Below are 55,889 nucleotides of genomic sequence, written 5' to 3'. Positions count from 1 at the left end.
GCGGCAGGGGAAGCATGTCCACAGCCGCTACTTTACCCTCTCCCCTCATTGCAACAGCATCTTCTTCGTCACCAATGACCGGCGGGGCGATGCACTATTCTCCATCATCGTAGACCAGCAGAAGCAGTTGGAAATCAACCGAGTGGCCTTGTCGGACTTTGTCCCGCCCAAGGAAAGCCGATTCTACGACGCAATGACCCCGGACGGCAGAAGGCCCGTCATTCTCGGCTACACATGCGATCTACTCACATTCTCCGATCTGAGCGCATTCATGCCCGGATTCGAGGAGCCGACGATCGTGCTCTGCTACGATTATCAGCTCAACACCATCCAATCCCTTGTGAAAACACCCACCGAGGTACGAATTATGAAAGGCGGTGATACCTCGTGAAGAAAAAAGTTGGCGGCATCATCAGCATTGTCGTCCTGATCCCTGTGCTGCTCTTTGTCGCCGGCATCGTTGCCCAATTCATCATCAATATCAATGCTTGGAAGGCGGCAGGCAGCAACTATCGCACCTCGCCCGGCCTACCGTCGCTGGAGCTGGACGCAATCATCTCCGCACTCTTCACCTTCCCGGAAGGCCCGATCGCTATTGCGGCGATCGTCATTGGCATTGCCCTCATCTGCGTCTTCGGGCTTCGGCTTGGCTGGAACCGTGGCGGCATGACCGACCTCGATCGCAACCTCACCATCTCCAGCTCTGGCAGTTACGGCACAGCCGGCTTCATGAGTGAACGGGAGGCCAGGAACTGTTTTGAACTGACGACTCCGAGTAAGACCAAGCAGGACATCCTGGGCCTGACGAATTCCGGGAAGGTCATCACACTGCCGGAGAAGACCCGACTCAACAGCAATCTTGCCATATGCGGTGCCTCCGGTACTGGCAAGTCGAGAAGCATTTCCCGGAACCTGCTCCTTCAAGCGGCCAGGCGAGGGGAGTCCATTATCGTCACTGATCCAAAATCGGAACTCTACGAGTCCATGAGCCAGTACCTGCGGGATCAAGGCTACACGGTCCGTGTCTTCAATCTGATCGAAATGGACCACAGCGACTCCTGGAACTGCCTCGGGGAGGTGGGCGGTAGCGAACTGATGGCGCAGACCTTCAGTGACATCGTCCTTTCCAACACCTCCGGCGATTCCAAAGACGCCTTCTGGTTCAACGCAGAGCTGAACCTGCTCAAGGCGCTGGTCCTCTACGTCTCTCTGGAGATGCCTCCTGAAAAGCGCAACCTCGGCACGGTATACGAACTGCTGACCAAAGAGGATGAGCGCAGTCTGAATAAGATCATGAGCAGCATCCGCCGTGAGCACGTCAACAAATTCACTGGTGAGGTAATGCCGCCCTCGCCAGCATTCGCGCCGTTTGCGATCTTCATGCAATCCAACGAGACCGTCCGCACCAGCGTGATCATCGGCTTGGGCAGTAAGCTCCAAGTCATGCAGGCCAAGCAGGTCCGCAATATCACCTCTTACAATGAGATCGATCTGGAACTGCCGGGAAAGCAAAAGTGCGCTTACTTCTGCATTGTGTCCGACCAGGACAACACCTTCGACTTCCTCAGCTCCCTCTTCTTCAGCTTCTTGTTCATCAAGCTCATCCGCTACGCCGACAGCCACTGTGAAGGCGGAGTCCTCAAGCCGAAGGTGAAGTTCATCTTGGATGAGTTCCCCAACTGCTGCCTGATCCCAGACTTTACGAAGAAGATCAGCACCATCCGCTCTCGCGGTGTCTCTGTCGCTGTATTTTTCCAGAACGTCGGTCAAATGAAAAACCGCTACCCTGACGATCAGTGGCAGGAGATCCTGGGCGCATGCGACTCCACAGTATTCCTCGGCTGCACCGACATGCTCACGGCGAAATACTTCAGTGACCGTATCGGCGTAGCCTCCGTGGAGGTGGAAAGTGAGATGCGGGAACTCAATACCATGCACATCAGCAACTACACTCCCCAATTCCGCAGGACGAACTCCCTCGGCCGCAGACAACTGCTGACACCGGATGAAGTCCTCCGTCTGCTGCCTGATGAAGAGCTGATCTTCATCCGTGGCCAGAAAGTGTTCCGAGCGCACCGTTTTGACTACTCAAAGCATCCTGAGTACAAGAAACTGCGCAATTCCAAAGCAGTCCAGCATGAGCCCGATTGGAGACGATCCAACCGGGCTTTTGTCATGGAGCATAATGACCAACCGGTCATTTCCGTTGACCAAGCCGGCGAAGGGCAGCCCAAACCCACTGGTGCATCACCCCCCTCTGCATCGATGGACGAAGAGGCGCCCATTGGTCGGGCAGTCAACTTAAATGAAATACTCAAAGGAAGGAAGCGATAGCCATATGTCCCCCAGAAAAAAGGTAACTGAGGACCAGCAGGTCCCCGAGCTGGAAACTGTTCCTGATCAGAGCCAGCAGGCGGAACCACCGAAGGAACCTGCGTCCGTACCGAAAAGACCCCCCAGCAGTGCGGCCGACATCCTGATCCTGAACGATCAGGAGCGTGGCTTCACCCCGGAAGACAGTGAAGACGTCAAATGGAACTATCTCTCCGGCGCCATGCACACACATAAGATCCTCACCGGCGTAGTCAGCGGCATTGAGACTCTGGAAAACGGAAACATCATTTGCGCAGTTGACTACGAGGGTGTCCGCATCCTGGTCCCTGGCCGGGAGATGTTCATGGACACCTGGCCGGAGGACAGTCTGCCGTCCATCCGCTACCAGGTGCGCCTGCGGCGCTGTCTGGGCGCCACCATCGACTTCATGCTCTCCGGCATTGACTTCACGCATCGGGCAGCAGTCGGTAGCCGGCGTGAGGCGCTGAAGCAGAGGCAGGCCCGATACTACGGCACCAACCGCGTAAAGGTTGGGAGTCGTGTCGCTTGTCGGGTCATCGGCGTGGGCAACAACCGAATCACCGTGGAGGCGGTCGGTGTTGACTCCATCATCCCCGCCAGCGATCTGTCCTGGGAGTGGTTTGCCGATGTGAGTGACCTGTACGCCGCCGGCGACCTGGTGGTTGCGAAAGTCATGGAGATCGGTCAGGATGAGGAAACGGGCGATTACTCCGTTCGTCTGTCCGTGAAGGCGGCGAGCGAGAACCCTGATCTCCCCGTTCTGAAGAAGCTGGTCCCCGGCAGCAACTACTTCGGAGTCGTCACCGGGGTCCGCGACCGGATCTTCTTCATTCGGCTCCAGACAGGCGCCAACGCCAAGACCGCAACCTACCGCACCAAGGAGATCCCCGCAAAGCTGGACACTGTGAGCTTCCTCGTTCGCAGTGTGGATCTGGAGCAGGGGCTCGCGTTCGGCCTCATCACCCGCGTGATCAAGCGTCACTCCAGATTGAGGTGATGGCCATGCGCGGCTCAAAACACGGGAAACTCCAGCATTGCCGTGAAGTGATCCGCGATTGCCTGAACATCGTGGAGGAAAAAGGAGACACCTTCGTCGCCATCCATAAAGATGACGAGACCGAGTGTGTGATCCTCGTCTCCATGATCCGCACGCAGTCGATCTTATCCGTCATCGTGGCGGATAAGATCCTGTTTGCGGAAGGCAATGAAACGGAAATGTACCGCACGGCAAATGAACTGAACAGCGAGTCCGTGACGGGCTGGCACACCATCGTGCTCAAGGACAGCGGCAGCATCTACATGTACCGGCAATGCCTCTGGATCTCTGAGTCGCTTACTTCCAGTGAGCTGACTGATATCCTCTGTGACTGCATTACGGAATACAAAATTGGTCGCAGCCGCTTTGCTCCTCACGAGGCGTCCTGACCGCCAAACAAAATGAAGAAAGGAACAAAGAATGCTATGAGAAAACCGATTCTGGCTTTGGCTCTGGCGCTCACGCTCTCCCTCGGACTGGCTGTGAATGCCAGCGCAGCAAACTACGTCGCTGACGACATCACCTATCAGAACCTCAATGGCCAGCAGCTCGCCATCAAAGTTTACACCCTGCTCCCGGAACAGGACCCGGCGGATCTGGTGGAAGATGACTTCGAGTATGACGGCTACCTCTACTCCTACAGTAGCACGACCAAAGAGGAGCAGACCTTCGATGAGGAGAATCTCCACACCGAAACCGTGACGGTCACGACTTCCTCTAAGAACATGGAAGACATCTTGGCCGCCCTGGAGCCCACAATCGAATACGATGACGGCACCGCGACCGGCACCTTGGCGCTGGACCACAGCACGATCGACACCCAGGTGGCCGGCTACAAGGACAGCAGCTACACGGTGACTGCCACCAAGAACTACACCGGCCTTGACCGGAACGACAGCTCCTACATCGATAAGACCGTCGTCAAGGACGGCCGAACGCTCAGCCTCTCCAACATCACATGGTCAGTCGAAAGCACGACTCTGGTTGGGGATCAGCTGGTGCCTGCCACCTACACAGCCGTTGCCACATACAGCGGCACCGCATACAGCAAGACAGCGACCGGGTACATCACCACGGCAGACTATGTCGGAACCATCAGCGTTTCCGGCGTCTCCAGCATCAAATACACCGTGACCTATATCGGCACGCCGATCACTGTGGAACCGGAGGGGCTTCTCGCGAGCCCCTCCATGGTGATCATCCCTGGCATCTTACTGCTGGCTATTATTGCCGGCGCGTTGTTATTCCTGCTGCTCTTCCGTAAGAACTGTACGGTATATGCCGCAACTGGCAAGGGCAACGAGTATGACAAGTGCGGCAGGCTCCTCATCCGGACAAAGAACCCTGAGCTGCGCATCGACCGTCTGAAAGAGGTGCCCGAAGGCATCATCGCCATTGAGGTGGAAGAGGCGACCGCCCGGAAACTCTTCGGGCGCAGCATCAATATCCACTACTACGACGCATCCTTCACCCACACAGTCGGGACCGTGAATGGCCCCTACTGGTTCAAAGTGGATGTCGGCCATGCGCCGGGCAGTGACAGTATGGGAAATGAGGAGGTACCCACATGAAAAAACTGATCACGCTCTGTCTCTCCCTGTGCCTTATGGCCGGCATGGCAGTAACTGCGAGCGCAGCAGACTACACCTTCAGCACAACCGGAGCGACGGACTACTACGGAAGCACTAACTATGAAGATCTCTATGATGGCGCCTACAATTACGGCGGCATGAACCAGATCGACTTCGACATCCCTGAGATCAAGTACGGCCTCGCGCAGGATTTCCTGGAGAGTTCTCTCCAGAATCCCTACCTCACGTCCGGCACCCAGTATGGACTCCAGACCGGGGGGACCAGCGGGAGCGGGGGTAAGGCGGAGTATCCCAATGTCAATTACGGCGATGCGGTCGTTTCCGGACCCGGGAGCACGATCGAGATCGAGTATCAGCCCACGGTGACTGTTGCTGACCTCACGCAGTCCGATGGCAGTATCGGGGCCGTCACGATCAAGCGGGTCGGCCTGAGTGTCAAGGTGTATGAAGGCGCTACCACAAGTTCCATGGCCAAAGGCGCCGGCCACTATGCCTCCAGCAGCTGCTGGACGGGTAATGTCGCGCTGTTCAGCCATAATCGCGGGAGCCACCCCTACTTCAACGCACTCAAAAACGTGAAAGTCGGTGACACCGTGACCTATCAGACCAATCAGGGCACCAGGACCTATCAGGTCGAAACCGTCGCCCACATCTCCAGCACCGATTACTCCTACCTCAATGAGATGGGCGATAATCGGATCACGCTCATCACCTGCATTGCGAACCAGCCCTCTCTGCGCCTGTGTGTTCAGGCAGTAGAGATTCGATAAATGACGGAGGAATCCTATGAACGGCAAGAAATCCCGCAACCGCGAACAGCGCACGAAACCCGGCACCAATCAGAAGCAGGTGCCCGTCCGCATCGTGATCTCCCAGGCTGACTTCACTCGGATGAAAGAGCTGGAGCGCAGCAGAAGCCTTTCCAGGGAGGAGATCTTCCTCATGGGCCTCCGGAGCTGCACGAGTCGCTGATCGCCACTGACTTAGGCCTCGTAGAGAGGGCTGGAATATCTTTCTATGAGGTGACGAACATGAAACATGCAATCCACTTCCTGGCCGGCCTGCTGCTCGGCTCTGCTGTGATCGTTTGCACTGGAGCGGCATCTGCGGTTTCGCAAACGGTAACGGCAACTCTCACCACTTCACCCATCTTTCTTGATGGCAGTGAAGTCACCCTTCAGGGCTATAACATTGGCGGCCACAACTACTTCAAGCTGCGGGACATCGCCGCTCTGCTCGACTTCAACGTGTACTGGGATGATGGCGTCTATATGGAAAGCGACGCACCCTACACCGGGCAGAAGCCGGAGCCCGCCGCCACAGGTCTGAGTCAGGTGCGTCTGGACCTGATCAGTATGATCAACCGCCTCCGTAATCAGAATGGAGTGCCCGACTTGGCCATCAGCCAGCCGCTGATGGAGGCCGCGCAGGAGTGCGCGGACCGCCACTACACCTGGCACCATAACCGGGAAGAGTGCGAGGCGGTGATCCAGGCCGGCTATCCTTATGGCTTTGGCAGTAACCTCACGGTATTTACCGGCACCGCTGAATCCACCATCGCACAGAAGGCAGTGGATAACTGGGTGCAGTCACCCGGCCACTACAGGACCATGATGGACGCCGAATGCGACAGCATCGGCGTTGGCATCGCAGTGGATCGGGGCATCACCTACTGTTACCTGTTCGTCGGCAATCCCAACACGCATAACCCCTACGGCTAACCAAATCGTGCATGATCGGAAGGTCTCCCGCTATAAGCGGGAGGCCTTTTTTCATGCCCTGACAAGTAAAGGAGCATGTGCAAAATGAAAATCTTTAAGAGTTTCCGAAGATCGCATACCAGGCTCACAGCGATGCTGCTCGTCCTGGTGTGTATGCTGGGCCTGTTCCCGGCAACTGCATTCGCCGCCGGCCCGGAAACCATCACTCTGGATGACTGTACTTACAACGGTATCCACTATGAGTCTCCGGCGCTCGGCGTCTGCTATATGCATAAGATGCAGTTCGATGTAGATGGCGACAGCATCATGGGCTTTTGTTCCCAGAAGGGTGCGGGTATGGGCTGGTCCTTGGAAGGCCATACCTGGGACAGCCCCAAGTCGATCTCCAATGAGACCGTGGAAATCATGATGGCCTACTTTTACGCCCACTCCAAGGGCATCTTCACGGACGAGGCGCATGCCTTGGGCGTGGATGAGGTATGGGGCTCGGACTACACGTGGACCATGAATGCGTGGGTGCAGGCGGTGGTGTGGCGCTACAAAGCAAATCTGCTCTCCGATCCCACCGTCGCCTGCGCGGAAGAGCTGATGTACGTCTACAATAACTTGGAGCATGCCAGCTACACCAGCATTGACGACGAGCTGGACGGCTGGTCTTTCCGCGACCGCGCCCAGTACATCCTCGACCTCGGCAGGCAGGGCGTCTGGGGTGACTGCGCAGTGTACGAGTACACTTACGCCGGGCCGGGCTCCAGCTATCACCCCGCAAACGACGTCCAGTCCGTCATGGTCGGTGAGCTGACCATCACCCGTGAGCAGTACCAGCTGACCGTGCGCAAGGTGGATTCCTCCAATCAGAACCAGGGATTGGCCGGTGCCCGTTTCCTCGTCACCTCTGAGAACGGCAGCTACTCCCAGGAGGTCGTCACCGGCTCGGACGGTACCTACACGATCTTCCCGCTGGATGCCGGCACCTATGCCGTCACGGAGCTGGACCCGCCGGAGGGGTACGAGATCGATAACCCCGGCCCCCAGTATGTCGTTCTGCCCAGCACCACTGGGGAAACGACTGTCACCGTGACCTTCACCGACACCCCTATCATCACCAGCGAAGGCAGTATCCGCAAGGTCGATTCCGATGACCCCACCAAGGGCCTGCCTGGCGCCGTGATCAAAATCGAAGGCATCGATAATGATTTCGTTGGTACCTACACGACTGGCGCGGGCGGCTATCTCCAGAATGTGCCTTGGGATACCATGCCCGTTGGCGACTATGTCGCCACTGAGGTCACTCCGCCCAACGGCTACTCCATGAGCAGTGATCCTGACAAAGTAAGGCAGACCTTCCACTGGGATGGGAAAGCGGACGTGGATCTGGTATTTGAGAATGATGCCAAAGTCAAGCTCGAATTGCTGAAGCTGGATGACTCCGAGCGGCCTCTGGAAGGCGCAGTCTTCAATGTCCTGAAAGATGGGCAGATCGTCGCGACCGAGAAGACCGACGCCTCCGGCAAGATTACCGTCACCAATATCACTGAGGGCCTCTACGCCTTTGTTGAGGTGTCTGTGCCCGCCCCCTACGCTCGGCTGACGGAGCCGGTCGTTGTGCATGTGGATCAGGCAGATATCGATGGCGGAGGCACGATCTCCGTCACTGCCGTCGATCACAAGCTGCCTAACCTGACCATCTTGAAGCGCGACAGCCAGACCAAGGAGGTCGTGCCCGGAGCGCACTTTGAGATCAAAGGCATTCACCACGGCTATCACAATGACGTCATCACCGGGGAGGATGGCACCGCCACCCTGACCGGGCTCCCGGTTGACAGCTATACCGTAACGGAGATTTCGGTGCCTGAGCCGTATGTCGTGGCAGCGGAACCCACGCAGACCATCTGGCTTGGCCCTGGCGATGACCAGACCTTGGTCTTTGATAACTTGAAGAAACCCCAACTGAAGATCGCGAAGGTCGATGCGGCCGATACCGATACCACCATTCCCGGTACCGTCTTTCGGATCGAGGGCGTGGACAGTGACTTCCAGACCTATGTGACTACTGGGCAGGACGGCACTGTCACGCTGCGTGTGGAGCCGGGCACCTACCGGGTCATTGAGACCTCCGTCCCCGCACCGTACTACCTGCCGGATAAGGACGCTGACCGCGAGCAGGTAATCAGCTTGAATGCCGGTGACGAGAAGGAGCTGGTCTTCAAAAACAGCAAATCGCCTGAATTGACCATCTATAAGGAAGACTCCGTTGCCGGCGCTCCCGTTGAGGGAGCGCGTTTTCATATCACGTTCACATCCACCGGCGAAGCTGCGGATGCACCGGAAACCATCGACTACGGAGAGATCCTCACCGACGAGAATGGTGAGATCAAACTCCATGAGCAGGGCAAGCGCCTGTACCCCGGCGAATACACCATCACGGAGGTCGAGCCGGCGCCTGGATTCCAGATGAAGGAGCCCACCACGCAGAAGATCGTCCTCCATGGCGGCGAGTCGAAGACCGTCACCTTCCAGAATACCCCCCTCAACGCCGTGATCGTAGAAAAATACGACAGCGTTACCGGCGAGGCTCTGCCCGGCGCCACCTTCCAGCTGAGATACCTCGGCGGCACGAGTGGTACCGGCGGTACCGTGATTGGGCAGAAGGTGACCGGGAAGAATGGCACCGCCATTTGGACGGGTCTTGAAGCCGGCACCTATATCCTGGAAGAGGTGGACCCGGCGGATGGCTATCACATCATCCAGTCCTCTGAGACCATCTACCTGGCCGACAGCGGCGAGCAGAGTGTCGTCAGCGTGAGATTTGAAAATGCACCCGACGGCATCCTGCTGATCCGGAAAGTGTGCTCGGTCAACCCCAGCATCACGTTGCCGGATGCGGAATTCAAAGTCACGTATGCCGATGGAACTCTGATCGGCGACTCCAATGGTCTTTACCGCACCGACGAGAATGGTGAGATCCGGATCGAAGGCCTGACGCCCGGCAAGAGCGTCATCGTCACTGAGGTGTCCGCGCCTCCGGGCTATATTATCGACAGCCAGTCCCAAACGATCCAAATCAAAGAAGGCCGTACCGTTTCCCTGACATTCAAGAACCAGCCCAAAGGCGAACTGATCATCGTCAAGCGAGACAGTGCCACCGGCGCTCCTCTGCCCGGCGCCCAGTTCAGGATCACGACTGCGGCAGGGTGCGAAGTTGGCCTTGACGGCGTCATTGGGACCAGCACCTTAACGCAGAATGGGATCTTTGAGACGGATTCCAGTGGTCAGATCCACATCACGAACTTAGCGCCCGGTGCCTATGTAGTCACTGAGATCAAGGCGCCTCAGGGCTATGTGATCGACCAGGCCACGACCAATGTGGTCATCGGCGAGGGTGGGGATACCCAGACCGTCGTCGTGACCAACTCCAAGGCCGGCTCCCTCATTATCAATAAACGCGACTCTCTGTCTGGCAAGCCTCTGGCCGGCGTCACGTTCAAGGTGACGACTTCGACTGGCGAGTACGTACCTGACGAGGATGGCTACATCTCCAGCAACGGCTTGTACGTTACCGATGAGAATGGCCAGATCCAGATCGACGGCGTGGTCGGCACTCTCGTTGTCACGGAGACGAAGTCGATCCCCGGCTACAGCATCAATCCGAGCACGCAGACACAGACGGTTGTGGTGAATCCCAACGATACCCAGTCTCTGACGTTTTATAACACGCCCAGCACCACCCTGGTCATCCAGAAGTATATCGAGGGCACGACTCAGCCCCTGAAGGGCGTCACCTTCCGGGTCACTGACTCCAGCGGCGCGGTAGTCGGCCAGAGCAACGGTGAATTTGTCACTGATGAGGCCGGCCAGATCGTCATTGAAGGCTTGGAGCCGGGCATCACCGTTACCGCAAAGGAGATCAAAGTACCTGATGGCTACGTCCTGGACTCCACCCCGAAATCGATCGAAATTCGTGAGGGCACCGTCCAGACCCTGACCTTCTACAACGCCCAGAAGGGCGCCTTGGTCATTCGGAAGTTGGATTCCGAGACGAAGGAACCCTTGGCCGGCGTGGAGTTCCAGCTGACTTACAGCGATGGCAGCTACGTGGATTATGACAACGGCCATATGTCCAGCAAGGGTCTTTACACAACTGATGCCAACGGTGAGATCCGGATCACCGGGATCACCGGCACGATCGTCGTCACGGAGACGAAGACGATCGACGGCTATCTCATTGATCCCGCCACTCGGACGCAGACGGTTGAAGTAAATGCGCAGGATACCCAGACATTGACGTTCTATAACACCAAAATCGGCGGACTCCAGATCATCAAGTCGGACAAGGATACCGGCACTCGCATTCCGGGCGTGAAGTTCGAGGTCCGCAAGATGGATGGTGAGATCCTCGGCAACTACACCACTGACCGCAACGGCGTCATCAATATCCCGGAGGCGGAGAGCGGCTGGTACCAGGTGACTGAGCTGGAGGCGGCCGATGGCTACCAGCTGGACACCACCCCCGCATACATCTGCGTCAAGGATGGGGAGACGGCAACACTAGAGATCGAGAACCAGCGTATGTCCTCCATTATGATCCATAAGATCGACTCCAGCACCCGCGAGGGCATCTACGGAGTCAAATTCATTCTGTACGATTCCGGCAAGAATCCAATCGGTGAGTATGTGACTGACCAGGACGGCTACATCTGGATCGATGACGAGCTGACGCCCGGCCGCTACTACCTGCGCGAGTTGGAAGCGGCGGAAGGTTACACGCTCGACGAGCAGTACAAGACCGTCTGGGTGGAGCGCGGCAAGTGTGCCCAGATCACCTGGGAGAACACTGCCATCACCGGTCAGATCCAGATCCGCAAGTATGCGGCGGAGAACAACCCTGTCACCGGCGACCTCGCCGGCAAGGAGTTGGAGGGCGCCGTCTTCGAGATCACCCAGGCGCGATCCGGCAAGGTGGTAGGGTACATCACCACAGACGCGCATGGCGTTGCGGCATCTGACCCGCTGCCTCTTGGCCGCTACTATGTGACTGAGGTGTCGGCTCCGGCCTATTACCAGCTCAGCGGCGAGAAGATGGAGGCGGAGATCGAGTATCCCGGTCAGATCATCAAGCTGACGGCCTACAATAAGCCGGCCAACCTCGGCGTCACCATCAAGAAGACCGGCAACTACGAGGTGCAGCCCGGTACGAGCATGCGCTACGACCTCTCCAACATCGCCAATACCTCCAATGTCGCGCTCAATAACTTCTATTGGCATGATAGGCTCCCCACGGACGCTACCAATGCCATGAGCCTCACGACCGGCACCTATAACCAGCGGCTCTACTATCGGATCACCTTCAAGACCAATACCAACGACTACCGAGTGCTCGCAAGCAACCTGCTCACGAGCAACAACTACTCCGTCAGCCTCAGTGCCCAGGCGCTCGGCCTGGCGCAGGGCGAGTATGTGACGGATGTCCGGTTCGAGTTCGGGACGGTGGCCAGCGGCTTCGCGTCCGTGATCAATCCCACCATTCAGGTACAGGTCAAGGGCACGCTCGCCAACGGATACCAGATCGTTAACCGCAGTGATGTGGGCGGCCAGTACCTCAATGAGTGGCAGACCGCGCTGAGCAACTGGGTCACTGTCGTGCGCCGGTTCCAGCCCAACACCCCGCTGCCCAAGACTGGCTATTAAGGCCAGGCTATGGGATCGAGCGGACTTTCCTTCAGCAGCACCTGGCAGGGAGCTGGCGCTTTTCCCCGGCCAGCTGCACATATGTACCTATCAACACTATGGAATTGGCGGGCACGCAAGTGCCCGCCAGGAAAGGAGCATGCAATCATGAACAGATTCATTGTCATCAACAACTGCCTCGTCAATGTCCGGCACATCGTTATGGCCGTGGATGAGGCGGACGGCACTACCGCCTTCCATCTGGACAACGGCGAGGTTCTCCACACGCAGAGTAGTCCCGAACTGGATGACGCCCTCATGGGCATAAAGCACACAGTCGGGATCATCCCTGTCCGGGGGCTTAACGCCATCATGGATGACGGTTCCCGGCAGTTCCAGTTGCCTGTCAGGTACCTGGAGCTGACTGCGGATGGGTCCTGTTATCCCCTGGACACCCACGGCGACGATCCGCACTGGAATGAGGACTACAGCTTCATCGGCCTCGTGGAGGCGCCCGACAAGCGCTAATTCCTCCAAGTTGCTTTACCACAAGTCCCTTACACGATCGAAGCGGAGGCCCCCTGGCAGGGGCCTCCGCACCTTTATATCAGATTAAGGAGAGATGTCATCATGTTGCAAGAGGTTATATCTCAAGTCAATGCCATGGTGGATACGGCACGCAACAACACGTTCAGATACTCAAGCAAGCATCCATACTGCGTTCGAAGATACACGTTCGGTATGCTGAAAACGACCACCATGTGTCATATCCCGGACTTTATTTTCGATCCCCGCGAGGCGAGGATGATCTCCAATGCAGCGTACCTGCATGACGTGGGAAAACTGCTGACTCCCAAGAGCCTCCTCAATAAGCGTGGTCATCTGACTCCGGAAGAGCGCGAGAAGATGCAGCTCCATACCATGGATGGAGCCATGCTCATTTACTTCCATCCGGCTTATGAAGAGCCGCTATTAAGAAAATACGCCTTCGAGATCGCTCTTCACCACCATGAGCGGATCGACGGCAAAGGATACCCTGACGGACTCCAAGGTTCCGAACTGACGCCCTGGCTCCAGATCGTATCCATTGCAGACACATTTTCTGCTCTGATGGAAAAGCGGCCGTATCGTCCCGCAGTCTATATAGACCGAGCATGGGAGATGATCTTAAATGGCGATTGCGGCCAATTCGACGAACGACTCCTGCGCTGCCTGGATGATGATCGCAGATGGGTATTCGGCGGAGTCAGCGATGAAATCATCAACGCCGATGAGTTGATATGGGCATACGAGAATAAAACCGAGGCTGAGAAGCGCGCACCAACAGATGATTGGCCGCTTTGATTTCCTGCACCTCCTCTGATAGGGAATTGGGGCCTATATCATGATAACTTGGCCAGAATGTGTTCCAGGACATCATCGTATTCCGGCAACTGATCGGTGTAGACACGCATCCAATCCCGCATGGCCAGAACATCCTCCGGAGTGATGGCTTCATAGTCGCCCAGATACCCGTGATCCTCCATGAAGTCGTAAGCTAAATTGGAATACAGCTCGTCCAGGAGCTTTCTGGGATCGTCCAGCTGGATGGCATCTGAGTCACACGATTTTTTCTTCCCCGGGATGGTTACGAGCAGGTACCCGAATTTGTCGGACCAGATGACGTCGTAGAGTGGGCATTCTTGGATATAGGGCAGCATGACACCGATCACGCGCTCCAGTTCAGCAGTCTCCTCTGCGCTCAAGTCGGGCTGAAGCTTCGACGTACGCTCAGGGCGGGCGTCATCAGCAAGCGCCTTGTTTGCCAGATACTCGTCGCGCTCCTTGTCGGTAGCGGGCCGGACTTCCGCCTTCCCGCAGTCAGGACACAGCTCCGGCTTCGACTCCGCCTGGAAGGTATACATACAGGCGGAGCAGGTGTAAATGTTGGACTCATGCATCTGGAATCTCTCCTTCAATCATATATTGCGGCAATGCCTTTGACATGGTCAGCCATCTTACGCACAACGTGCTCGGGACCGATGATTTGAGCTGCAGCGCCGAAACCGCAGACCCAGGCGAAGAATTGAGGGCTGACGACCACTTCCGCACTGACCGTGAAGTGGTCGTCGCCATCTCTTACGATCATGACATCCTGACCCAGCCGGTCTAAGACAGCGCCCACCAGGTGGTTCTCAAAGCGGAGCCGGACGGTAACATCCTCGCCGGAGAACATACCGAAGACCTTCCTGGCGTAGACGGCCATGTCCAGGGCCTCGAAAGCGTCCCTACCATCCCGATGCTCCTCCAGCGTGGAGATGTCGGTCATCTTATCTACACGGTAGTGCTTGATGATACCGGCCTCGCTGTCGAAGGCGACCATGTAGTAGTTCTCATCGTCCCAGGTGAGTGCGTACGGGCTGACCACATAGAAGGCGCCGTCCTTCCGGTAGTGTCTTGTCTTCTCCACCGTGTACTCGAAGTATTTGAATTGGATCTTCCGATTCTGGGAGATCCCATCATGGATCGCATCCACATTATAGTAGATGGACTCATTCATGGTCTTGATCCGATTCTTCACATAGACCTGGCGCTGTAGGAGCTGCGCCTCATGGATGCTGGCCAGCTTCTCGATCTTCCGGATCAGCGTCATTGTCTTCTTATGCGTGATGAATTTAGACGACTGTACGCTATCCACAAGCAGCTTCAGCTCAGGTAGCTCGAAATTCCGCTGTGCAACATAGTAGCCCTGGAACCGGCCGGCATCCACATGGATGATATCCAAGCCATAAAAGCGCAGAGCCTCAATGTCATCGTAAATACTCTTGCGCTCGGCACTGATGCCCTGGGCGCCGAGATACTCCACGATCTGCTTGATGGTGACAGGATGCTCCTCATCCGAGTTCTGAAGCAGGTAATTCATGATATATAAAGGCTTCAGCTTCTGATAAGAGGAACGCGCCATTTTCAGCACTCCCTTCAATTCACCGGCATTCTAAGATGCCAGCCATCGTTATGCGGACATTCTACACGCTACGCAGTCCCATATTCCGTACTCTATCACGAATCTAACCTATCCGCAACCGCCCGCTCACTGGGCGGTTCTTTTTTTACCCGTCTATATTTGTGAACTTTTTGTAAACTTTTCTGAAAAACCAAAAAATCAGCCGAAAAAGGCCATTTTAGCGCCAACCGAATGGGAGGAGGAGAGATGAAGGAGCCGAATGGCTTCGGAATGGAGGTATGAACATGAAGAAAAAAGCGAAGCAGCGGCACCAGAGCGTGGTGCGATGTCCTTACTGCGGCGCACTGGCCGACCTGCGGCCGGCGGCGGAGATCTACCACGATGACAGCAGGGACGATCTCCTGTACGTCTGTAGGAACTACCCCAGATGCAATGCCTATGTGCGTGTGCAGCCTGGGACAAAGCAGCCCATGGGCCCTCTGGCGAATGGGGATCTACGTCATCTGCGTATCCGCGCCCATCGCGCCTTTGACCGGGTGTGGCAATGCGGCGTGATGACCCGTGACGCCGCCTATCGATGGATGGCGGATTACTTCTGCATTCCGCTGCGAGAGGCCCACATCGGACAATTCAGCGAGTACCGCTGTCAGCAGCTGATCCGGAAATGCGAAGATCTGCTGTGGAAGGCCGGGAAAGCCAGCTGAAGGAGGTTTCAAAGATGAATCAGATCATGACAGACTACCAGAGAGAATTGGTCATTGAGCACCTGGGCCTGATCGACCAGGTGATTCGCAAGCGCATTCGGGTACGCGGGACACCCCTGCTGTCCTATGAGGACTTCTACTCCGTGGGCTGCGAGGCCCTGTGCGATGCCGCAATGCGGTACCGGCCGGAGGAAGGTGAGTTTGAGCCATACGCCTATGTGATGCTCTATCACGCGATGATCGACCACTGCCGCAAACAGAACCGACAGCAGAGCTTTGCTTCGGATCTATCCGTGGATGTAGACAATGAGGCGATCTCTCTGGAGGTCCTCAGCACCACGGATGGGGATATAGAGGATGCACTGGACTGGGCGAACCTGGCCAGGGTGGTGTCTGAGTGCAAGAAGGACTTCAGCGGCGTGGCCCGACTGGGCATTGAGGCTCTGGAACTGAAGAGTCTTGGCTATACCAGCCGGGAGATCGCGGAACGCTACAGTACCACGGTCAATAATGTCAATGCCTGGATCTCCAGAGCGCGCTCCAAGCTGATGAGCGACAGCAGATTCCTCGCCGCAGTGACCTGATCTGTTGTTACATCCGTGGGGCCGGCGTATAAGGGATTAGATCGGAAGAACAAGGAGGTTGCGATATGATCACCTTTTACGCCGCTGTCGGCTGCTATAGGATCAAAACGGAAGATGGCCGGAAGGTCGCCTACATCCAGAAGCTGGGGAAATATCATGAGATATCTGTCCCGGAATTCGCCATTTGGAGCGCACTGCTGTGGCAAGTCATGACCTACGAGGAGCTGAAGGCGGCCTATGAGGAGATCATGACACATCAGACCCAGCCGGTCCCCGACTTCGACCAGTTACTGAAGCTGTTGCTCAAGAGGAAACTGGTCATTTCCGGAGTTGGCTATACCGGGGTCGATGCCCTGTATCGCATGCTCGCGGACGCCTTCGTTGTCCCTTACCGTATCTCGGCGCCCAGAAAGGCATGGGGCCTCATTCGCCTGGTGGTGAAGGGCAAGATCCCTGTCATTGGCGCCATCAGTGCCGCGAAGGAGAACAAGCTGAAGCCCAATGAGGCTCGGGTCGTGGATCTGGTCGAACAGACGCCGTTGAGTACTGCGGAGCTGGTGCGCTGCTTTGACTTGGATCTCTATGATGTCAGCACCCCAGAGAAAGTCATCGCCGGCATCTATACCGACTGTGAGTCCACGCAGCAGGAGATCGCAGCGGAGCAGTTCTGGTCCCCGAATACCAATGCGGTGCTGGAGGCAGTTTCTAACCTTTATCTTACCCGCAGAGTGATCCTGGAGATCCCGTAATTATAACAACCAAGCAGGCGTGCCCGAACAATCAGGTACGCCTGCTGCACTTCATATGGAGGAGCGATCATGATAAGTCAAATCCCACACCCTATCCAGCGAACGCTGTTGAAGACGATCTTGCTCGGAACGGCGGTTTTATCCTTTGGCACCATTTGGGGAATTGTCAGCCAGGACAAAGTGTTCCTCATCTTATCAGCGGCAGTGGGCATCCTCGGCGGGGCAAAAGTTATCTCCCTCTATCATACGGTCAAGGCCGGCAGGTATGAGACACTGGAAGGGGTCGTTCTATCTGACCGGGCAGTTCCGCTTCGGAACAGGCACGTGGTCACATTGGAGGGGCCTGATCAGGAAATCAGTAAAGTGATCCTGGCGGGGAAAGCAGTGTTTCGGCCAGGCACGGAGTACCGGCTTTATCTTGCTGGAAACAACGAGCAAGATCCCACGACAGTATTGCCGGAGTATTTGCAACCAGTGCGGTCGCTTCTGGGCTATGAGGAACTCGATTGAAGGGATGGACGAAGATGCGGCCGGCATTTGCCGGCCGCCTTCCTGTCATTTGATGAGCATAGGGGCGTCGTGGATCGTGTATGCGGGCAGGAAACTGGCTACTGCTGCATAGAAAGAGTCATCGTCCACCTCTTCCATAGCATCGAAGAATTGATCTGACGCGGTCGCCTGCCCTGCGGGCTCCCCAATATATATCATTTTCATGCTGGGGTTGACTTCCCGCATCTTCAGGAGCGCCTGATAACAGGAGTCGTCTCTGTACGGCCAGGAGCACAGCAGGAGGTCCGTTTGCCTCCCGTACTTCTCGATCGCCTGAAGGCAATCGAGCTTTTCAATCTCCGTCCAGGGCGCTTGGAACCAGTCCGGGTAGTTCTTCTCCCAACTATGATCGTCGGTAGCGATGATACTCGTCCCACAGGACCGCAGAGCAAAGCTGAGGGCGCCGGAACCACACATGATCTCCAAGCATTGGCGGTCCCCAATCCAGGTAGCTAAGGGGCGAATCCAGTTATATGAGAGGAAGCAGAATCCGCATAGGCGGTTTATCTCCTCCCTGAAATAGAGGGACCCCTCATTCAATGACCTTCCTTGGAAGAAGGGGAACTGAAGTTCCGCCTCCGGATAGGCGTCAGGGATCTGATGGTTCTTCAACTGCTCCAAAATGGGAGCATATTGGGCCCTCAGCTGTTCCATTTTCTCATAATATCGTTCCATCGCAGCGGCCTCCTCTGGGGTAATACAGTTTATCATATCTCATGTGAAAATGTAAGGGATGAGATTGCCCAATTACCTACCATGCGGGGGCCTTCCCTTTTCAAGATGGTCCGGGGCGGCCCCAGGCCCGCCGGTCCCGCCGCACCGTTGATATGATTTTGCCCCGGCCCCCGCTCGGCCCCCTCCGAACACGGGAGAGGGACCGCGGAAAGGACCGGGACATCTCATATGGCCAGCTCCTCCAGGGAATACTGGCTCTGACACTCCTGGCAGGTATAGATGTAGTAGTAATATTTGACCTTGGTGGTATCGATGAAATTGAAGTCGCTGGAGGTATTGATGGTGTTGGGCAGCGCCCCCTTGGTGGTGAAGGACCCCTTGCTGCGCGTCAGCTTTCCGCCGCATCGGGGGCAGCGCTTTTTCCCAAACAAAAAATACTTCAGTTCCCGGGGCTTAAAGGAGTAGTAGAATGCGGTGGACTTTTTCTCCTCCCAGTTTTTCTGCTTCTTCATACGAGCTCACCTCGCTGGCCTCCGGCCCCGATATGCGGGGGCGGAGCATTCCAGTATATGAAAATTTAGGTTATTTTATCACAGATATTCGAAGCTAGCAACACCGAATCTCCACCGACCCTTTTCATGGAATTGCCCTATTACCTACTCCAACAGTTGGCCTTCAAGGAATCAGTAGATTCCGGTATTATGGATTGCCATCGCCCGCCATGTTATGCTTTCTGTGTTCTTATTAGAAGTGATTTCCTCCGGGAGGAGCCCTTTATTAAGCAGTGAGCCTTTGAGCATGAGTCTCAGGCGATGATGTGCAGCTACAGTTCCGTCGTTTCATATGCGGCGGAGAGGAGGCTGCTTTTTCTTTTGCCAAATCACCGGGCATCGGTGTTTGGAATATTAAATTTTCTGGCATGACCAGAAGGAAAGGACTGAATGATATGTCGAATGCAACCATCCATCTGCTTGGCCGAGTGGTCAACGATCCTGAGGTCCGTGAGGGCAAGGAGCAGCGCAAGTTCGTCACATTCCGGCTGGCTGTGAACAACCAGTTCGGTGCGACGGAGCATGCCGCCTTCTACACCTGTACGGGCAATGAGTACATGGCGAACCGGATCACCAAGGCCGGCCTTGCGAAGGGCCGCCTCATCAACTTGGTCGGCTCCTTCAATCCCCGCGAGTACCAGACGAAGACCGGCGAGACGCGGATGTCTCTTGATGTCGGCCTCTACGACTGGAGCTACGTTGGCGGGAAGCCGAAGGGCGAGGACAATTCGGATGACCCGGCGCCGGCGGCGAAGGCCCCTGGCACCGTACAGCCGGAGAGTCCGATCAACGATGAGGATGACCTTCCCCTCTGAGGAAGATGCAGAAAGACCAATTGGCGGGACTGTAAGTGAGAGAGTGCTTGCGGTCCCGTCTTTTTCTGCATTTCCAGACTTGAAAACCGAAAGGATGATGATTTTATGGCGAAAGTTCGCCGAATGAAGACTTCCACTCTCTTCCGGTTCTTAGTAGCACCCGCTCTGCTCTTATGTGCGATCCTGCGCAAGCCCATTTTCCAGTGGATCGCCGTGGCTGCAGTCGGGATCTGGCTCGCTGTCATGATCGTGCAGGCGGTAGGTACTCTCCCCAAGCGGGTAAAGAGAAACCGCAAGCCTGTGCAGACGATCTGTCAGGAGCTTGGCCCAAGCCAGGAACACAAAGAAGACGCGAAGCCTGAAACGGCGCCGGGAGACGACGGCAGTCGGCTGTTCGTGCTGCGGCAGGTAAACTACCGAATCACAGAGCAGCTCAAAAGCGCCTACCCCATGGTGGCTTGGCTTTGGGTCAAAAGGCCGGAAGCGGAGCAGCTGTGTAAAGGCGGCTTGTTTCGGATTCGCACATCCAATACCGACCCCTTCAATTTTGCGGAGGTCGAATTGAGTGCGGATGGACGCCTAAGGATCACCATGCTTCAGGCAGTATCTCTCAAAGACGCCGCGACGCTCGCCGCTGAGGAGCAGGATGACCTGGCTCAGGAGGAACTACTGGAGCGCGTGGATGTGAGAACCTGGTACAACTCCAAGGGTGAGCAAGTCCTTTGCCAGATGATCGATGACCTGAACACCCAAGGCCATAAGAAGCTCCTGATCAAGGAGAATGGCCAGGTGGTCATCGAGGTGTCTGGTAAGGAGCAGCCTGTGGAAACGATCCAGGATTTCCCGCCCCGCATGGTCTGGGATGAGTTCTGCCAGCTCCTGCGTGATGATGAGATCAAGGCGACCATCGAGAAAGAAGGTTTGCTGCTCGCCTGGTGATGAGCGGCATGTTGGAGGTCAGATAAGTTATGCCAAGAAACAAATTGTTTGAGTCGTGGACATTCAAACTGTCCATGCCGAAGCCGTTTGATGACCCGAACTACAGTGGTCTGAAAGACTTCGGATTGTCGAAATATAATATGTCCGGGAAGCTTCATAAGGCCTCGCTGCACGCGCCTACCATGCGTGCCCTGCTGGCATATGCGAAGCTGGTCAACACCTCGGAGCAAGGGCAGGATACGGATGGGCTCGGCGCGATCGGACATCAGGATAACAAGTTCCGCATTGCGGAGTACAAGTCCGCGAATAAGACCGACTGCGTCGTCTTCAATCCCAACACCGGAAAGTTTGTCGTCAGCCAGTTTGAGGATGGGAGCGATACCCCGAAAGCCTATTCCCTGGCGGCCGGCAATGCCTCTGGTAGTGCTCTTCTGTTCTGCCTGATGCCGATATTTGAGCAGGATGATGAGTTTCGTGATACCTTCCTGCAGTTCAGGAATGAGCTGAGTCAGGCGAACCCGGATATGGATTCCGCACTCTCGATGGCGTTAGTCCTCTGTGACAATGTCTATCGCCGAATTGAGGGCGCCGGCCAGCTGGGCGCTGCTGGTGTGAAGCTCGCCATCCCGACAACGGGCAATATCAGCACGATCTCGCATCTGGCACTGGATAAGGGCAGCTATGCTCCTACCGGCACTGTCTACGGCCAATTCACCATCTTGAAGATGGGCGGAGCGCCCCAACAGCAGGCGATCATGGTCAGTCACGCGGACTTCGTTGGGAAATACCAGTTGTCCGCCCGCAGCCTGACGGCGCGGGAAGACGCCATGGTCCCCAAACTGCCTGACTGGTACATTATCCCCCGGGAAGTGGTGCGGGTCTGTGAGCATGCGAAGCTGACCTCCACCACGAGCCAGCCGATGCGGAACTTCCTGTTTCGCGGTGAGGCGGGTACCGGTAAGACGATGGGCGCCCAGGCGATCGCTGCGGGCCTGCATCTGCCCTACACGCTCATGACATGCAGTGCCAACACCGAGATCACGGACCTTGTAGGTCAGTTTATCCCCGATACAGCTGGAGCAGTCAGCCAGGCAGATGCATCTTCGCCTCTGCCGAAGATCTCCGACATCATCATGCACCCGCCGTCCGTCTATGAGGAGCTGACGGGTATCTACGACGATGATAAGACGGAGGATGACGTCCTGCAGAAACTCATTGAGATCGCTGTTGGGCGGTTGGCGCAGAAAGAGGAACAGCACGGGCAGCGTATTCGCTATGTGGATACACCGCTCCTGGAGGCAATTCGGTACGGATACGTGTGTGAGCTTCAGGAGCCCTCCTGCATTGCCAATCCCGGTGTCCTGGTGGGTCTTAACTCCCTTTTGGACAACTGCCAGACCATCACGCTGCCTACCGGCGAGCGCGTACACCGGCATCCGGACACCGTCATCATTGTGACGACGAACTCCGACTATGCCGGCTGCCGGGATGTCAATCAGAGTATCATTTCCAGAATGGATCTGATCTACGACATCGAGGCACCGGATCTGGCCACTATGGTCAAGCGGGTCATGAATGTAACCGGCTGCACGGACGAGCAGGAGACCACCAAGATGGCCATGGTCGTCCGTGATATAGCGGAACGATGCCGACAGACGATGATCACAGACGGTAGCTGCGGTATGCGGGAGCTGAAGGCGTGGGTGCTCTCAACGATGATCACGAAAGATCCCTACGAGTCAGCTCTGTCTACCGTCATCTCCTCCGCGTCAGCAGACCCGGAGAACCGTGCGGATCTAATCACCACCTGCCTGGAAAAGCAGTATATGCGGTGAAGTTCTTTAGGGGGGAGCGTTATGAAAGCTATTCACATCCAGTGGGATGTAGACGAGCCTGATGAATTGGAGGGATTGCCGGCGGAGATCCAGATCCCTGACGGCATGGAGGACGAGGATGAGATCTCAGACTACTTATCCGATGTGACGGGCTTCTGCCACAGAGGATTCCAGCTCGTCTGAGTCCAACTCCAAACACAAAACTTGAAATGAGGTGCTATTTGTAATGATGTACGATGAATTGACTGGTTTCAAATGCGCGGTCGCGGTCGCGGTGGCGTGCCTGGAAGATGAGCGGCCGAAGGGCGAGTCCATTCAGCCTGAAGCGGCAGCCCAGTATGTGAGCGATGTGCTCGAAGTCCTGTTGTCTTCGGCTCCGGTCGAGGCCACGGTCGAACCCATGACCTATCCCCGCTGCTGCAAGATCCCGCTGATCGTCCGCATCGACGGGCATGACGCCTGCCTGTACTGGTACTATCCCAATGCCACGGCAAGCGAGGTGGCTCAGGAACTGGAAGGCGCCCTGCTTGGCCTGGCCAAAGTGGAAGAACGGGTCATTGCTTGACGGAGGTGCATGAACTATGCGTGCATCTCACCGTGAGGTCCGGAAGAAGATTTTGGATCGCATGAGCAAGATTGACGATAAGGAGTTCTTCACATCAAGGGCCTATCGAGGCTACCTGGCGGATATCACTGAGTCGGCTACGAAGCGGTACCACCGGCCGATCCGCGTCAATCTATTTGCAGACGAGACGGATCAGACGGTCGCCTATACCGACTACTCCGGCATCTACATCAATGTGTGTAACCTCATTACACAGAGTATGCCGTCCCGGGAATTGAAGTCGGTCAGTCTGGAGGGTCTGGACGGGCATGAGCTCGGCCACAACCTCTACACCGACGGCAGGATCTGGGAAGCCTATGAGCATGACCTGGCCAAGGGCCGATTTTACCCGTCAATGCCTTCCGGCCTGGATGGGACTCAGAAGCTCTATGCCTCTGAGATCCTGGCCGCAGTGCAGGATGAGAGCGATCCGGTTCCGAGGTCGGTGATCTTGAAGACTGTGGCCGCTCTGCAGAATATCCTGGAGGACGGCTATGTGGATGCCAGAACGTCCTTTGAGTTCCCTGGCAGGCTTGCGCGGGGCATTGCCCTGAATAACCTGCGGTATTCCGAGCTGGTGCCTGACATCACAGAGATGGTCAATCGGAAATTCTACGACCACAGCATCGTGCTCAATCTTCTGATCGAGTATGTGAGGGCGGGCGAGGTGAATAACCTGTCCGGCTACACGGGTGAATTCATGGACTTGCTCCTGGAATTCATTCCCGCTGTGGACGCCTGTATCCGGGATGACGATACCAGATCCCGGTGTGAGACGGTAAGCCGCATCCTGATCGGCCTCTGGCCCGTCATGCAGCGGTGTTTCGATGACCTGCGCGATAAGCAGAAATCCGCCCAGCAGCAGGCGCAAGCTGGAGCCGGCCAGACGAACAAATCTGGCAACAGCCAGCAGAATGGCACCGGGAGCCAGCCTTCACAGTCGGAGACTGGAGAAGATGGTGATGCTGGCATCCAGGCAGTTGAGGAAGCATTGCAGGGTCAGTTGCCTAAAGCGGCGGAAAATCGGAATGACCGCATGGTCCCAGTGCCTTGCAATGGCTCCTTCCTCCCCGACAAGGAGAAGGACCAGGAGCTGAAGCAGCAGCTGAGCCGGGCGATCGCCGAGGAGACCGCACGGATCGCCGCCCATGTGACCTCTGGGATAGAGAGCGAGGGCGACGGCGGTATCACGATGGATCGACAGTACCAGGGCTCTGACTACGACTTTGCGGCCGAGGAGATCCGACGGCTGCTCGAAAATATGGCTGAGGCCCAGGTCTATGCGTCAATGGAGGAGGAGTTGTCTGAGGATCTCCAGCGTGAGGCGGACAGCATCTCCTACGGGAATGCACATAAGAACATCCACGTGACAGTGCATCGGATGGCGCAGGTGGACCAGTCGCTCATCAATGCCTATAACGAGGTATCCCCACAGCTACTCATGCTGTCCAAACGCCTCCAGCGAAGTGTCAGCGCCGCTCTGCGTGATAAGCGCCAGGGCGGGAAACAGACCGGACTCCTGGTCGGGAAACGGCTGAATCAGCACGCGCTCTACCGCAACGACGGCAGGGTGTTCTGCAATGCCAGGCTTCCGACCGAGCCCATCAACCTTGCTGTGGCACTTTTGGTTGACGAGAGCGGCAGTATGTGTGGCAATGACCGGATCACCAGGGCGAGGGCGACAGCCATCGTCGTCCAGGATTTCTGCGAAAAGCTTGGGATACCTGTGATGATCATGGGCCATACGGCGTCCAGCTCCCATGTGGAGCTGTTCTCCTATGCTGAGTTCGGGTCGGTGGATCGGAAAGACCGCTACCGGCTGATGGACATGAGCCCGCGCTATTGTAACCGGGATGGCGCCGCGCTCCGCTTCGTTGCTGAGAAACTCTGCAAGTACCCGGCGGAGGTCAAGATGCTGTTCATCATTTCAGATGGCCAGCCGAACGACGACGGGTATAGCGGTTCCGCAGCGGAGGCGGACCTGCGCGGGATCAAACTGGAGTACAGCCGGCGTGGAGTCGAGATCTTCGCGGCAGCAATTGGGTCAGATCGGGAACAGATCGAGCGCATCTATGGCGCCGGCTATCTGGACATCACCGACCTCAATCAGTTGCCCATCATGCTCACGCAGCTGATCACGCGGAATTTGCCGAAATAAGTGGTTATGACGTTGGAGGAGAGCCGGCAGGCCCTCCTCCTGTCATATATAGATCATTTGCCGTCCCATTGGGCGGCGGACAAAGGAGGTTCTGATTTTGAGAAAAAAGAAGAGAATGAAACGGCGGCCGGTGCCCAAACTGTGTGACCCCGGTATGTGCGATCACTGCACCTACGCCGGAGAGGGTGACTTCCTCTGTGATGATTACCCTGGCGAGGCGTATGTGGTCGTCATGAGCGACTGGGAACCTACGGAGAACTATCTTCACTGCCTGCGCCGGCATGGCGCAAAGGGGGAGGTGGCGAAACCGTGAAAATCACACACGACTGGAGGATACAGCCGGTTGACTGGCAACTCTGGATCGATAAGGGATTGGCAGTGGATGGGATCGGCGGTGTCACGCTGAACTATCAATTCACGCAATCTGACCTGCAGGAAGAAGCACTCCTCCTCAAGGGGAAATCTCCCGAAGAACAGGAGCAGATCCGGAATGAGCAGGTGCTGGCCCGCAATGCGAAGATGAAGGCGCTGATGGATGAGATCTCGTTCCGATTCCCCTGCTATCAGTATGAGGATAGCGACGAGCTTGCCTATGAAGGGCAAGATTGGGATTTCTTTTTCTGGTGCCAGGACCTGACTCCTCCGCTGAGTGGAAGGGACTACTCCTACATCACGCTGGATGCAAATGATCACCAGGCCCCACAGAGGCAGGAGCAGGCATTTGCTGATCTCCTGATGCTTCTGGAGGAACTGTGTGGTGACAGCCCGAACCTTCATGTGAATGTGCTTCACCATCTTCGATACAACAAAGAGCGGTACCAAGCCGCCATCGAACGGGCAAAGCGCGAGCTGCACGGCCGCCTTGGTACCTTCAGAGGCGTGAAGGGCTCTTTGGAACTGACAGCAGGTGGAGACCTTCTGTTCGTCCCGCGTCGGAAAAGGAAGGAGCCGGTAAAGATCGGCAATTTCGACATGGTCCGTCAGCTTTGGATCATTGAAGCCGGGAAGGCCGGCGAGTACCTGTGCCTGGATTGAGCGGAGGTACAACATGAAGGAAAAGATCCCTTTTGATACCCCAGACGCAAAAGCCTTTGTCACAACCTTCCGCCAATTGACCAACCGTCATGAGCCATGGAAGGTCTGGAGTGATTTCGTCACCTTATCTGCCTGCTCCATAGCCGTTCAGTTTGATTGCGTGGATAAAGAGCGGGTCGAGCAGAGACTCAAGTGGGTTTCCAACGTATCTGACAGGTACAGCGATGGCGAGCTGGAGCGGTTTGGCAAACTGCTGGAGATAACTGCGAGTGCCCTTCAGGCGGACCCAAACCAGGACTTCCTGGGTAGGCTTTATATGTCGCTCGATTTTGGAAACTCTTGGAGAGGGCAATTCTTTACTCCCTGGGACGTCGCTTACATGATGGCAATGATGACAATGGGGCAAGACGATGATCTCATAGCAAAAAAGGGCTATGCGAGTACACTGGACACCTGTTGCGGTGCCGGATGTATGCTCCTGGCCGCTGCTACGGCCTACAATGCCACACATAAGGATCGCAGTTGCCGGCAGGATATGCTGTTCGTTGGTCAGGATTTGGATCAGGTAGTGGCTCTCATGTGCTATATCCAGCTATCCATCCTGGGCTACGCCGGGTATGTGGCCATAGGGAATTCGCTCACGAACCCTCTTGGTGGAACGGAACTGTTCCCCACAATTGGCGAGGGCGGAGAGCTGTGGTACACGCCGAAGTGGTATTCCCCGATCTGGCAACTGCGTCGGCTGAAGGAGCTCGCAAAGATGATCGACTCCAGTGAGAGTCAGGCGAAACCATTGGAAACTTGATTTTAAGGAGGGACAGTATTTTGGATAACCAGAAGAAGTATTTGCGGGTCACGGAGATTATGGAAGCGGCAGCCAAGAAGGCGCAGGAAGATCCGCTGTTCCAAGAGGCGGAGAAGGAGTGCGTCCTGGACTACCACCAAGTCGATTTCTTGAATAGCCTTGACGAGGTGAGGCTGTGCTCTTTCAATGTGATCGGGCACACGGAGTATGGCACCAGTGAAGGCATCTACGGCGAAATCGAATTCTACGGTGTGTGGCTGCCTGATCATCGCAGTTTTCACAGCCCTGTAAAGCTAAGTGTTTACACCCTCAAGACTCTGTCCGAAAGCAAAGAGGCATTCATTCGGATGGGTACGCTCGTGAACCTGATCTGCTACTACGCGATCCAATTCATCAACGCTAACATCAATCGATTTGATTAAGCAACAAAACGGAGGTATTTCAATTATGGGACTGGACAGTTATGTTTTTCGTGTTACCAAGCCTGAGGGCCTGGAGGACAGAGTTTACTCCTTGGATGAAATCAAAGCGCTGGGTCTGTCAGCCTATCTGGCTAAATATCAGGATGAGCCCATTTTCCGCGAGCTGAAACCCTACTGCGTGAAGGTGCGGATCGATGCTCCCTATATCAATCTGCAGAGCATTCGGGAAGCCTATGGCTTTGGCGAAGATGCAGATGTCGTTGCACAGTGCAGCGACGGGACGATTACCGTGTCTGAGCGGCGTCCCGACGGCTCCTATCACCGTCAGGAGATCAGCGGCGCAGAAATGCGGGAGAAGCACCTGGTAAACCGGGTTGAAGTACACAACGCTTTCCGGAAAGAGCGGGTCGCATACTGGCGCAAGGACTACGAAATCGAGGACTTCTTTATGGAGAAGCACGAGTACGGAATCGAGAACACAGGCTACTACATCCTGGACTTGGAGACCATCCTGGAATTCAACTCCTATTTCCCTCAAGAGCTTCCCGAAGAGGAGCCGAGTGAAACCAGTGCCCTGTTCTATTGGGAATGGTACTAATGCCAAGGAGGGATCAATAATGAGCCAGTATCGAATTCAAAATCAGATCGCGGTCTATAAGACCAACAAGAAGCTTGTGGAGTTCAACGATAAGCTGAAGGCCGCTCCGGTCGAATACTACGGACATATCCACGCGCAGGGTGAGAAGCTGAATGACGGCAGCCGGCCGCGCTCCTGTATCGGCATGATCCTCCAGGACTATTCCAAAGGGACTGGGGAGAATACGATCCGGGTCATGGCCAATCTGTCTCCGGAGTTTTTCACCTACGCGCTCAGCCGTGTGAAGATCGGCGTGGAGCAGTTCGAATTCTCGGAGGAGAAGATCTTCGGTGAGCCGGATGTCAAAGGCCTGAGCTTCGTCACGAAGGTCTCCATCAAGCGTGCCTCTGTTGATAAGGATGGCCGGCCGAGGAATTATCCCTGGTGCATTATGGTGGAAAATGGCCGTGGCGCGAAGGAGAGCACACAGACCGGGGGTATCCACATGAAGAAAGGCTCTTACGTCAAGGGCAACATGGTCTTCGTGAATATCAACGACTATGACTTCTTCTGCCTGATGGTCAAGACCTGCCGCTTCATTGAGACCTGGGAGCTGACCAATGGTCCGAAACAGATCCGGGAAGCTCGCCAGATCATGGCTCAAGAACAAGCTGCTCAGGCGAATAGCTAGTGTAATTGCGTGTTTGAGGGGGAGCGATGCCAAGGGCATCACTCCCCTCTATTTTTCAAATTCTAGATGATGGAGGAATAAAATTATGCCGAACTATGTGAGAAACATCCTGAAAATGGAGGGGATTGCGGAACTTCCGCTGTTCAATGTGGCGCAGGGAGAGAAGTACTTTGACTTCAATTTACTGATCCCCATGCCCGCTGAGTTGATGATGGAGGAAGGCTCTAAGACGGAGCGGTGTGTCATGTATTACCTGACGGAGCGGTGCAGCATTCAGCTGCAGGAACTCGATGATAAGAAGCTGAGAGTCGTCAGCGCCCTGGTAGGAAATCATTTTTCCAGCAAGTGGCCGGAAGAAGTGTTCCGCAGGGTGTCCGAATGGATGAATGATGCATCTGATACGGAGAAAGACAAAGCCTATGCGGATGGCCGTCAGTATGTCTCCAATTATGAGAAGTACGGAGCAGCTACCTGGTATGGGTGGAGCATCAGAAACTGGGGCACAAAATGGAATGCCGGTGAAACGGTCATTCTCGATCGCGATACCATCCAGTTTGATACGGCGTGGTCAAATCCTGCTCCAATCGTGCAGAAGCTGGGCGAACTGTATCCGGCCCTCAGGATCGAACACTGGTGGGCAGACGAGGACATTGGCTCTAACACCGGGCACCGCATCCTATTCGATGGCGGTGAGAACGTGGAATGTTTCGAGCGGGATAAAGACGCCCTGGATATTTACACAAAGTGTTGGGGAGAAAGCAAATGCGTTTACCTTGATGAAAATGGAGTACTGCAATTCCGTGACTGCGACGACTGTGACGGTTGCTGAAGTGCAGATGATTGTGGACGTCTGAGCTTCTCACAGAGAAGCCAGTTCCAATAAGCGGTTTCGATGGGGGCACTGCATAGCAGTGTCCCCATCCTATTGTTGATACAGAAGGGGTGATTTGTAGTGCTTAGAAAGATACCAAAGATATCTCCAAAGGCATTAGTAGCTGTAAATGGGAGGTGTATTCGTTGAAGATCCTCTCATGCGGTGCTGGAATGCAGTCCTCGGCGTTGTTTCTCATGTCCTGTCAGAACGCGCTTGCCAAGAAGAAGGGCAAGCCGGCAGTCTGGCCGCTGGTCCCAATCTACGATGTCTCCGTATACTGCGATTTGGGCTTGGAACCCTCATGGGTCCTGAAGCAGGTGCAATTCCTACAGCGTTGCGGAGAATCATGCGGCGTGCCCCTCGTTGTGCTGAAGTCGCCGCTCTACCAGGATTTCATTAAAAATTTTGGTGAGAGGCGGGCAATTAGCATACCTTGGTGGACACTTAAGGAGGATGGGCACAAGAGCACCATGCCGCGCAATTGTACGATTGATTACAAAGTCAATGTAATAGCAAAGTACGTCCGATGGCATCTGCTTGGATATCGGAAGTATCAACGGCTTCGCGAGGCGGATCTGAAAGGGCATGAAATGCATATGGGGTTCGGCGCCGAAGAGACACGAAGATGCAAGGAGAACCCCAATCCGCTGTTTATCAATAAATTTCCACTGGTCGAGATGGGATTAAAACGTGCGGACAATTACGCATACATCAAGGATGTTTGGGGACTTTCCACCAGAGCGAGCGCCTGCACCTTCTGTCCATATCATCGCAATTACTTCTTCCAATTCTTGAAAGAGAACGAACCAGAGCAATTCGCGCACGTGGTCCATATAGATGAACTGCTGCGTGATAAGACGCCCAAGCCGCCTATGGATTCCGACCTATTCATTTCTCGGAGTCGCAAAAGGCTTGTGGATCTATGTCCTGCGGATTGCAATGATGCGGAATATTTCGACTATCACGGGCAGCAGATTTGGAATGGTTTTTGAGCCATTTTACGGAAAACAATATCAAATAATTCTTAAATTGAAGAGGAATTGATTATGCACAGCAGAATTTTTCAAGTCAGTACGACCGAAATCGCTCCAAGCGACTATATCCAGCCGGCCGATGTCTCGGACCGTTTATGCGACAACGGTGTCGCCGACTATGTTGACGATGTGGAAGACAGGGCTGAGGAGCTGAAGTACTTGATGGGGTCTTTTAAGAACATCTTTGTTAAAGGCCCAGACCAGTTCTCGTTCCAGATCGCTGAAGGCGGGAAGGAGCATTATTTTAAGCCGGGCTATAAGCGATTCCGCGAGCTCTGCGCTCAGATGACCACACTCTCTCTGGATGCCTTTATCGGCAAAGAGAGTGGTCCGGAGAATAAACCGATGTCCCTTCTCATGTACGAGCTGGATGAAGCCTACGAGGCTAAATTCGGCTATTACATCTATGAGGACGATACACTGGAGCCCCTGTCCGAATGGCTTAGAAACGCAGATACCGGCGTGATCTATTACTTCGGGAATGTGCTGGACTACCACTTCTGAGGAAGCAATCAGTTCACTATGAAAAGCGGTTTGGAGGGAGTGACACGAGGTGTCGCTCCCTCCTATTCATCTTACCAGGAAGGAGGTTGACGCTCTGATGAGGCGCGATCGATTCAACGCGCCGCTGACAGAGGAAGAACAGGAATTTGCAGAGGAGAACCACTTTCTCATCGCAAAGTATCTGAGGAAGCGGCGCCTGCCGATCGACGAGTGGTATGACGTAGTGATTTTCCGATACTGCCGGAGCGTAAAACGCTGGTTCGCGCTGCCGGAGCTGCATAAACACAGCTTTGAAATCATTGCCTTCTATGCGATGCGCTCTGCGATCGGCCACGAGTATGAGAAACGGAGACGGAGAATCCAAACCATCAGCTTGGATGCCGAGGTGCCCAACACGAACCACTTGACCTATAAGGATCTCGTGGCCAGTGAAGATAACATCACACTTTGAAAGGATGCCTGCCAACATGAGAGATAAAACTTTTGATTGCTGGGGAGAACCGATAGACGCCGTCATGGAAATAGCGGAAGCAGCTTTCGCTGTCGATGAAAATGGCGATCTGCCAAAGGCCGTGCTACGGGAAAGGGAAAAGGCACTTACAGATACCCTTAACCGCGTTTCTGCATACAGAGAGCACGGCATCCGCAATGACCTTGTGCATACGGTATTTGAAAAGCGGTTGCAGCTGATCAAGGATGCCAAGACCGTCCAGGCGCTCAAAGAGATCCAGTCTGAACCGAATCCTCGATACAATGGTAGCCGGTTCATCGCCGGACCCGCCTGCGTACCGGAGGAGGAGATAATTTTCTGGTCGCTCGCCTCCATGAAGGCACCTCTGATCAGCGAAGCTTTGAAAAGGTACATGGAACTGTTTCAGGCGACTTTTGGCTTCATGCCTGGCGAGGAGTTGCCCGAAGAAGATGATTCAACAGATAGGAGGTCATTTGCATGAAGATATATGTCTTGATCCATGAGCAGGACACGGAATCTGCATGGGGAAGCCATGTGAGCCTGTTTCTCAATAGAGATCTGGCTGAGGCGAGCATGCGGAAATGCTGGGAAGATGCGCTTAAGTCATGGGAATTTGGCCTTGATAAGGAGATGTATGACGACCACTGCTGGGAGTATAACCACGATAATGCAGCGGTACTGGACGGTATGGATATTGAGCGTTGGCGGATCGAAGAACAGGATCTGGCAGTTGGAGTCGCCGTCAAAGTGCATGGTGGCTTGGTGCAGTCTGTCATTGCCAATGCTGATGTGGATCTTGATGTCTATGACCTGGACGTCTCCGACTTCCCCGATGAAGGAGAAGAAGATGAGGCAGACGAGAGAAGACGTGTGTTCGAGGAATTGGCCAGCCGGCCGGACTGGAGGAGTGTGTGGTGATGGATCTCTATGGGATTGACTTGCTGCATCAGATCCACTCCGCCTATTTCCCGCGCTACCAGCTGGCCCTGGAGCGCGGCTACCAGCAGGAGGGCAATCGGTTCTTTTGGCTCTACGATGAGCTCCATTACCGGCTCCAAGTGCTGCGTGAAGCGATCCTGTTCCTCAATGCATTGCCGCTCTTCCTCCAGACACCTGAAGCTGAGAAGCCCTATAAGTATGTCATCGACTTCTTCACCAGATACTTCAACCAGGACAATATTGGCCGGTCGGAGAAGCAGGGTGATGATGATCCCTACTTTGGTGACTCCAACCAGTACTGGAAAGATTTTATGGAGGCGATGGACAAGTTCGGTGATGAACAGCTCCTGCAGAATCTGCCCCTGTTCTATGTCTACTCCTGTGAAGTGGTAGTCCGGGCGATCCGCCTCTACTTCCATATCCGCGAGGGTAAGTGCCATGCGATCGACCGTCAGAAATTCGACGCCTTGATGCATGGCGGCAGCTCCCTCCCAACATCAGCATAGAGGGAAAGGTACAAAGCGAGGTGCCTATGAGCAAGTTTCCAATGGATAGCGGACAACCCGTCTGGCAAGTGCCGATATCTGATAGAGATAGCACCGTCCACATGACGGCAAAGTGCCACTGCTTCATAAATGGGCAGTCCTTGTGCGGCCGGTACCAGCAAGATACCGACTACTACGAGACGGATGTCAGTGAAGACGAGGTTTCAGCGCGGCCAAGCGTTGCCTGTAAAAGGTGTCATGCCGTATGGAAGAAGAAATACGGCAGTTCCAAGTGATCGTCTACTCGATCACAGCGCAAAGGAGTCCGGGGCAGGTTCGCCTGTCCCGGGCTCCTTTTTCTTTGTGAAGCTCAACCGCCATTTCCCCAAATGATCAGGATTTTAACGAAAGTCTTTCAAATAGAAAGATGGTCTAACAAGTGGTGGATTTGATTGACGGCCATTACATTTTATACTCCTAATAGGCAGAAACTCTATCTGTTAGGGGGTGGACAAGTGGACGCAGTCAAAGTTGGAGCACGCATCAAGGCGGCTCGGAAAGTTCGCCGACTGACCCAGGCGGAATTGGCGCAGGAGGTAGACATTACCCCTAAATATCTCAGCAACATCGAATGCGGGGCTAAGGTACCGAAGCTGGAGACATTCATCGAGATCGCAAATGCACTTGAAGTAGATGCCAATACATTACTGGTAGATGTACTGACAGTCTCCTCCGCAATTATCAGCACAGAGATCTCCGAGCAGCTTGCCGCGCTATCTCCCCATGAGCGGAAAAGGATTAAGCGGATCTTCGATGTTATGATCGAGGACGCTGTTAAGCAGCCCAAGTAAATCCACCCTGCATCGTGTTTCAACGATGCGGGGTGTTTTTTGTTTTTCAGCAGGTTTCGATTTAATTCGACTTTGCATCTGTGATAATATCTTACTTGTAGAAAGACATTCTTTCTGTTAGAATGATGGAGGATGGCATATGAAACAGATACAGCGGATATGGATCGCAGCCCGGATCGAAATTCAATGGGCTTACATACTGTGGTACCGAAGGCGGGGGGAGTTCCTAATCAGACGCGGAGTGCCCTTCCATTCGGTAATCTTGCAGAAGCTGTCCAGGAAGATCGACCACCACGGGCTGATCGCATTCCGACTCCAAGACCAATACGATACAATGTTTACGCTGTCCTGAAATTGGGGCAGCGTTTTTTTATAGTTTGTACCGTACCCTGAATATAGAGAAAAGGATTGGAGCGTGATGAAAATGAGGCTGATCGTTTGCTTGGACGATAAGAACGGCATGGCCTTCAATCACAGGCGGCAGAGCCGTGACCGCATTGTAACAGAAACAATCGAAGAACTGGCGAAAGGGAGTGTTCTCCGCCTCTCCCCCTATTCCGCGAAGCTGTTTACTTCTGGCGACTTCGAACCGAGTGAAGATTACCTTTCACGGGCCGGGGAGGATGACTTCTGCTTTGTGGAGCTGGAGGATGTCACCCCTTACGAGCGACAGATCGAAGAAATAACAGTATTCCGCTGGAACCGTGTCTACCCCGCAGACCTGACCTTCCCAATCGATCTGACGCAGTGGAGTTTGGAACGGACGGTGGAATTTCCAGGCAATTCTCACGAAAAAATCACAATGGAGGTTTATAAAAGATGAAAAAGAAGTGGACGGTATCTATCCTGGCATTCCTTCTGGCCGTATCACTCTTGGCCGGCTGCGGCATAGAGACAACTTCCCAGCCGGATGTTTCGGCTGAGCCCAGCCAGAGTACGACAGTTGAGACTCCTGACTCCGGGCAAGATGTGGAGCCTGATGACACGGAGAGTGATCCTGAAGATCAACCTCAGGGGCCTGATGGCAGTGAGCAGGAGACGGACTCCTCTGCGTCGGCCTCTGGACATGAGTTGGAACCTTCTGGGGTGACATTCACGCTGAGCTCAGTTCCTGCCTACTCCGGATCGGCCTATGTCGCAGTCAACGGAAATGTCCCCTACTTCACGGCTGATGACCTCACCACCACATCTTTTGAAAGCTACAGCTCCCTCGACTCTTTGGGGCGCTGCGGTGTCGCCTATGCCTGCGCAGGGCAGGACATCATGCCCACCGAAGATCGCGGGAGTATCGGCCAAGTCAAGCCTACCGGCTGGCATACGGTCAAGTACGACTGTGTGGATGGAAAGTACCTCTATAACCGCTGTCATCTGCTCGGCTACCAGCTTACCGGTGAGAATGCCAACGAAGAAAACCTGATCACCGGTACTCGGTATTTGAACATTGAAGGGATGCTCCCCTTTGAGAATATGGTGGCGGACTACGTGCAGGAGACGGACAACCACGTGCTCTACCGGGTAACTCCCATTTTTGAGGGGAGTAACTTGCTGGCCAGCGGCGTGCTGATGGAGGGATATTCGGTCGAGGACAGCGGAGAAGACATCCTTTTCTGCGTTTACGCTTACAATGTCCAACCCGGTGTCACCATCGACTATGCTACTGGGGACAGCTACCTCACCTCCGGCGGCTCCGCTATTTCTGAGGAGCCCAGCGCGCCCGTTACCTCGCAGCAGCCTGAGGAGCCTGAAACATCGGGCACTGGCACCGTACAATCTGACTATGTGCTCAATACCAATACAAAGAAGTTCCATCTCCCGTCCTGCTCCAGCGCCGACGATATTAAAGAGTCCAACAGGCAGGAGTACAGTGGTTCGAGAGAGGATCTTATCGCCCAAGGTTATGATTCCTGCAAGAGATGCAATCCATAGGTATAGGTAAGGAAATGGAAGGATTCTTTTGAATTCCCTCCATTTCCTTTTTTATTATTGGTGATTGATCAGGCCTAAATTATCTTTGACCTGCTGCATATCTTCCCATGTTGATGTCCAGCACCGCTCTGGGCGGCTGGATCAGGGCGTCCTCATACCGGCATTTCCACTGGACATTCCGGCTCATCTGGCCATCCTCCACACCATCCACCGTCTCCCCGTCCTCAATGGGGTTGTCATTTGCCAGAATGTACGACGCAACATTGTAGGCGTGATTCACCACCCAGTTGGGGTCCATATCGTGGAAGTGATACTGGAGGTCTGGCAGGAACAGGGTGCTCATGCCCACCGTGTCGATGAGCATATCCTCCGTACCCTCAATGTTGAAGAATCGGACATTGACGCCAAAGCGGATGAACCGATCCGGGCCCTCAATCTGATGGGAGCGCACATCCTCTGCCAGAAACAGCTTGCCGCAGTTCTGGAAATAGAACGCCTCACAGGTGGGGTATAGCTCCGCCAGGGCCTCCACGAAGTTGGCGTCCAGGTTGGCCCGCTCCAGCGCCGGAAGCGCCGCAGCCAGCATATCCGTGGCCACGACCTGATACCGACACTCCCGGAAAATCCGCTCCCGGTCCTCCTGGCAGTCCCACATCTGGCTCATCAGGAAGGCGTCAAAGCCTTTGCCCTTGAACTTGTCGCACCTGTATTTCGTCTGGCGAGATCGGGTGAAAACTTACATCGTATCCCATAAAAGTCCTCCTTAGTAGTCAAGCAAGATGGGCACCTGCTGTTCCTCGGCAAACCGCATGGCCCGCCAGAACATGGAGAAGGCGAACTTGGCCAGGGATTGAGTGTCATACTGAGTGTGTTCCTGGATGTCCGCCTTGCTGTACTGCCCGTCTGCATCTATAGTTCCGTCTACCGGGTATCCTTCCGTATCCGCCCAATCAAGGATGGTATCCTCATCGGCCTGCCACACCAGCTGGTTCAGCTTCTCCAGTTCCTTCCGCAGTCCGCCCAGGGTGGCGATCATCGCCTGATCATCGGTGGGCAGAGGCGCCTGAAATAAGAAGGAATCCGGCAGAGGCAGCCACCAGGTAGCCCCACGCAGCAGGGACCACACCTGCTCCTCATCCGATCCAAGGCGGGCGACCAGAGGATGCTCCCCGAAGTTCCAGTCCTTCTCCACGGTGGGGGGCACCGGCTCATCGTATGTATGGCAGGCTGCTACCAGCAGCATAGCGCCAAAGGCGTCCCAATCCGGCTTGTCGGTGTAATAGGGCTTCTCATTATCCTCCGGCCAGGGAGTATAGGGGGGCTGGCCCGGCTGAGAAATGGCGCTCAAGATCTGATCCCGCCAGTTCTCCACTGCCGCCTGGACCTCAGCCGGGGACATTTCTTCCTCGTTATCAGCAGTTTCTCCATCCGGCGTGATTTTTTGAAAGCCCCATCCATTTTCTTCCGCCCACTGCTGAACAACAGTTTTCCAGTTGTGAGAATAGTACCGTGTCAGTGTTCCGGCGTAGATGTCAAGTCCCATCGTGATGCCTCCTTTTCTGCTTGATCAAAGCCGTTCCAGGGTACAGTCGTGCCCGGAATGGTCTGTATCCAAAATGATTTCCACAATGGTGCCCATATTCTCTTTTCCGAGATTACGGACGCTTTTTTCATAGGCCAACCACTGGATGTGGATGGGCTGTCCATACTCATGCCGCCCGAAACCGCCCCGGAGAATATCGTTGAAAGCGTTCAGGTTCCGACCGATCTTCCGGTCCAAACCGAAGGTAAATACCCGCTCCACCTCGTCATAAAAACCGGCCATGCTGGAAAAGCGGCGGCCGTCGATGGTGAACACCTCTCTCATGTCCATATAAACGGCTCCTTTAAGTGGTATTTCTCCATGATCTTATTTTCCAAAGCTTCATAGGCATCCATATCCTCTGGCTGCGCTGGAATACCCTTTTCCCACCAGTAACCGTTCCCATAGTAGAAAGACATAGCCCAGTAATAAGGCAGGTCATGGCTGAATATCGCCACTCCCATGGCATCGGCCACTGGCTCTGCCAGCGGTGAGCGTTCCACTATCTGAGAGGCTTCCTCATAGGAGATCCCCACCAGCTCCACCAGCAGGTGCTTCACCAGTTCACAGAAGCTGTACTGGTTGAATATGACCTGACCATCCTCATCTTTGAATACAAGTCCATCTCTCACCATGGTATTTCTCTCCGTTTCTTAACCCGTATCCTTGTCATGGGCATAGTCCCGTCAAGTCATTTCATACAGCAGGGCTGTATTGCCCCGCACCAGTTCCAGATGGGAGCGCAGCGTTTCAAGCCCGCTTTGCACCGTCTCAGCGGGCAGATCCCAGTCTGGGGCAATTTCAGCGGCCAGCTCCGGGAGGTCCTGCTCCCGCAGAACTGCCAGCAGTTTAGACGCTAACTCTCCCTCCAGCAGAGCACAGTCCAGGGTGTCCTCCGTCTGGGGAGCAGGAAAACGGACATCCAGATCCAGTTCGCTCTCACACCAGTCCCAGATGGCCATATAGACCGCGCCGGAGCAGTCGCCGCCCGACAGTTCCTGCCGCTGGCCGTCTTTGAGAAGATAAAAGGATGCGATCTGTGACATGGCAATTCCTCCTGAAATGTTATTCTTTTTCCATCAGCCCTTCTGCCTGCATCCGGATCACATAGAAAGCCCGCACCCAGTCCAGCTCCTGCTCCATGGATTCCTCCAAAGCCAGCAGGCGGCGCTTTCCCAGCCTGCGGTCCAGGAGGGCAAAGATGCGGACAAGAGGATTCTCGCTGACAAGGCTTTTCTCAATGCTCTGGTTGTCAAAGATACCAAACGCCTCATAGAACACCTTTTGGTCAAAGGTGCCCTGCTCCAGCGCAAAGGCATGAGCCTGGTTGATGGCCTCTTTTGCGGAGTCGCAATCTTTCAGCGTTGTGGACCGCAGGTGATGAAATTTCGTCCACACATTCTCAAAATAGGTGAAGTAGTTGCTCCGCAACACTTCCACACCGTCCATGCGAATGGCTGCCCGGCCCTCATGGTCAGCGCTTTTGCTGTAACTGGTGGCAAAATACTGGATGTGGCCCCGGAGCGCCGGGCACAGGTAGTCATTCTCCAATTTGTTCCGGATTCCGCTCCAGTTTGACATAGCGGCCGCCTCCTTTCTGTTGCCGCCTGCAGGTGTTGCCCCTGCCACAGGCTTTGTCTTTTTTGTACCTAAAGCGTTTCAATTTTGCGTGTTTCCACTTCATCTGCGTATCGGTATTTCTGAGAAAACTGCTCGATATTTTTCATGAAATGGTCTTTGTATCGCTGCATGTCTGCGCTTTTTTGCTTTTCTTTCAGATGAGCTTTTTCTGTGCCAAAAGCTCTTTCAAGTTGTCATCCATAGGCAGAATCTCCGTTTCACGGGGTACGGTGCTTTAATCAAAATCCATCCAGACCAGGTGCTTTCCGCAGCGGAGACACTGGAACAGGTAGCACTGCAAGTGCCCGCCGTTGACGGATTCCCGGATCATTTCCTTCTGCTCCTCGTCCCACATGGAATCGTCCAGCACATCCTCCATCACGCCCAGCGCCCGCAGCTCTCTGGCACCCACAGGGCCCAGATAGGCGCAGTAGTCGCCGCAGTGGGCGCGCCAGTATTCCTGCTGCCAGCCACAGTAGCCAGGCGTGCGGTGGATCAGCTCGTCCAGTCGGGCCGGGTCCTCCACGCCATCGTCCACGGAGCAATCGTCCTGGAAGCTGCCGTCATATTTCCGGGCCGCCTCGCCGCTGGAGATACACTCCGGGCACAGACACTCAATATCCTCCACAGCGTAAAAGGGGCCTGTATAAAAAATGTGGGTCGTCTTGCCGCAGCAGTCGCAGGCAACGCCATCCGCGGACTCCTCAAAAGCGCCGGTTTCCAGCGGATTGGGGTGATACCGGAAGGTGGGCAGGCCCAGCTGGGCCTGCCGCTCCTTCTCTTTCTGCTTTTCCTCCAGCGTTTTGGGCTTGGGGAGAGCATAATGATTGCCCCAGTTTTCCGCATAGTCCTTCAGCGTGCCCAGTCGCTTGAGTATCTTTTTATCGGAACGATTTCCGATTTGGCAGAGCAGTTCGTAGGCATCCTTCTTGAAGTCCAGCAGATCATACACATCCACCAGCACCTCCTTGGCCTGTTTGTCTTCCGACTGCTCCAGTTTCTCCTTGAAGGTATAGAGAGCGCGGACACTGTCTGGATTTCCTTTTGTCTCTCGAAACTGTTTTTGGAGTTCAATATATTCCTTCAGATATTCGTTCATGGTCACAATCTCCCATCAATCCCACCAGAAGTACCAGACGGTGGACTGCCACAGGGCATCTGCCAAGGAGCCAATGCTTCCATCCTCATTCTGATCCAGATCCGGGCAGAAGCCATACAGTTCTACCGCCACATCCATGGCCTTCTCCTTGGGGACGGGGGCCGGAAGCAGGAACTCCAGCTCATCATGGCTCATGGCGGCAGGAACTGCGCCGTACTGCTCGAACCAGTATTTGGCCGCAGCCATCAGGTCCGGTGTGTCGGGGCAGTCGTTCCAGTTTCCAAAGGGCAGGTAGGCGAAGATCTCCCAGGGATTCTTCACCGGGATCTTGGCCAGGATAAGCGGATAGGTCATCTCCGTATCATCATCCCAGTAGCTGGAGAAGCGGTCGTTGGGTTCTCCGCCCTCCATCTCGCCCAGGATTTCCTCATCCCAGTCCATATCGTCATCCTCGGCTTCTTCCATGCGCTGGCCGATCAGTGCCTCCAGGACCGCCTTGCTGTCCTTGACAGGTGCAGACAGTATCTTCTTCCGGTAGTCGGCTACCTTGTCCGGGTCGAAAGCATAGTCGTCCTCACCATCACTGTCCGGGTCGGAATTCATAATGAGGCACTCCCACAGCGTTTCGTCATCCGCCTTGATGAGCACCGGCACAAAGCCTTCTTGGGCGCTGTCCCGCTTGGCATAGTTGTAGGCTGCCATGATGGGGTCATCGTCCTTCATGGAGGGAAAATAGGTGCATTCACAGTCCAGATACTCCATGATGGCCTGAGCCACCTCGGAAGGCTCCAACGTGTCCTCGTCGAAGTCCTGTCCCTGCCAGTTGGTGAAGCGTTTCTCAATCACCTCTGCCATGGCCTGGTAGTAGTCCTCGTCAAAGGGGATGAACAGGTAGGCTTCGTCCTGGATCTCGTCGGAGTAATTGCGCTCCTGCCCGATGACGCCAATGGCGTAGTCGTCGATGTCGCTGGGGAAATAGGGGCTGTCCGGCTCCCCATAGTAGTAGGAGGCAAAGGCTCGGCCGATCTTGTTGAACATTGGGCCGACCAGCTGACCGTCCAGCTCATCCCGGATAAATGCCCGCAGATCCACGCCGGCGGGGTCAGCCTTGACCTTCTGCACCACATCGCCGTATTCCTCTAAAAATTCGTCGCCCATCAGGTCATGCTCCATGCACCAGCGCAGGTAGATGGCCATGTGGCTGTAGGCATTGATGGGGTCAATGGGCAGCCCCTTCTCCTCAATACTCTCGATATGATAGGAGGCATCGTCCATCTCACCGTCAAAATCATCATTGGAAAGGGTGCCACGAGTGATGGCATCCTGGCGGTCAGGCTCCACCACAAAGCTGATGCCCTCCATCTTGTCCAGCAGGGCGTCCGCGTCGTGGGCCAGCTTATACTCCAGCTCGTCCCGGTAGAGGGGGATCACCTGATAGAAGTTGACCTCCTCGCCGCCGGGCAAGGTACAGACCTCGCTGCCCTCCTCCGTCCCCTGAGGACCGGTGAGAATGGCTGCACACAGCTTTGTGCCCTTTGCGAAGTCCTCCTCATTGTCCATGGTATGGCCGAAGCCCAGCCAGGTATCGCTGGCAATGGGCAAGCGGGCCAGGGTTTTCAGCAGGCGGATAGGCCAGTACCACCGCTCATTCTTCAAATCCTCACGCTTCAGCTTCCAGTTCCCCGGCAGCGCGATGGCCAGCTCCGCCCGCTCCAGCTTATATTCCGCCAGTTCCTCCGGCACATTCATCCGGTGAGCGCCCATCCCCATGGTGACCAGGGTGTAGTAGTCCCGCTCTTGGGAGGGCGGCACCACGCAGATGTCCACGTGGATGTCCGGGGAAGACAGCTCATGGAACACATTCTCGAACTTGCCGAAATACTGCTGGATATGCCCCTCGACGGCTTCCATTTCTTCCTCAGTGTAGACCTCAGGAACACCGGATTCCTCATCCTCGGGCGCTTCGCCATCCGGGTCATCGTCATCATCGTCAGGGTCACCGCCCGATGACGCCCAGGAGATTTTCAGGGTCATCTGCTCCTCCGGCAGTCCGACGCCAGGGCTGCGGGTGATGGTGTGCTTATCATCCTCCGCAAAACCGATGGTCTCCCCATCGTGCAGTTCCACATCGTTCTCCAGCACATAGGACACAAGACTGGCCAAAAAGTCCCGCAGATCGCCCGGCTTGGCATCGGTGCCCAGCACCTCCATCTCGTCCTTGCCAAACGACGCCATGCCGTAGGTGTAGCCGTTCATGCCATGCTCATCCCGCCAAAGACCGAACCAGATCCAGTTGAAGATGGGCAGTTCGTCCTCCTGCATCATATCGGCAAACCCCTCATAGAACCGGGGCTCAAACACCACGCCGCTGGTGTAGATGCCGGTGGCATAGTCCTGCCGGCAGCAGGCGGCCACCACCTTGGTGAACAGTTTGCCCTTTTCCAGCAGATCTTCCTCTTTGCCCAGCACTGCTACCATCAAGTGGGCGCAATGCTCCTTGGCAACCTTGACTGCATCCTCCCACATATAGTTGTTTTCCGCATTGCCCTCGGCCTCGCCGCCGGGGATGGGATAGGAGGCCAGACTGACAGCGGCCAGCATGTCGCCCACCTCAAACACCAGCGCGTCGTCGCCTTCCTCCTCACTCTCGTCGTATTCATCCACGGCAATGTCCCACTTTTCTTTCATGTCCCGGATGAACTGATCTTTATCCCATTCTCCCTTGGACAGCAGCACAAAGCCGGTGAAGACGCCTGTGTGGTCACTCTCGTCCTCGGCCTCTGCCTCGGCCCGCTTTGCAATCTCTTTCTGGCACTCCTGAATCACCGCCGTGGCGTCCTCGTCCTCGGGATCCAGCTCCGCCCACCGCTGGGCGTAGGGGATGGCTTTTTCCTCCTGACCATAGAGATACTGATAGCCATAGGCCATCCGCATATTCCATTGGGCCTTATCCTGTCCTTCTTCCCGAACAGACTCCAGCACCTCGATGGCTCGGCGCAGGGCCTTATCTCCCTTATAGTTAGGAGTACCCTCGTCGTGGTCCCCAATGATGGCATAGTTCTCCAGCGCCCGTGCCATAGCGTAGGCAATGCGGTAGTTCCGCCAATCCTCTGGGATGGCGTTCAATGCCTGGATGCAGCGGGTGTACTCGTCCTCGTCATTCCACTGCTCCAGCTGCTGGAAGAATGCTTCTTCGTTCTGCGGGGTGTAGGGGATATAGTCCATATCCGTCAGCGTCTCGTCCAGCTCGGGGACCTGATCCTCGTCCTCCGGTTCCTCCTCGGGCGGCGTTTTCAAGTTCACTGTGCCCGCTTCACGGCGGAAGGTGTGGAAGCTGGCCCAGGGGATGTCGCTGTCCTCGAAGAACTTCTTCGCCATCTGGAGCGCCGTCTGGATGTCCCAGGCAATGAAGTCCACATAGCCGCAGAAGAGACCGGTGGCTCCGCCGGTGAGGGTGAGCACCTCCGGTCCGTCGCCGGTGGTGAACACTTCTTCCAGCTTGTCCCGGAAGTCGAAGATCTTATCCGTTCCTTCTTCTTCCCGGAGGGTATCCAGGGGATAGCAGAAGAAGCCCGCCACTGCGCCGTCGGCATGGAGCGCGTCCATGAAGTCATTGTCGGCATCCAGATAGCCGTTGATGAGCGGCACGCAGTTGGTGGAGCCGGCCATCACATCCAGCCGCCAGTCGGCTTCCGGGTCCTTGTTGGGTTCCATTTTGTAGCCAAGATAGCTGTTCAGATAGGCTTCTGGGTCTGTGGAAAGGTTCGCTCCCTTTTCTTTCAGTTTGTCAGGCAGCTGGGACAGGAGGAATGACTGCTCCGCCTTGGGCTCCTCCAGCACATTGAAGTCATCAATGTACCACATGTGGGAGATCTCGCCCAGCACTTGGTCGGTGAGGGTGGTGAGCATCCACCAGACCCGGCCTTCCGCCTCCCGGAGCATGGGCAGCAGCTTTTCGCAGTAGGCGGAGATGGCGAAGCTGTTTTCACCCTGCTCCTCCAGCCAGATCTGCACATCCTCCCCGGAGATGTCCCATCCATCCTCGGTACGCAGACCGATGTTCTGGAGGGGCTGACGGCCCACCAGGATGTTCCAGTGCTCCAGCACCTCCTTGGGGGCGTGCTTCTGGAAATAGACCAGCTCAAAGAGCTTGACCTTATCCCCCTCCGGGGTGAGGATCAGCTCGTACTTCTCGCCGCCCACGCCCATCTCGAAAGAGATTTCGTCAAACGCCTGGTTCAGAATCCCTTCCACCCGGTCCACCAGCTCCTGGCCCCGGGTGTGGTCCTTGTCCTCATCCATCATCCGGCGAAGCTGGGCTTCCTGCCGAGAAAAGTCCTTCCATGTAGATTCCGTCCGCTCCCGGAAGCACTCCGAGAACTGAGGCAGAGAAATGCCCTTCTTGCACCCGTCGATTAGCTGCATGGTGTCCTCGTCGTCGGGGCGGGCCTCCAATGCCTTTTCAAAGTAACGAAGAGCCCTGCCCTCCTGATCCAGATAGTAATAGGAATAGCCCATGCGAAAGTTCCAGTAGTAGTCTCCCTCAAAGTATTCCTCATGAGGTTTCAAGAGAGCGATGGCCTTTTTGAGCATAGCTCTGCCTTCCGGCGTTCTGTGATCTGCCTCGTTGTTGTACGCCCTTGCAAGCTGGCTGTCCATTTCCGGAGTGCGCTCCTCAATACCCTCCAGTGCTTCAATGATCTTGTGATGCTCGTTCTCCTCATGCCACTTCTGGCACTGCTGTAAAATATCCATATCCGGGTCCTCCTCGTCCTCATCCGGTTTCCAATCTTTGATCTGCTGGAACACGCCATTTTCATCCCGCTCAAAGGCGCAGGGGGCGGGGGTGTTCAGCAGAGGAATGATGTCGGGATCGTCGTTACAGATTGTGTTCAGCTTGTAAATCCCGGCATTGTTGGGGTCGTCCATGTACTCGTCACTCTCATCACCGGCGGTGAAGCGCCAGCCGCTGTCCCAGTCGCCGTCCGGTTTCTCCCGGTAGCAGTAGCCAACCTTGCAGCCCTCCACCGTGATGCGGTTGGTGGCGATGCAGCCACTGGCTTCCTCCCAGTCGGGGAGCAGATTCTTCATGTCCTCTGCCTTCACATGAAAGTCCCGGTTGCGGCCGGCGGCCTCGTACAGTTCCTTCCGCAGCGCCTCCACATCCCGAGCCATCTCCCGGATCTCCTCGTCGTCCATCATCTCACTGAGGTCATATTCCAGCGGGTTCTGGGCAAAATCCGCCAGGGCCTTGTTCATGGCGTCGTGCTCCTCTGGCGTGGCGGTGATGCGGATGCGGCGGGAGGGGGTGTTGTACTCGTCCAGATCCTGGAGGTTCACACTGCCGCTGACGCTGCACTCCAGCAGGATGGCGGCCAGGTCGGTGACCACATCAATAGCAAAGTGGAAATCCATCTCCACGCCATCGGAGTGTGTAAACTCCAGATACTCCACGGTCTGGCGGAAGTCCCAGTTCTGCTTGTCCAGCCCGATCTTGGCGAAAATCTCGCTGAGGGGGATCTCCTCCTTTTTCTGATCTACTAAAAGAGCCACAAGGTTCAGGCTGTCATCCGAGCCTCCGATAAAGTTGCCCCAGTACTTTTTGATATACATCCGTCACGCCTCCTGTTCTGAAGCCAATCGCTCAATGAGCTGATTCAAGTGTTCCAACCACGCAGGAGCAATCTCTCCGTTGTCCTCATCCTTCCAAAGATCCACAATCTCACGGATGTCATCCTCATCAGGTACCTCATTTTTAATATCAGTGAGCTGCCGCAGTAGGAAAGCGAGAGCCTTTTTAGATGCTGTGAAGTCCGTCACCTTACACCAGATACTATTGTCAGTGTCATAATTCAGTTTGCCATCGTCTTTCCATTGAAAGTACAACTCTGCCAGAGCCATAGCGGTGTTATCATAGAGAAAGTCGATGTCGGAGAGATCTTCTCCCAACATACCTTCCTGTTTCATCAGCTCAAGTATCTCGTCCAGGTTTAATACCGAATGCTTTGATAGATATTCATCTGTGAGGATGCCGATCATATCCAGCCCCTCATCGCTTTCCAATGCCTTAATGCCCCATGCACCCATGTTAGTCCCTCGCTTTCTCTATTTTCTTACCAAAGTTCCGTCATCAATGAAGGCGGCTTCCCGGATGCGCCGGAGGGATTCCGGCTCCAACAAAAACTCCCGCAGGTTCGGGTCCTCAAAGAAGGACATGGGACGCACCTGCGTCGGCCCGGCAACCGCCCACAGCCGCGATGTTGCCAACCGCTCCGCTGTCTGGAGCGCCTTCTCCCGCTCGCCCAGATAGAGATAGCGGGCGATTGCGTCCCGATAGGAGGAGTCAGCCATGGGCACGCCCTGGATCTCCTCAAAGAGATCTACGGCATCCCTGGCGGTTCCGAACATACAGCAGTGGTTATAGAGCTTCCGCCTGGCATCGGGATCGTCCGGCGAGAGCTTCTTATTCTGGTCCACCAGCTTTGCCCAGAGCTGCTCCTTTGTCTGCGGTTCCTCCGGTTGATGGTAGGGGTAGTTCTTGTCGTTGTCCGCAAATGGCATTACGCCCCGCTTGAGGTAGTCCATCAGGATGTCACAGAACCGATCCCGCTGGGGGAGGCCGTTCTCAGCCCGGATGCGCGCCTGTTCTTTCATCAGCGCCTCAATCAGCTCCTGCTCCCGGTGGAGCTGGATGGCGGCCACCGTCATGGCAATCATGTGTTCATCGCTCACATTGCTGTAATACCACTCCTCCAGCCAGGGAAGGATGGTCAGATCCAAAGCAAGCGCCTTTGCATAGTCCAGGTTGAAATAGGCGACCTCCGCCTTGACCGCTGCTATCTGATGGGGGTATTTATCAGCAAAGGATTCCAGGGTGTCCAAGGCTCCTTCTTTGCCATCCATGATCTCATAGCAGACCATGCGGACTTTCTTGGGAAGTTTCACGACATCCATGTTGACGCCTCCTTCAGCCTTTTTTCTGTAAATAGTAGGTTCCACACTGGCCCCACAGCCGGGTGTCCAGGTTTTCCTTTCTGATATCTGCCACCTGCCGAAAAACTGGCGCACCCCGGATGCAGGCTCCCACAAAATAGAGGGCTCCACAGCTGCGGCACTGCATATAGTGGCAGACGGTATAGTGCTGTTCAGCGTCCAGCACTGCGCCGGTATCCTCCAGTGGGCAGTCACCGGCGTACAGTTCCATGTCACCCTGCCGCTCCAGTTCCATGAGTTTCTGGAGAAGCTGGTCATATTGGCGGTAGGAGATGCTGCTGTCTTCCTTCATCTGTGCTACCAGCTGACCACAGGAAGGGCAATACAGCTTCTTGCTGTCCATCTTCATCCCTCCGGCTACAAATTACTTTCTACAACCATAACGGTGGGATAGGTCAATGCTGTTTCAATTCACCCTCTAAGCGTTTCAGGTAGGTTGCAGGAACCACCTTTGTTAGCCAAACTCCATTGGCGGACAAATAAAAGAGATATCCGTCCCGGTGCATCTGTCCGGCATCCACCAGATAGATCACAGGTTCTCCATGCCGGCGCCCAACTTTCTCCGCTGTTTCCTGATCCGGTGAAAGATGAACATACAGGCGGCTCTGGGGGAGCAGTCCCTGGGCCTCGATGGAGGCAGCAAACCGCCGGGCCGTTCCGTGGTACAGCGTCTCCGGTGGTTCAGTCACGGGGAGTTCCACATCCACCTGGACGGAGTGGCCCTGGTTGGCCCGGATTTTTGTCCCGTCCTCGCTGAAGGAATACCGCTGCTTTTCATCACTCTGTACGATTTCCTCCAGGATGTCCCGGTTGATGGGGTATTTTCTGCTGATACCCGCCAGCAGCGCATTGACATCCGCCCAGCCGTGGGTATCCAACTTGATCCCAATAACCTCCGGCTTGTGCCGAAGGATCAAGCTGATATACTTGCTGATCCTTGTGAGATCGGGTGTTGTTTCTTTCATAACCTACCTCTTGAAAATTATCTTTTAAGCCATCGTTCCAACATATTGATTTCTTGAAATGTATGCCACAGCAATTCTGCCATTTGTATCGATTCCTGCTGCTCTGACTCCTCAGAAGGATTAGAGCAAGGCGTTAAGTGCAGTACCGATTCTTTCTCGGTTTGATTTTGGATGGCAATTTGATGACCATGTGTATCCATTGTCAACACCGTGAATTGCCGCTCATACAAATCCAGGAGAAGCAGGGGACACTCCACTCGATTTTGGCCGGATAAGTACACCTGTGACTTCAAACACACATACCGGCCATTTGCAGAAAACACAGGGGTTTGAGGAGGGAAATGGGCTTTGTACGCGTTCAGTAGCAGGAGGGGATGTTCTCGGCTTTCGAAAACAGCCAGACAGCCTACCTCGTTGCACATACTGACTTCTGCAATGGAATAGATCAAGATGGCATATTTATCAGACGGAGACTGGGTGAGTTGATCATAAACATAGGGAAAACGCTCCCTAATCCTCCAATGAGGCAGGCTTTCAAAGAGATAATTCCAGCCGTTGATGTCCATTGTTTCCCTCTATTCTCTCAAGTCATCTCTACCCGGATAATGGGCCGGTAGAAATCATAGTCGCCGTTCAGTTCCTTGTCCTCCTGCACTTCCGGCTTGCAGTGGGGCGAACAGGGCAGAAAACCGAGGAAGATTCCAAGTCCGCCGCAGATGCTGCGCCCGCCATCACCGCCGCAAGTAGTAAGCTGCTCGGCCTTCACGACCTCCCGCATATAGGGGTCATAGGCGATGGACACTCCGAAGAAGTTAGGCTCCTCCATATCGAAGGGCTTGTCCTCATCCTCCGGGCTTTCGAAGTGGTGCAGGTGCATGGAGTAGTCCATTCCATCTCCCCAGGGGAACAGGGTGCGGCACCCACCGCCGCACAGATAGGCCCACTCGTCCGCCGTAGGCAGCGAAAGCCCCTGCTTTTCCAGCCCGGCAAGGAGCGCATCGTAGTCTGTGCGGATATAGATACAGATCTGAAAGCCCTTCTCCGTCCGCTCAATGCGGGCTGACTGGTGCAAGGTAAGGCTGTCAAGGTCGCTCCAGGCAAAATCCCGAAACTGCTTCAGCCAGTCAGGATGGGCGGTCAATCTGGGATCGTCCATTGTGACCGGCTCCCAGCACAGTTCCTCCAGCTCACGGCCCACCAGCATGGGGCCAATGGCTGCCTGCCGAACAGGAGCCATGCTTTCCCGGATCATCTCCTCCGGGTTCTGTTCCATCTCCCATTCCTGGAACAGATAGTCCAGTTCCTCTCGGCTGTCCTGATCCAGCCCAACAGCGAACCGTTCCCAGCCCAGGGTGACGGTGTCACCGGGAACAAAGACAAACTCCCGGCCATCTTTCTCGAATATGCCGGTGGTACAGTTCTGGCCCCAGTGGTCAAAGGTATGTAGGCCGAGAAAAGTCATATTATAACGAGCAGCAAGGCTTTCCATCAGCGCCTGTTTCTCGGTGGTTTCCAGTTGATCGAATTGGCTGCGGAATAAATTTTCGTTCACAGTAGTCCTCCTTCGATCCTTTCTGCGTGTTCCAGCAGATAGCGCCGGCCATCCTGCTTGGCCTGCTCCAAGTATTGTGGAAGCAGGCCGGAATGGATGGCATCCAGCGAGACCAGAACCGCGATCCGCTGGTATTCCTGTAATTCGAGGGAATAACAGTTCCGCTCCCAGAACAGCGGAGCGAACTGTTCCACACAGTCAGGACGCAGAGCGGGCATCGCCAAAAGCGCCCGCCGGCTCACATATTCATTGGGGTCCTTTGCGAAGTCCAGGATCATGTCTTTGACTTCCTGGCTGCACGGACATTCCGGCAGATACGCGGCAAACTGCCACTTGGCCTCACTCTCATTGGAGGCTGCGGCCTTGCGGCAGAGGCACTCGAACCATTGGGGATGGGAAGTGGTTTCCTGTATAAACCCCTCCGCTTCGTTGTCCCTGGCGATCAGATAGACCATCTCATCCAGCAGGATGCTGTCTGCCGTTTCTGCATCCATTTGGGTCAGCACATGGCAAAAGGCACGGTAAGTATCATTCCAGTATGGATAATCGACTTCCCACACCCCATACAACTCCCAGGTAGCCTTTCCAGGGTAGGTGTCTTCCTGCCACTGATGAAACTTGATTGCCTGCTCCAGCAGGTGTTCACGGATGCCCTTTGTCATATGCTCACCTCACGATTCTCCGAAATGTTCCAGATACAACTCCTGCACGGAATAGGGGCCTACAAGGTTCGTTTCCTGTCGGCCATCCCAGGAATGCACATGAATTTTGCCCTCGTCCCCAATGTACCGTTGCTCCTCAAAGGGTGCGGGAAAGGGAAAACTCTCTACCATGCTCCAGTCGATCTTGGGTTTCAGCCCATCAAATTCCTCGCGCTTGAGCCTTTTGAAGTTAAACACCAAGGCAGCCCCGATCCCATCGAACAGCAAGTCTGCGTATTCTCTGGGGGTGATGCTGTCGCTCACATTGGCGGCATCAATATTGACATCCAGAACCTTGTTGCCGCAGTTTGTCCAGATTTTATCGGGAGAGAACCAGGTGGTGCGTTTTTCAGCGTCTGCAAAGTCCTCACAGGGATACCATCCGTTTGCGCTGTCCGGCTTGACGCCTTCCCGAAGCTGCCCGTTGTACGGGGAAAGCGGATAATATCGGTGCCGCACCGGATCAAATCGGCCAAAGGCAATTTTCAGCAGATACCTATGCTTTTCGCTGCGCATGAGCTTATGGGGCTTCACGATATGTTCTTCGATCAAACCCCAAATATACTCATCCACATGGATGGATACACGGGGACGGCTGAATAGTGTAATTTTGTTGGTGTCTGTATCCACATTGAGCCAGACACGATTGATTTCAACCATTGTCATGCCTCGCTTTCACCAAGTACCCCGCCATAGAGAACACCGTTTTTCCCGAGGAACAGCATCTGGCTGCGAAGCAGACTGCACTGCTCCACAGCGACCTTGTTTCCGTCACAGGTGGGAATAGCCTTCTGTTTTTTCCCAAGGCGACCACCATGAGCAGTAAGGAAGTAGAATTTGTTGTGTTCCTGATACCCGCCCTGAAACAGAAAAGTATCACCAGACGGGGCAACAGAAAAAGCTCCGCTTCCTTCGATTGGCGGTTCAAACACAAGATCCTCTTTAAAGTTCGTCCGCACCAGCCGGAATTCATCGTAATAATAAAACCACAGATTTTCTTCTTCGTCCAGACTAATGGCGTAGCAGTCGTAGATGGGATACTTCTCATTCTTCCAGAGAGAAGTTCCCTCCGATGTCCATGCAATCAGGCCGCAAGCACCCAGAGGTTCATCCCAACCGTAATTACCAAATACGCCTTCGTCAAAGTAGCTGGTAATGATGGTGCCATCTTTTTTTACCACACAGTCTTGAATGCCATCCCCCAGGCAGAAACGGGACAGCACAGCTCCGTCCCGGCTGACAATCCAGGCGTTTTGCTCGGGGCCGCTTTCCCGGTAGGCAGACCGTGCCTTAAACAACAGGAACTCCTCACCAATGGCCCGCATATAACGAAATTGGAATTTTAGACGCCCCAGTGGAAATACTGCTATGTCCAGAATTTCTCCGCCTGCCCAGTCCATTTTTAACTCCACTACTGTGTAGCCAGCGGGGGGCTTTGCAGTAATTTTGTCTTGTGATTCTGCCATCTGTTTGAAAAGCAAATAGACATTCTGATCCCAACCTACAGAGAAGTCAGACAGCACAGCATCCTCCAGATGGGTTTCCCGTCGCAGCTCGTTCAGGTCGAGGATGGGGAACAGCGGCAGGATTTTGGCTTTTATAGATTGGTTCATTGGGTCTCCTCCTGGTTACTTTAACGCTCCATCATAGGTGTGAGTTTCCCAGATGGCCTCGAATTCCGCCTGCTCTATGATGCAGGCGTGGAATTCCTCGCCCCAGACATGGGCGTTCAATTCCTCCACGGTGGGGATCGGCGTGATCTCGATGGCGCCGTCGTAAAGGTCAGGGATGTTGCGAGTGCAGCCATCTGCAAGAATGTCGATGGAGCGGAGGGCCAGCCGCTCATTTTCGGTATCCACTTCATAGAGGATGACTGATGGTTCACCCTCCGGTGCGCCTTTCCAAAAGAGCTTGATGTACTCGATCATCTCGATCCCCTCATCGTATCATTTGAAATAGTAATACCAATTCCCGCCAAATTCCCGGTCACATTCCTCCTGTGAGGCAAAGGTGCAGTCCTTGATTCCCTCAATGGGGTAATGACGCTTTATCAGCTGCTCTCTGTGATAGGAATTGATCTGTTCCGTCAGGCCGCTCTGCCGCGCCGTCTCTAATTGCGAGTCCGTGGCAAAGATGTAGGTCGCAAAGTAGTTGTCCGGCTGGATGTAGTAGCCAAACTCAATGGCCTGCTGGATGTCATCGAAGTGGTGTTTCACATCCTCCATGCAGGCTTCCATTACTTTTCGCCATGCCATCTCCTGCTCCTTATTTCTCATGTTCCACCTCACCTATACCCAGATAAGTCCCCATCGTTTTTTCATTGTCACAGGCCGCCCGGATCATTTTGGACAGTAGCATCAAATCGTCGATGTATTGGGAATACACGCAGAACACATCTTCGTCGGAGTCGAAGTGAAACAGATCCTCGCCGCTGTTATTTTCCTCAAACTCCCGGATCACGCCCCGGACCAGCCGTTCCCAGTCTCCGCTGCTGCCGGTCAGTCCCAGCCGGCAGAATTCTTCTGCCCGAAATCCGTCGCTGATCTTTAGCAGGAGGGAGATTGCATAGGGGTGGTGGGGAATGAGGAAGAATGGCGAGATCTGCTCCGGCTTCACCCAGATTTTGAAGGGCGGGCGCGGATTGGGTATCCAGGGCAGCATTTCCCACTGGTCGTCCGGTCTGTTTCCGTATTGGGAAAAGTCTTTCATGTAATCCCTCGCTCTCCGGCACATCAGCAGCCCAGTTGTCCTCCGTTTACCGGGCGGAAGATCCTGCGGCCCGCCAGCAGTTCCTCCAGCTTTTGAGCCAGCGCCTCCACAATGGCGTGGCAGGGGTTTTCGTAGCCCATGATCTCCAGCTTTTGCAGCTCGACACAGTGGAGCGTTCCATAGAAGCCCAGCATAAACTCCGTCAATTCAGCAATCATTTGGTAGCCCTCCATGTTGTCCACATCGGTCTGGCCCTCCTTGGCGGTCATCAGGCCGATGATCCCCACCGCCACGGTAAAGGCACCGCAGCAGGAGTGCTCAGTCTGCATCCCAAGGCCCATGACGGAGAACATTTTCCGGGTCTCCTCGGACAAATTCAGATGGTAATATTCATTGCAGGCCATGAACATCGCCTCGGCACAGGTCAGTTCCGTGCCGATGTGGTAGTGGTTGACCAGTTCATAGAGTTTCATTGTTGCCATACCATACTCCAATCGCAAAGCATTTCATTCTGTGTCACTCTGCGCAGCTCGTCCCGCACCTCCATCAGCGCAAAGCCCAGCAGGTTTTGTCCACGCCACTTCATGGGGTCCTGGGCCTCCGGGGAGCTGGCCGCGAGGCGGATACCCCAGATGGCATCATAGGGGCTGGCCTCCACCAGCACGCTGTCCCCGGTGGAAAGGAGAAACTCCCGCAGTTCGCGGTTCTGGCTGAATTTGTGCCAGTTGCCAAGCAGCACAATGGCGTACTTGAACTTGTCCCATACCTTCTGCTCAAAGCCCCGCACCTTGCGGCCCAGAGCCTTGATCTGCTTTTGGTCGCTGCATTTCAAAATCTGGTCCCGGATCTCTTTGTCGCCGAACAGCTCGGCCTTGGCAGCCATCATATACTGCTCCATGCAGAGGTAGGAGTCAGCCGTCGTATAGAAGTCCTCTATCCACCACTGGCTGAGGCAGCTTTTTGTCAGCTGGCCGTCCTCGGATAGCTGATGGCCCCAGAACAGGCACAGCTCCCGCTTCCGCCCGACGGCAAACTCCTGCTGGAGCCACTGGCGGGTGTACTTTGGCTGGCCTTCCGGCTGCCACGCATCCACCAAGAAGTCACCATGCTCCAGTACCTCGCTGCTGTCCTCGTCATCCCACCAGCCCTTCCAGGTCACCGGCTCGGGAAAGAGAGTGCGGTATTCCGTCCGCTCCTCCGGGGAGAGGGTGTCCAGCCAATCGCCAAATCGGTCTATGTAATCCTCCCCATAGCCCATGCGCCAGCCAATGGAGTATCGCTCGATCTCCCGGTGGGCCAGCCAAGGGGGAGGCATGATTTTCTTATCTTGTAGTGCCATAGGGTTTGTCCTTTCTTATTCGAGCAGTTTCTGGTTCCATTCTTCTTCTGTGACCAGTTTATTCAGGATATAGAAGTGCTTGTCATCCCTTGAGAGATCCATTTCTGTATTCACGATCCGCCAGGATTGCAGGTCGGCTTTCGGCAGCAGATAACCGCCCCAGAAGATGGACTTGGCATCCCATGCGAAATAGCCGTCGTTGTTGGAAACGAAGGTGGCAGGGTCAGCTCTTTTCAGTATCTTGATTTTACCGGCAAAGTTTTCATAGTACACGGCCTTGCTGTCCTTGGCATATCCGTAGGGAATCCGCACTCGGATGGGGCGCTGTGTCCCATCGGACATGGTCCGGATCTGTTCAATCAGTTTGACTCCATCATCACAGACAACGAAAGAGCTGATGTCCTCCGGTTCAAACCGGCCGCCGGTCGTCCAGACACTTTTACAATCCCTGGCGTAGCAGTTGTTGAGTGCCGTGAATGAGGCGTGATCCACATTCCGCAGCTTGTGGCCCTGGAGAAAACAGTGTTTGCTATCCTTGGCAAAGGTCGAATTGAACCAGACAAAATGCTCTACATCCATGGACACCCGGCCAAAATCCCAGTAGACCATTTTCCCATCCGTCCAATAGGCCGTGATCTCCTGTGTGTCCTCATTATAGAACAGCGGGTTGCTGTCGATGTCAGGCAAAGTCATATAGTCCACATCTATGTATTTTGGCGGCTTGGGAAGTGGGTTTCTAATCGATTCCATGGTGTTCACCTCATTCAATGTCGTTTCGTTCTTCTTTCATATCCAGTGGAGTGCCGTCCAGGGATGTGATCTGTGCCAGCTCTGCTTCAGTCAGTTTTTTCAGGAAAATGCAGTATTCGTCCGGGTGGCCTCCCACAAATTCCATTTTGGGCATCCCGATTTGCTCTGGGTCGGTGATCCACAGGCAAGGCTCTCCCGTCGCCCAAAAGCGCGTCAGGGCAAGAATTTGGCCATTGTAAATTACTGTCTGGTCCATCCTAACCCCTCCTCAAAAATCACGAAGCTCATCAAACTTCTCAATCAGGGCATCTTTCTGGAGCGCATCACCCGGCAGGGCATCCAGGATACCCCGCAGGGCCATGTAGATTTCATCCCGTTCCTCGGTTTCGATAAAGCCCATCTTGTTGAAGGTCTGGGTATAGGCTGTCACCGCATCCAGCGCCTGGGACTGGGCGTCCTCGCCCGGTTCAGCGGCCAGCTTCATCA

Annotated in this window: 65 protein-coding genes and 1 pseudogene (2 of these 66 only partly in view); 37 read left to right on the top strand and 29 right to left on the bottom strand. The window is 55.0% G+C overall.

Translation table 11 applies throughout. The annotated features are described in order from the left end of the window. The 11 genes from H9X91_RS01985 to H9X91_RS01935 form a co-directional block, all read left to right on the top strand. Nucleotides 1–391 carry the 3' end of a hypothetical protein gene (locus H9X91_RS01985; protein WP_204801959.1) on the top strand. It extends 713 nt beyond the left edge of the window, so only the last 391 of its 1,104 coding nucleotides appear in the window; its start codon lies beyond the left edge, outside the window; it ends in the stop codon at nt 389–391. Continuing rightward, nucleotides 388–2,334 carry a VirD4-like conjugal transfer protein, CD1115 family gene (locus H9X91_RS01980; protein ID WP_338111910.1) on the top strand — a complete coding sequence of 649 codons (1,947 nt, stop codon included), beginning with the start codon at nt 388–390 and terminating at the stop codon, nt 2,332–2,334. The genes H9X91_RS01985 and H9X91_RS01980 overlap by 4 nt, the downstream gene beginning before the upstream one ends. Before the next feature lie 4 nt (nt 2,335–2,338). Further along, nucleotides 2,339–3,352 carry a hypothetical protein gene (locus H9X91_RS01975; RefSeq protein ID WP_204801957.1) on the top strand — a complete coding sequence of 338 codons (1,014 nt, stop codon included), beginning with the start codon at nt 2,339–2,341 and terminating at the stop codon, nt 3,350–3,352. 5 nt (nt 3,353–3,357) lie between these two features. Then, the gene (locus H9X91_RS01970; RefSeq protein WP_204801955.1) at nt 3,358–3,780 is read left to right on the top strand and encodes a hypothetical protein; all 423 of its coding nucleotides are present in this window, start codon (nt 3,358–3,360) and stop codon (nt 3,778–3,780) included. A gap of 36 nt (nt 3,781–3,816) precedes the next feature. Beyond that, nucleotides 3,817–4,962 (top strand): hypothetical protein, encoded by a 1,146-nt coding sequence (locus H9X91_RS01965; protein ID WP_204801953.1) that lies wholly within the window; start codon nt 3,817–3,819, stop codon nt 4,960–4,962. Then, a complete protein-coding gene (locus H9X91_RS01960) occupies nt 4,959–5,753 on the top strand; it encodes a class D sortase (protein WP_204801951.1) in 795 nt (264 codons plus the stop codon). Before H9X91_RS01965 ends, H9X91_RS01960 begins: the two co-directional genes overlap by 4 nt. A 16-nt stretch (nt 5,754–5,769) precedes the next feature. Beyond that, complete coding sequence (locus H9X91_RS01955) at nt 5,770–5,955, top strand: hypothetical protein (RefSeq protein ID WP_195608001.1); 186 nt, start codon at nt 5,770–5,772, stop codon at nt 5,953–5,955. A 59-nt stretch (nt 5,956–6,014) separates the two neighbouring features. Beyond that, complete coding sequence (locus tag H9X91_RS01950; protein WP_204801949.1) at nt 6,015–6,704, top strand: CAP domain-containing protein; 690 nt, start codon at nt 6,015–6,017, stop codon at nt 6,702–6,704. An 84-nt stretch (nt 6,705–6,788) separates the two neighbouring features. Beyond that, a complete protein-coding gene (locus H9X91_RS01945; protein WP_204801947.1) occupies nt 6,789–12,392 on the top strand; it encodes an MSCRAMM family protein in 5,604 nt (1,867 codons plus the stop codon). Between the two features lie 147 nt (nt 12,393–12,539). Next, the gene (locus tag H9X91_RS01940; RefSeq protein ID WP_204801945.1) at nt 12,540–12,899 is read left to right on the top strand and encodes a hypothetical protein; all 360 of its coding nucleotides are present in this window, start codon (nt 12,540–12,542) and stop codon (nt 12,897–12,899) included. A 102-nt stretch (nt 12,900–13,001) separates the two neighbouring features. Beyond that, a complete protein-coding gene (locus H9X91_RS01935; RefSeq protein WP_204801943.1) occupies nt 13,002–13,715 on the top strand; it encodes an HD-GYP domain-containing protein in 714 nt (237 codons plus the stop codon). 38 nt (nt 13,716–13,753) lie between these two features. On the opposite strand, the gene H9X91_RS01930 is transcribed toward H9X91_RS01935, so the two are convergent. Both H9X91_RS01930 and H9X91_RS01925 read right to left on the bottom strand, forming a co-directional pair. Then, nucleotides 13,754–14,311 carry a hypothetical protein gene (locus H9X91_RS01930; protein WP_195607996.1) on the bottom strand — a complete coding sequence of 186 codons (558 nt, stop codon included), beginning with the start codon at nt 14,309–14,311 and terminating at the stop codon, nt 13,754–13,756. 14 nt (nt 14,312–14,325) lie between these two features. After that, nucleotides 14,326–15,315 (bottom strand): helix-turn-helix transcriptional regulator, encoded by a 990-nt coding sequence (locus H9X91_RS01925; protein ID WP_195607995.1) that lies wholly within the window; start codon nt 15,313–15,315, stop codon nt 14,326–14,328. Between the two features lie 284 nt (nt 15,316–15,599). On the opposite strand from H9X91_RS01925, the gene H9X91_RS01920 reads away from it, so the two are divergent. The 4 genes from H9X91_RS01920 to H9X91_RS01905 all read left to right on the top strand — a co-directional run bounded on the left by H9X91_RS01920 (nt 15,600) and on the right by H9X91_RS01905 (nt 17,862). Further along, a complete protein-coding gene (locus H9X91_RS01920; RefSeq protein WP_204801941.1) occupies nt 15,600–16,019 on the top strand; it encodes a zinc-finger-containing protein in 420 nt (139 codons plus the stop codon). 14 nt (nt 16,020–16,033) lie between these two features. Next, nucleotides 16,034–16,603 carry a sigma-70 family RNA polymerase sigma factor gene (locus tag H9X91_RS01915; RefSeq protein WP_204801939.1) on the top strand — a complete coding sequence of 190 codons (570 nt, stop codon included), beginning with the start codon at nt 16,034–16,036 and terminating at the stop codon, nt 16,601–16,603. A 65-nt stretch (nt 16,604–16,668) separates the two neighbouring features. Beyond that, on the top strand, nt 16,669–17,352 hold the full coding sequence (locus tag H9X91_RS01910; RefSeq protein ID WP_204801937.1) for a hypothetical protein: 684 nt from the start codon (nt 16,669–16,671) through the stop codon (nt 17,350–17,352). Between the two features lie 69 nt (nt 17,353–17,421). Continuing rightward, the gene (locus tag H9X91_RS01905) at nt 17,422–17,862 is read left to right on the top strand and encodes a hypothetical protein (protein ID WP_204801935.1); all 441 of its coding nucleotides are present in this window, start codon (nt 17,422–17,424) and stop codon (nt 17,860–17,862) included. 45 nt (nt 17,863–17,907) lie between these two features. Here H9X91_RS01905 and H9X91_RS01900 read toward each other — a convergent pair whose 3' ends face one another. Further along, nucleotides 17,908–18,576, bottom strand: a complete 669-nt coding sequence (locus tag H9X91_RS01900) for a hypothetical protein (RefSeq protein WP_204801933.1) — start codon at nt 18,574–18,576, stop codon at nt 17,908–17,910. Between the two features lie 224 nt (nt 18,577–18,800). Next, a complete protein-coding gene (locus H9X91_RS01895) occupies nt 18,801–19,088 on the bottom strand; it encodes a hypothetical protein (protein ID WP_204801931.1) in 288 nt (95 codons plus the stop codon). Between the two features lie 434 nt (nt 19,089–19,522). Between H9X91_RS01895 and H9X91_RS01890 the strand changes: the two genes are divergently transcribed. The 22 genes from H9X91_RS01890 to H9X91_RS01785 all read left to right on the top strand — a co-directional run bounded on the left by H9X91_RS01890 (nt 19,523) and on the right by H9X91_RS01785 (nt 36,093). After that, the gene (locus H9X91_RS01890; protein ID WP_195607988.1) at nt 19,523–19,942 is read left to right on the top strand and encodes a single-stranded DNA-binding protein; all 420 of its coding nucleotides are present in this window, start codon (nt 19,523–19,525) and stop codon (nt 19,940–19,942) included. A 105-nt stretch (nt 19,943–20,047) separates the two neighbouring features. Then, nucleotides 20,048–20,881, top strand: a complete 834-nt coding sequence (locus H9X91_RS01885) for a hypothetical protein (protein ID WP_195607987.1) — start codon at nt 20,048–20,050, stop codon at nt 20,879–20,881. Between the two features lie 29 nt (nt 20,882–20,910). Beyond that, on the top strand, nt 20,911–22,716 hold the full coding sequence (locus H9X91_RS01880; RefSeq protein WP_204801929.1) for an AAA family ATPase: 1,806 nt from the start codon (nt 20,911–20,913) through the stop codon (nt 22,714–22,716). Nucleotides 22,717–22,737: 21 nt separating this feature from the next. Then, entirely contained in the window at nt 22,738–22,899 is a 162-nt protein-coding gene (locus H9X91_RS01875; RefSeq protein WP_204801927.1) for a hypothetical protein, read from the top strand. Nucleotides 22,900–22,942: 43 nt separating this feature from the next. Beyond that, nucleotides 22,943–23,281 carry a hypothetical protein gene (locus tag H9X91_RS01870; RefSeq protein ID WP_204801925.1) on the top strand — a complete coding sequence of 113 codons (339 nt, stop codon included), beginning with the start codon at nt 22,943–22,945 and terminating at the stop codon, nt 23,279–23,281. Between the two features lie 61 nt (nt 23,282–23,342). After that, nucleotides 23,343–25,478 (top strand): vWA domain-containing protein, encoded by a 2,136-nt coding sequence (locus H9X91_RS01865; RefSeq protein WP_204801923.1) that lies wholly within the window; start codon nt 23,343–23,345, stop codon nt 25,476–25,478. Nucleotides 25,479–25,575: 97 nt separating this feature from the next. Continuing rightward, on the top strand, nt 25,576–25,791 hold the full coding sequence (locus H9X91_RS01860; RefSeq protein ID WP_204801921.1) for a hypothetical protein: 216 nt from the start codon (nt 25,576–25,578) through the stop codon (nt 25,789–25,791). Beyond that, nucleotides 25,788–26,513: a hypothetical protein gene (locus tag H9X91_RS01855; RefSeq protein ID WP_204801919.1), complete on the top strand. Its 726-nt coding sequence runs from the start codon at nt 25,788–25,790 to the stop codon at nt 26,511–26,513. Before H9X91_RS01860 ends, H9X91_RS01855 begins: the two co-directional genes overlap by 4 nt. A gap of 13 nt (nt 26,514–26,526) precedes the next feature. Beyond that, on the top strand, nt 26,527–27,318 hold the full coding sequence (locus H9X91_RS01850; RefSeq protein WP_204801917.1) for an N-6 DNA methylase: 792 nt from the start codon (nt 26,527–26,529) through the stop codon (nt 27,316–27,318). Between the two features lie 20 nt (nt 27,319–27,338). Then, entirely contained in the window at nt 27,339–27,740 is a 402-nt protein-coding gene (locus H9X91_RS01845; RefSeq protein ID WP_204801915.1) for a hypothetical protein, read from the top strand. 25 nt (nt 27,741–27,765) lie between these two features. Next, complete coding sequence (locus tag H9X91_RS01840) at nt 27,766–28,338, top strand: hypothetical protein (RefSeq protein ID WP_195607978.1); 573 nt, start codon at nt 27,766–27,768, stop codon at nt 28,336–28,338. Between the two features lie 19 nt (nt 28,339–28,357). After that, complete coding sequence (locus H9X91_RS01835) at nt 28,358–29,008, top strand: hypothetical protein (RefSeq protein ID WP_204801913.1); 651 nt, start codon at nt 28,358–28,360, stop codon at nt 29,006–29,008. 85 nt (nt 29,009–29,093) lie between these two features. After that, nucleotides 29,094–29,837, top strand: coding sequence for a DUF1281 family ferredoxin-like fold protein (locus H9X91_RS01830; protein ID WP_204801911.1), 744 nt, complete (start codon nt 29,094–29,096; stop codon nt 29,835–29,837). A gap of 188 nt (nt 29,838–30,025) precedes the next feature. Beyond that, nucleotides 30,026–30,874 carry a hypothetical protein gene (locus H9X91_RS01825; protein WP_243414378.1) on the top strand — a complete coding sequence of 283 codons (849 nt, stop codon included), beginning with the start codon at nt 30,026–30,028 and terminating at the stop codon, nt 30,872–30,874. A 54-nt stretch (nt 30,875–30,928) separates the two neighbouring features. Beyond that, nucleotides 30,929–31,420, top strand: a complete 492-nt coding sequence (locus H9X91_RS01820; RefSeq protein ID WP_204801909.1) for a hypothetical protein — start codon at nt 30,929–30,931, stop codon at nt 31,418–31,420. A gap of 97 nt (nt 31,421–31,517) precedes the next feature. Beyond that, nucleotides 31,518–31,871, top strand: coding sequence for a hypothetical protein (locus H9X91_RS01815; protein ID WP_204801907.1), 354 nt, complete (start codon nt 31,518–31,520; stop codon nt 31,869–31,871). 16 nt (nt 31,872–31,887) lie between these two features. Beyond that, entirely contained in the window at nt 31,888–32,373 is a 486-nt protein-coding gene (locus tag H9X91_RS01810; protein ID WP_204801905.1) for a hypothetical protein, read from the top strand. Next, nucleotides 32,370–32,810: a hypothetical protein gene (locus H9X91_RS01805; RefSeq protein WP_204801902.1), complete on the top strand. Its 441-nt coding sequence runs from the start codon at nt 32,370–32,372 to the stop codon at nt 32,808–32,810. The genes H9X91_RS01810 and H9X91_RS01805 overlap by 4 nt, the downstream gene beginning before the upstream one ends. Then, the gene (locus H9X91_RS01800; protein WP_204801900.1) at nt 32,804–33,337 is read left to right on the top strand and encodes a hypothetical protein; all 534 of its coding nucleotides are present in this window, start codon (nt 32,804–32,806) and stop codon (nt 33,335–33,337) included. The genes H9X91_RS01805 and H9X91_RS01800 overlap by 7 nt, the downstream gene beginning before the upstream one ends. A 494-nt stretch (nt 33,338–33,831) precedes the next feature. After that, nucleotides 33,832–34,167, top strand: coding sequence for a helix-turn-helix domain-containing protein (locus H9X91_RS01795; RefSeq protein WP_195607969.1), 336 nt, complete (start codon nt 33,832–33,834; stop codon nt 34,165–34,167). Between the two features lie 424 nt (nt 34,168–34,591). Next, complete coding sequence (locus H9X91_RS01790; protein WP_204801898.1) at nt 34,592–34,990, top strand: ribonuclease Z; 399 nt, start codon at nt 34,592–34,594, stop codon at nt 34,988–34,990. After that, the gene (locus tag H9X91_RS01785) at nt 34,987–36,093 is read left to right on the top strand and encodes a DNA/RNA non-specific endonuclease (RefSeq protein WP_204801895.1); all 1,107 of its coding nucleotides are present in this window, start codon (nt 34,987–34,989) and stop codon (nt 36,091–36,093) included. The genes H9X91_RS01790 and H9X91_RS01785 overlap by 4 nt, the downstream gene beginning before the upstream one ends. A 79-nt stretch (nt 36,094–36,172) precedes the next feature. On the opposite strand, the pseudogene H9X91_RS01780 reads toward H9X91_RS01785, so the two are convergent. The 25 genes and pseudogenes from H9X91_RS01780 to H9X91_RS01660 all read right to left on the bottom strand — a co-directional run. Next, a pseudogene (locus H9X91_RS01780) lies at nt 36,173–36,799 on the bottom strand (DUF4261 domain-containing protein); the annotation flags it as partial. 57 nt (nt 36,800–36,856) lie between these two features. Further along, the gene (locus H9X91_RS01775; protein ID WP_204801893.1) at nt 36,857–37,636 is read right to left on the bottom strand and encodes a hypothetical protein; all 780 of its coding nucleotides are present in this window, start codon (nt 37,634–37,636) and stop codon (nt 36,857–36,859) included. 24 nt (nt 37,637–37,660) lie between these two features. Beyond that, entirely contained in the window at nt 37,661–37,966 is a 306-nt protein-coding gene (locus H9X91_RS01770) for a barstar family protein (RefSeq protein ID WP_204801891.1), read from the bottom strand. Beyond that, entirely contained in the window at nt 37,957–38,310 is a 354-nt protein-coding gene (locus tag H9X91_RS01765) for a hypothetical protein (protein WP_204801889.1), read from the bottom strand. The genes H9X91_RS01770 and H9X91_RS01765 overlap by 10 nt, the downstream gene beginning before the upstream one ends. Nucleotides 38,311–38,361: 51 nt before the next feature. After that, nucleotides 38,362–38,721, bottom strand: a complete 360-nt coding sequence (locus H9X91_RS01760; protein WP_204801887.1) for a hypothetical protein — start codon at nt 38,719–38,721, stop codon at nt 38,362–38,364. A gap of 19 nt (nt 38,722–38,740) precedes the next feature. Then, the gene (locus H9X91_RS01755) at nt 38,741–39,256 is read right to left on the bottom strand and encodes an SF0329 family protein (protein ID WP_204801885.1); all 516 of its coding nucleotides are present in this window, start codon (nt 39,254–39,256) and stop codon (nt 38,741–38,743) included. 274 nt (nt 39,257–39,530) lie between these two features. Then, the gene (locus tag H9X91_RS01750; RefSeq protein ID WP_204801883.1) at nt 39,531–40,394 is read right to left on the bottom strand and encodes a CbrC family protein; all 864 of its coding nucleotides are present in this window, start codon (nt 40,392–40,394) and stop codon (nt 39,531–39,533) included. A gap of 15 nt (nt 40,395–40,409) precedes the next feature. Next, complete coding sequence (locus H9X91_RS01745; RefSeq protein WP_204801880.1) at nt 40,410–46,007, bottom strand: immunity protein Imm33 domain-containing protein; 5,598 nt, start codon at nt 46,005–46,007, stop codon at nt 40,410–40,412. A 3-nt stretch (nt 46,008–46,010) separates the two neighbouring features. Next, entirely contained in the window at nt 46,011–46,481 is a 471-nt protein-coding gene (locus tag H9X91_RS01740) for a DUF4259 domain-containing protein (RefSeq protein ID WP_204801878.1), read from the bottom strand. An 18-nt stretch (nt 46,482–46,499) separates the two neighbouring features. Next, nucleotides 46,500–47,348, bottom strand: a complete 849-nt coding sequence (locus H9X91_RS01735; protein WP_204740053.1) for a hypothetical protein — start codon at nt 47,346–47,348, stop codon at nt 46,500–46,502. Nucleotides 47,349–47,361: 13 nt separating this feature from the next. Continuing rightward, on the bottom strand, nt 47,362–47,730 hold the full coding sequence (locus tag H9X91_RS01730) for a hypothetical protein (protein ID WP_204801876.1): 369 nt from the start codon (nt 47,728–47,730) through the stop codon (nt 47,362–47,364). 52 nt (nt 47,731–47,782) lie between these two features. After that, nucleotides 47,783–48,352, bottom strand: a complete 570-nt coding sequence (locus tag H9X91_RS01725; protein ID WP_204801874.1) for an RNA 2'-phosphotransferase — start codon at nt 48,350–48,352, stop codon at nt 47,783–47,785. A gap of 17 nt (nt 48,353–48,369) precedes the next feature. Then, a complete protein-coding gene (locus H9X91_RS01720; RefSeq protein WP_204801872.1) occupies nt 48,370–48,918 on the bottom strand; it encodes a hypothetical protein in 549 nt (182 codons plus the stop codon). Nucleotides 48,919–48,935: 17 nt separating this feature from the next. Beyond that, on the bottom strand, nt 48,936–49,904 hold the full coding sequence (locus H9X91_RS01715) for a hypothetical protein (protein WP_204801870.1): 969 nt from the start codon (nt 49,902–49,904) through the stop codon (nt 48,936–48,938). After that, nucleotides 49,901–50,566 carry a hypothetical protein gene (locus H9X91_RS01710; RefSeq protein WP_204801868.1) on the bottom strand — a complete coding sequence of 222 codons (666 nt, stop codon included), beginning with the start codon at nt 50,564–50,566 and terminating at the stop codon, nt 49,901–49,903. The genes H9X91_RS01715 and H9X91_RS01710 overlap by 4 nt, the downstream gene beginning before the upstream one ends. A gap of 9 nt (nt 50,567–50,575) precedes the next feature. After that, nucleotides 50,576–51,265 carry a hypothetical protein gene (locus H9X91_RS01705; protein ID WP_243414377.1) on the bottom strand — a complete coding sequence of 230 codons (690 nt, stop codon included), beginning with the start codon at nt 51,263–51,265 and terminating at the stop codon, nt 50,576–50,578. 2 nt (nt 51,266–51,267) lie between these two features. Then, nucleotides 51,268–52,218: a hypothetical protein gene (locus tag H9X91_RS01700; protein ID WP_204801864.1), complete on the bottom strand. Its 951-nt coding sequence runs from the start codon at nt 52,216–52,218 to the stop codon at nt 51,268–51,270. A gap of 15 nt (nt 52,219–52,233) precedes the next feature. Continuing rightward, complete coding sequence (locus tag H9X91_RS01695; protein WP_204801862.1) at nt 52,234–52,533, bottom strand: DUF6881 domain-containing protein; 300 nt, start codon at nt 52,531–52,533, stop codon at nt 52,234–52,236. A gap of 18 nt (nt 52,534–52,551) precedes the next feature. After that, nucleotides 52,552–52,860, bottom strand: a complete 309-nt coding sequence (locus H9X91_RS01690; protein ID WP_243414376.1) for a hypothetical protein — start codon at nt 52,858–52,860, stop codon at nt 52,552–52,554. 10 nt (nt 52,861–52,870) lie between these two features. After that, a complete protein-coding gene (locus H9X91_RS01685) occupies nt 52,871–53,314 on the bottom strand; it encodes an Imm51 family immunity protein (RefSeq protein WP_087238034.1) in 444 nt (147 codons plus the stop codon). 23 nt (nt 53,315–53,337) lie between these two features. Next, a complete protein-coding gene (locus H9X91_RS01680) occupies nt 53,338–53,796 on the bottom strand; it encodes a C-GCAxxG-C-C family (seleno)protein (RefSeq protein ID WP_243414375.1) in 459 nt (152 codons plus the stop codon). Then, complete coding sequence (locus H9X91_RS01675) at nt 53,784–54,653, bottom strand: NADAR family protein (RefSeq protein WP_204801858.1); 870 nt, start codon at nt 54,651–54,653, stop codon at nt 53,784–53,786. Before H9X91_RS01675 ends, H9X91_RS01680 begins: the two co-directional genes overlap by 13 nt. Nucleotides 54,654–54,668: 15 nt before the next feature. Next, nucleotides 54,669–55,403: a DKNYY domain-containing protein gene (locus H9X91_RS01670; RefSeq protein WP_204801856.1), complete on the bottom strand. Its 735-nt coding sequence runs from the start codon at nt 55,401–55,403 to the stop codon at nt 54,669–54,671. Nucleotides 55,404–55,413: 10 nt separating this feature from the next. Then, nucleotides 55,414–55,659 (bottom strand): hypothetical protein, encoded by a 246-nt coding sequence (locus H9X91_RS01665; RefSeq protein ID WP_204801853.1) that lies wholly within the window; start codon nt 55,657–55,659, stop codon nt 55,414–55,416. Nucleotides 55,660–55,671: 12 nt separating this feature from the next. Beyond that, on the bottom strand, nt 55,672–55,889 hold the 3' end of the coding sequence (locus H9X91_RS01660) for a hypothetical protein (RefSeq protein ID WP_204801851.1). It continues 1,264 nt past the right edge of the window; 218 of the gene's 1,482 nt are visible here — the last part of the coding sequence; its start codon lies beyond the right edge, outside the window; its stop codon occupies nt 55,672–55,674.

The sequence above is a fragment of the Oscillibacter valericigenes genome (assembly GCF_016902445.1).
In the GTDB taxonomy this organism is placed as follows: Bacteria; Bacillota; Clostridia; order Oscillospirales; family Oscillospiraceae; genus Oscillibacter; species Oscillibacter avistercoris.
Note: the sequence above shows the minus strand (reverse complement) of the source record. Positions and strands in the feature narration are given on the sequence as shown.

Excerpts from the sequence above, each read along its gene's own strand:
- H9X91_RS01975 (WP_204801957.1), top strand. The coding sequence starts at position 2,339 with ATGTCCCCCAGAAAAAAGGTAACTGAGGACCAGCAGGTCCCCGAGCTG.
- H9X91_RS01970 (WP_204801955.1), top strand. The coding sequence starts at position 3,358 with ATGCGCGGCTCAAAACACGGGAAACTCCAGCATTGCCGTGAAGTGATC.
- H9X91_RS01965 (WP_204801953.1), top strand. The coding sequence starts at position 3,817 with ATGAGAAAACCGATTCTGGCTTTGGCTCTGGCGCTCACGCTCTCCCTC.
- H9X91_RS01960 (WP_204801951.1), top strand. The coding sequence starts at position 4,959 with ATGAAAAAACTGATCACGCTCTGTCTCTCCCTGTGCCTTATGGCCGGC.
- H9X91_RS01955 (WP_195608001.1), top strand. The coding sequence starts at position 5,770 with ATGAACGGCAAGAAATCCCGCAACCGCGAACAGCGCACGAAACCCGGC.
- H9X91_RS01950 (WP_204801949.1), top strand. The coding sequence starts at position 6,015 with ATGAAACATGCAATCCACTTCCTGGCCGGCCTGCTGCTCGGCTCTGCT.
- H9X91_RS01945 (WP_204801947.1), top strand. The coding sequence starts at position 6,789 with ATGAAAATCTTTAAGAGTTTCCGAAGATCGCATACCAGGCTCACAGCG.
- H9X91_RS01940 (WP_204801945.1), top strand. The coding sequence starts at position 12,540 with ATGAACAGATTCATTGTCATCAACAACTGCCTCGTCAATGTCCGGCAC.
- H9X91_RS01935 (WP_204801943.1), top strand. The coding sequence starts at position 13,002 with ATGTTGCAAGAGGTTATATCTCAAGTCAATGCCATGGTGGATACGGCA.
- H9X91_RS01930 (WP_195607996.1), bottom strand. The coding sequence starts at position 14,311 with ATGCATGAGTCCAACATTTACACCTGCTCCGCCTGTATGTATACCTTC.
- H9X91_RS01925 (WP_195607995.1), bottom strand. The coding sequence starts at position 15,315 with ATGGCGCGTTCCTCTTATCAGAAGCTGAAGCCTTTATATATCATGAAT.
- H9X91_RS01920 (WP_204801941.1), top strand. The coding sequence starts at position 15,600 with ATGAAGAAAAAAGCGAAGCAGCGGCACCAGAGCGTGGTGCGATGTCCT.
- H9X91_RS01915 (WP_204801939.1), top strand. The coding sequence starts at position 16,034 with ATGAATCAGATCATGACAGACTACCAGAGAGAATTGGTCATTGAGCAC.
- H9X91_RS01910 (WP_204801937.1), top strand. The coding sequence starts at position 16,669 with ATGATCACCTTTTACGCCGCTGTCGGCTGCTATAGGATCAAAACGGAA.
- H9X91_RS01905 (WP_204801935.1), top strand. The coding sequence starts at position 17,422 with ATGATAAGTCAAATCCCACACCCTATCCAGCGAACGCTGTTGAAGACG.
- H9X91_RS01900 (WP_204801933.1), bottom strand. The coding sequence starts at position 18,576 with ATGGAACGATATTATGAGAAAATGGAACAGCTGAGGGCCCAATATGCT.
- H9X91_RS01895 (WP_204801931.1), bottom strand. The coding sequence starts at position 19,088 with ATGAAGAAGCAGAAAAACTGGGAGGAGAAAAAGTCCACCGCATTCTAC.
- H9X91_RS01890 (WP_195607988.1), top strand. The coding sequence starts at position 19,523 with ATGTCGAATGCAACCATCCATCTGCTTGGCCGAGTGGTCAACGATCCT.
- H9X91_RS01885 (WP_195607987.1), top strand. The coding sequence starts at position 20,048 with ATGGCGAAAGTTCGCCGAATGAAGACTTCCACTCTCTTCCGGTTCTTA.
- H9X91_RS01880 (WP_204801929.1), top strand. The coding sequence starts at position 20,911 with ATGCCAAGAAACAAATTGTTTGAGTCGTGGACATTCAAACTGTCCATG.
- H9X91_RS01875 (WP_204801927.1), top strand. The coding sequence starts at position 22,738 with ATGAAAGCTATTCACATCCAGTGGGATGTAGACGAGCCTGATGAATTG.
- H9X91_RS01870 (WP_204801925.1), top strand. The coding sequence starts at position 22,943 with ATGATGTACGATGAATTGACTGGTTTCAAATGCGCGGTCGCGGTCGCG.
- H9X91_RS01865 (WP_204801923.1), top strand. The coding sequence starts at position 23,343 with ATGAGCAAGATTGACGATAAGGAGTTCTTCACATCAAGGGCCTATCGA.
- H9X91_RS01850 (WP_204801917.1), top strand. The coding sequence starts at position 26,527 with ATGAAGGAAAAGATCCCTTTTGATACCCCAGACGCAAAAGCCTTTGTC.
- H9X91_RS01840 (WP_195607978.1), top strand. The coding sequence starts at position 27,766 with ATGGGACTGGACAGTTATGTTTTTCGTGTTACCAAGCCTGAGGGCCTG.
- H9X91_RS01835 (WP_204801913.1), top strand. The coding sequence starts at position 28,358 with ATGAGCCAGTATCGAATTCAAAATCAGATCGCGGTCTATAAGACCAAC.
- H9X91_RS01830 (WP_204801911.1), top strand. The coding sequence starts at position 29,094 with ATGCCGAACTATGTGAGAAACATCCTGAAAATGGAGGGGATTGCGGAA.
- H9X91_RS01820 (WP_204801909.1), top strand. The coding sequence starts at position 30,929 with ATGCACAGCAGAATTTTTCAAGTCAGTACGACCGAAATCGCTCCAAGC.
- H9X91_RS01815 (WP_204801907.1), top strand. The coding sequence starts at position 31,518 with ATGAGGCGCGATCGATTCAACGCGCCGCTGACAGAGGAAGAACAGGAA.
- H9X91_RS01810 (WP_204801905.1), top strand. The coding sequence starts at position 31,888 with ATGAGAGATAAAACTTTTGATTGCTGGGGAGAACCGATAGACGCCGTC.
- H9X91_RS01805 (WP_204801902.1), top strand. The coding sequence starts at position 32,370 with ATGAAGATATATGTCTTGATCCATGAGCAGGACACGGAATCTGCATGG.
- H9X91_RS01790 (WP_204801898.1), top strand. The coding sequence starts at position 34,592 with ATGAGGCTGATCGTTTGCTTGGACGATAAGAACGGCATGGCCTTCAAT.
- H9X91_RS01785 (WP_204801895.1), top strand. The coding sequence starts at position 34,987 with ATGAAAAAGAAGTGGACGGTATCTATCCTGGCATTCCTTCTGGCCGTA.
- H9X91_RS01775 (WP_204801893.1), bottom strand. The coding sequence starts at position 37,636 with ATGGGACTTGACATCTACGCCGGAACACTGACACGGTACTATTCTCAC.
- H9X91_RS01770 (WP_204801891.1), bottom strand. The coding sequence starts at position 37,966 with ATGGACATGAGAGAGGTGTTCACCATCGACGGCCGCCGCTTTTCCAGC.
- H9X91_RS01765 (WP_204801889.1), bottom strand. The coding sequence starts at position 38,310 with ATGGTGAGAGATGGACTTGTATTCAAAGATGAGGATGGTCAGGTCATA.
- H9X91_RS01760 (WP_204801887.1), bottom strand. The coding sequence starts at position 38,721 with ATGTCACAGATCGCATCCTTTTATCTTCTCAAAGACGGCCAGCGGCAG.
- H9X91_RS01755 (WP_204801885.1), bottom strand. The coding sequence starts at position 39,256 with ATGTCAAACTGGAGCGGAATCCGGAACAAATTGGAGAATGACTACCTG.
- H9X91_RS01750 (WP_204801883.1), bottom strand. The coding sequence starts at position 40,394 with ATGAACGAATATCTGAAGGAATATATTGAACTCCAAAAACAGTTTCGA.
- H9X91_RS01745 (WP_204801880.1), bottom strand. The coding sequence starts at position 46,007 with ATGTATATCAAAAAGTACTGGGGCAACTTTATCGGAGGCTCGGATGAC.
- H9X91_RS01740 (WP_204801878.1), bottom strand. The coding sequence starts at position 46,481 with ATGGGTGCATGGGGCATTAAGGCATTGGAAAGCGATGAGGGGCTGGAT.
- H9X91_RS01735 (WP_204740053.1), bottom strand. The coding sequence starts at position 47,348 with ATGGATGTCGTGAAACTTCCCAAGAAAGTCCGCATGGTCTGCTATGAG.
- H9X91_RS01730 (WP_204801876.1), bottom strand. The coding sequence starts at position 47,730 with ATGGACAGCAAGAAGCTGTATTGCCCTTCCTGTGGTCAGCTGGTAGCA.
- H9X91_RS01725 (WP_204801874.1), bottom strand. The coding sequence starts at position 48,352 with ATGAAAGAAACAACACCCGATCTCACAAGGATCAGCAAGTATATCAGC.
- H9X91_RS01720 (WP_204801872.1), bottom strand. The coding sequence starts at position 48,918 with ATGGACATCAACGGCTGGAATTATCTCTTTGAAAGCCTGCCTCATTGG.
- H9X91_RS01710 (WP_204801868.1), bottom strand. The coding sequence starts at position 50,566 with ATGACAAAGGGCATCCGTGAACACCTGCTGGAGCAGGCAATCAAGTTT.
- H9X91_RS01705 (WP_243414377.1), bottom strand. The coding sequence starts at position 51,265 with ATGGTTGAAATCAATCGTGTCTGGCTCAATGTGGATACAGACACCAAC.
- H9X91_RS01700 (WP_204801864.1), bottom strand. The coding sequence starts at position 52,218 with ATGAACCAATCTATAAAAGCCAAAATCCTGCCGCTGTTCCCCATCCTC.
- H9X91_RS01695 (WP_204801862.1), bottom strand. The coding sequence starts at position 52,533 with ATGATCGAGTACATCAAGCTCTTTTGGAAAGGCGCACCGGAGGGTGAA.
- H9X91_RS01690 (WP_243414376.1), bottom strand. The coding sequence starts at position 52,860 with ATGGCATGGCGAAAAGTAATGGAAGCCTGCATGGAGGATGTGAAACAC.
- H9X91_RS01685 (WP_087238034.1), bottom strand. The coding sequence starts at position 53,314 with ATGAAAGACTTTTCCCAATACGGAAACAGACCGGACGACCAGTGGGAA.
- H9X91_RS01680 (WP_243414375.1), bottom strand. The coding sequence starts at position 53,796 with ATGGCAACAATGAAACTCTATGAACTGGTCAACCACTACCACATCGGC.
- H9X91_RS01675 (WP_204801858.1), bottom strand. The coding sequence starts at position 54,653 with ATGGCACTACAAGATAAGAAAATCATGCCTCCCCCTTGGCTGGCCCAC.
- H9X91_RS01670 (WP_204801856.1), bottom strand. The coding sequence starts at position 55,403 with ATGGAATCGATTAGAAACCCACTTCCCAAGCCGCCAAAATACATAGAT.
- H9X91_RS01665 (WP_204801853.1), bottom strand. The coding sequence starts at position 55,659 with ATGGACCAGACAGTAATTTACAATGGCCAAATTCTTGCCCTGACGCGC.